At 71.6% G+C, this 56934-nt stretch carries 53 protein-coding genes and 1 pseudogene (1 of these 54 only partly in view); 35 read left to right on the top strand and 19 right to left on the bottom strand.

The features are described 5' to 3' along the window. The 11 genes from uvrA to BU198_RS33200 form a co-directional block, all read left to right on the top strand. Positions 1-1211: the 3' portion of an excinuclease ABC subunit UvrA gene (gene uvrA / locus BU198_RS33250; protein ID WP_317620429.1), read on the top strand. The gene continues 1702 nt to the left of window position 1, outside the view; 1211 of the gene's 2913 nt are visible here — the last part of the coding sequence; the start codon falls outside the window, past its left edge; it ends in the stop codon at positions 1209-1211. Between the two features lie 128 nt (positions 1212-1339). Continuing rightward, complete coding sequence (locus BU198_RS33245) at positions 1340-1777, top strand: Rieske (2Fe-2S) protein (RefSeq protein WP_188300559.1); 438 nt, start codon at positions 1340-1342, stop codon at positions 1775-1777. An 84-nt stretch (positions 1778-1861) separates the two neighbouring features. Beyond that, complete coding sequence (gene uvrC, locus BU198_RS33240) at positions 1862-3928, top strand: excinuclease ABC subunit UvrC (RefSeq protein ID WP_188300558.1); 2067 nt, start codon at positions 1862-1864, stop codon at positions 3926-3928. A 118-nt stretch (positions 3929-4046) separates the two neighbouring features. Further along, positions 4047-4931, top strand: a complete 885-nt coding sequence (rapZ, locus tag BU198_RS33235; protein WP_317620428.1) for an RNase adapter RapZ — start codon at positions 4047-4049, stop codon at positions 4929-4931. 64 nt (positions 4932-4995) lie between these two features. Beyond that, on the top strand, positions 4996-6093 hold the full coding sequence (locus BU198_RS33230) for a uridine diphosphate-N-acetylglucosamine-binding protein YvcK (protein WP_188300557.1): 1098 nt from the start codon (positions 4996-4998) through the stop codon (positions 6091-6093). After that, a complete protein-coding gene (gene whiA / locus BU198_RS33225; protein WP_097235854.1) occupies positions 6084-7064 on the top strand; it encodes a DNA-binding protein WhiA in 981 nt (326 codons plus the stop codon). Before BU198_RS33230 ends, whiA begins: the two co-directional genes overlap by 10 nt. A 337-nt stretch (positions 7065-7401) precedes the next feature. Beyond that, complete coding sequence (gene gap / locus BU198_RS33220; protein ID WP_188300556.1) at positions 7402-8409, top strand: type I glyceraldehyde-3-phosphate dehydrogenase; 1008 nt, start codon at positions 7402-7404, stop codon at positions 8407-8409. Between the two features lie 154 nt (positions 8410-8563). Beyond that, on the top strand, positions 8564-9775 hold the full coding sequence (locus BU198_RS33215; RefSeq protein ID WP_188300555.1) for a phosphoglycerate kinase: 1212 nt from the start codon (positions 8564-8566) through the stop codon (positions 9773-9775). 5 nt (positions 9776-9780) lie between these two features. Then, positions 9781-10566, top strand: a complete 786-nt coding sequence (gene tpiA / locus BU198_RS33210; RefSeq protein ID WP_188300554.1) for a triose-phosphate isomerase — start codon at positions 9781-9783, stop codon at positions 10564-10566. An 87-nt stretch (positions 10567-10653) separates the two neighbouring features. Further along, positions 10654-10890: a preprotein translocase subunit SecG gene (gene secG, locus BU198_RS33205; RefSeq protein WP_188300553.1), complete on the top strand. Its 237-nt coding sequence runs from the start codon at positions 10654-10656 to the stop codon at positions 10888-10890. 205 nt (positions 10891-11095) lie between these two features. Beyond that, entirely contained in the window at positions 11096-11383 is a 288-nt protein-coding gene (locus tag BU198_RS33200) for an RNA polymerase-binding protein RbpA (RefSeq protein WP_223245297.1), read from the top strand. Positions 11384-11473: 90 nt separating this feature from the next. On the opposite strand, the gene pgl is transcribed toward BU198_RS33200, so the two are convergent. The 5 genes from pgl to tkt form a co-directional block, all read right to left on the bottom strand. Continuing rightward, positions 11474-12262, bottom strand: coding sequence for a 6-phosphogluconolactonase (gene pgl / locus BU198_RS33195; RefSeq protein WP_188300551.1), 789 nt, complete (start codon positions 12260-12262; stop codon positions 11474-11476). Then, on the bottom strand, positions 12259-13359 hold the full coding sequence (opcA, locus tag BU198_RS33190; RefSeq protein WP_188300550.1) for a glucose-6-phosphate dehydrogenase assembly protein OpcA: 1101 nt from the start codon (positions 13357-13359) through the stop codon (positions 12259-12261). The genes pgl and opcA overlap by 4 nt, the downstream gene beginning before the upstream one ends. Then, positions 13356-14912 (bottom strand): glucose-6-phosphate dehydrogenase, encoded by a 1557-nt coding sequence (zwf, locus tag BU198_RS33185; RefSeq protein ID WP_188300566.1) that lies wholly within the window; start codon positions 14910-14912, stop codon positions 13356-13358. Before zwf ends, opcA begins: the two co-directional genes overlap by 4 nt. 61 nt (positions 14913-14973) lie before the next feature. After that, positions 14974-16116 carry a transaldolase gene (gene tal, locus BU198_RS33180; protein WP_188300549.1) on the bottom strand — a complete coding sequence of 381 codons (1143 nt, stop codon included), beginning with the start codon at positions 16114-16116 and terminating at the stop codon, positions 14974-14976. A gap of 90 nt (positions 16117-16206) precedes the next feature. After that, positions 16207-18306, bottom strand: a complete 2100-nt coding sequence (tkt, locus tag BU198_RS33175) for a transketolase (RefSeq protein ID WP_188300548.1) — start codon at positions 18304-18306, stop codon at positions 16207-16209. A 464-nt stretch (positions 18307-18770) separates the two neighbouring features. Between tkt and BU198_RS33170 the strand changes: the two genes are divergently transcribed. Further along, a complete protein-coding gene (locus BU198_RS33170; protein WP_188300547.1) occupies positions 18771-19718 on the top strand; it encodes a heme o synthase in 948 nt (315 codons plus the stop codon). Positions 19719-19769: 51 nt separating this feature from the next. Here the strand turns inward: BU198_RS33170 and BU198_RS33165 are convergent, their stop codons facing one another. Further along, the gene (locus BU198_RS33165) at positions 19770-20411 is read right to left on the bottom strand and encodes a DUF2461 domain-containing protein (protein ID WP_317620427.1); all 642 of its coding nucleotides are present in this window, start codon (positions 20409-20411) and stop codon (positions 19770-19772) included. Positions 20412-20483: 72 nt separating this feature from the next. Here BU198_RS33165 and BU198_RS33160 point away from each other — a divergent pair, with 72 nt between their 5' ends. Further along, positions 20484-20816: a hypothetical protein gene (locus BU198_RS33160; RefSeq protein ID WP_188300545.1), complete on the top strand. Its 333-nt coding sequence runs from the start codon at positions 20484-20486 to the stop codon at positions 20814-20816. 148 nt (positions 20817-20964) lie between these two features. On the opposite strand, the gene BU198_RS33155 is transcribed toward BU198_RS33160, so the two are convergent. The 3 genes from BU198_RS33155 to BU198_RS33145 form a co-directional block, all read right to left on the bottom strand. After that, complete coding sequence (locus BU198_RS33155; RefSeq protein WP_188300544.1) at positions 20965-21528, bottom strand: hypothetical protein; 564 nt, start codon at positions 21526-21528, stop codon at positions 20965-20967. A gap of 152 nt (positions 21529-21680) precedes the next feature. After that, a complete protein-coding gene (locus BU198_RS33150) occupies positions 21681-22157 on the bottom strand; it encodes an ATP-binding protein (RefSeq protein WP_188300543.1) in 477 nt (158 codons plus the stop codon). Between the two features lie 104 nt (positions 22158-22261). Further along, positions 22262-23446: a helix-turn-helix domain-containing protein gene (locus tag BU198_RS33145; protein WP_188300542.1), complete on the bottom strand. Its 1185-nt coding sequence runs from the start codon at positions 23444-23446 to the stop codon at positions 22262-22264. A gap of 82 nt (positions 23447-23528) precedes the next feature. On the opposite strand from BU198_RS33145, the gene BU198_RS33140 reads away from it, so the two are divergent. The 3 genes from BU198_RS33140 (at position 23529) to BU198_RS33130 (ending at position 25471) form a co-directional block, all read left to right on the top strand. Beyond that, positions 23529-24083 (top strand): flavoprotein, encoded by a 555-nt coding sequence (locus BU198_RS33140; RefSeq protein ID WP_188300541.1) that lies wholly within the window; start codon positions 23529-23531, stop codon positions 24081-24083. A 38-nt stretch (positions 24084-24121) separates the two neighbouring features. Next, positions 24122-24547: an NUDIX hydrolase gene (locus tag BU198_RS33135; RefSeq protein WP_188300540.1), complete on the top strand. Its 426-nt coding sequence runs from the start codon at positions 24122-24124 to the stop codon at positions 24545-24547. A gap of 411 nt (positions 24548-24958) precedes the next feature. Next, a complete protein-coding gene (locus BU198_RS33130) occupies positions 24959-25471 on the top strand; it encodes an NUDIX domain-containing protein (RefSeq protein WP_188300539.1) in 513 nt (170 codons plus the stop codon). A 216-nt stretch (positions 25472-25687) separates the two neighbouring features. Here the strand turns inward: BU198_RS33130 and BU198_RS33125 are convergent, their stop codons facing one another. Next, a complete protein-coding gene (locus tag BU198_RS33125) occupies positions 25688-26659 on the bottom strand; it encodes a COX15/CtaA family protein (protein WP_411293264.1) in 972 nt (323 codons plus the stop codon). 247 nt (positions 26660-26906) lie between these two features. Here BU198_RS33125 and BU198_RS33120 point away from each other — a divergent pair, with 247 nt between their 5' ends. Both BU198_RS33120 and BU198_RS33115 read left to right on the top strand, forming a co-directional pair. Further along, positions 26907-28235 (top strand): choice-of-anchor A family protein, encoded by a 1329-nt coding sequence (locus BU198_RS33120; RefSeq protein WP_188300538.1) that lies wholly within the window; start codon positions 26907-26909, stop codon positions 28233-28235. A gap of 362 nt (positions 28236-28597) precedes the next feature. Beyond that, positions 28598-29299 carry an LAETG motif-containing sortase-dependent surface protein gene (locus BU198_RS33115; protein ID WP_188300537.1) on the top strand — a complete coding sequence of 234 codons (702 nt, stop codon included), beginning with the start codon at positions 28598-28600 and terminating at the stop codon, positions 29297-29299. A gap of 76 nt (positions 29300-29375) precedes the next feature. On the opposite strand, the gene BU198_RS33110 is transcribed toward BU198_RS33115, so the two are convergent. Then, on the bottom strand, positions 29376-30095 hold the full coding sequence (locus BU198_RS33110; protein WP_188300564.1) for an ABC transporter permease: 720 nt from the start codon (positions 30093-30095) through the stop codon (positions 29376-29378). Between the two features lie 77 nt (positions 30096-30172). Further along, positions 30173-31099 (bottom strand): ABC transporter ATP-binding protein, encoded by a 927-nt coding sequence (locus tag BU198_RS33105; RefSeq protein WP_188300536.1) that lies wholly within the window; start codon positions 31097-31099, stop codon positions 30173-30175. A 154-nt stretch (positions 31100-31253) separates the two neighbouring features. Here BU198_RS33105 and BU198_RS33100 point away from each other — a divergent pair, with 154 nt between their 5' ends. The 8 genes from BU198_RS33100 to BU198_RS33065 are packed head-to-tail and all read left to right on the top strand — an operon-like array spanning position 31254 to position 38069. After that, positions 31254-32105, top strand: a complete 852-nt coding sequence (locus BU198_RS33100; protein ID WP_411293263.1) for a helix-turn-helix transcriptional regulator — start codon at positions 31254-31256, stop codon at positions 32103-32105. A 9-nt stretch (positions 32106-32114) separates the two neighbouring features. Further along, entirely contained in the window at positions 32115-33530 is a 1416-nt protein-coding gene (sufB, locus tag BU198_RS33095) for a Fe-S cluster assembly protein SufB (RefSeq protein WP_188300534.1), read from the top strand. Between the two features lie 55 nt (positions 33531-33585). Next, positions 33586-34818 carry a Fe-S cluster assembly protein SufD gene (gene sufD / locus BU198_RS33090; RefSeq protein WP_188300533.1) on the top strand — a complete coding sequence of 411 codons (1233 nt, stop codon included), beginning with the start codon at positions 33586-33588 and terminating at the stop codon, positions 34816-34818. Positions 34819-34823: 5 nt separating this feature from the next. After that, complete coding sequence (locus BU198_RS33085) at positions 34824-35141, top strand: bifunctional 3-phenylpropionate/cinnamic acid dioxygenase ferredoxin subunit (RefSeq protein ID WP_063349526.1); 318 nt, start codon at positions 34824-34826, stop codon at positions 35139-35141. A 6-nt stretch (positions 35142-35147) separates the two neighbouring features. After that, positions 35148-35912, top strand: a complete 765-nt coding sequence (gene sufC / locus BU198_RS33080; RefSeq protein WP_188300532.1) for a Fe-S cluster assembly ATPase SufC — start codon at positions 35148-35150, stop codon at positions 35910-35912. Next, complete coding sequence (locus tag BU198_RS33075; RefSeq protein ID WP_188300531.1) at positions 35909-37168, top strand: cysteine desulfurase; 1260 nt, start codon at positions 35909-35911, stop codon at positions 37166-37168. The genes sufC and BU198_RS33075 overlap by 4 nt, the downstream gene beginning before the upstream one ends. Positions 37169-37188: 20 nt before the next feature. Further along, positions 37189-37641, top strand: a complete 453-nt coding sequence (gene sufU, locus BU198_RS33070) for a Fe-S cluster assembly sulfur transfer protein SufU (RefSeq protein WP_188300530.1) — start codon at positions 37189-37191, stop codon at positions 37639-37641. 23 nt (positions 37642-37664) lie between these two features. Further along, a complete protein-coding gene (locus tag BU198_RS33065) occupies positions 37665-38069 on the top strand; it encodes a metal-sulfur cluster assembly factor (RefSeq protein WP_188300529.1) in 405 nt (134 codons plus the stop codon). A 213-nt stretch (positions 38070-38282) separates the two neighbouring features. Here BU198_RS33065 and BU198_RS33060 read toward each other — a convergent pair whose 3' ends face one another. After that, positions 38283-38744: an NUDIX hydrolase gene (locus BU198_RS33060; protein ID WP_188300528.1), complete on the bottom strand. Its 462-nt coding sequence runs from the start codon at positions 38742-38744 to the stop codon at positions 38283-38285. A gap of 299 nt (positions 38745-39043) precedes the next feature. On the opposite strand from BU198_RS33060, the gene BU198_RS33055 reads away from it, so the two are divergent. Next, positions 39044-39703: a Uma2 family endonuclease gene (locus BU198_RS33055; RefSeq protein WP_188300527.1), complete on the top strand. Its 660-nt coding sequence runs from the start codon at positions 39044-39046 to the stop codon at positions 39701-39703. A gap of 362 nt (positions 39704-40065) precedes the next feature. On the opposite strand, the gene BU198_RS33050 is transcribed toward BU198_RS33055, so the two are convergent. Continuing rightward, a complete protein-coding gene (locus BU198_RS33050; protein WP_188300526.1) occupies positions 40066-41400 on the bottom strand; it encodes an MFS transporter in 1335 nt (444 codons plus the stop codon). A gap of 359 nt (positions 41401-41759) precedes the next feature. On the opposite strand from BU198_RS33050, the gene BU198_RS33045 reads away from it, so the two are divergent. Beyond that, complete coding sequence (locus tag BU198_RS33045; RefSeq protein ID WP_223245301.1) at positions 41760-43382, top strand: hypothetical protein; 1623 nt, start codon at positions 41760-41762, stop codon at positions 43380-43382. A 118-nt stretch (positions 43383-43500) separates the two neighbouring features. Here BU198_RS33045 and BU198_RS33040 read toward each other — a convergent pair whose 3' ends face one another. Then, the gene (locus tag BU198_RS33040) at positions 43501-43983 is read right to left on the bottom strand and encodes a VOC family protein (protein WP_188300525.1); all 483 of its coding nucleotides are present in this window, start codon (positions 43981-43983) and stop codon (positions 43501-43503) included. A gap of 289 nt (positions 43984-44272) precedes the next feature. Between BU198_RS33040 and BU198_RS33035 the strand changes: the two genes are divergently transcribed. Both BU198_RS33035 and BU198_RS33030 read left to right on the top strand, forming a co-directional pair. Continuing rightward, on the top strand, positions 44273-45415 hold the full coding sequence (locus BU198_RS33035; RefSeq protein ID WP_188300524.1) for a hypothetical protein: 1143 nt from the start codon (positions 44273-44275) through the stop codon (positions 45413-45415). Positions 45416-45702: 287 nt separating this feature from the next. Continuing rightward, entirely contained in the window at positions 45703-47193 is a 1491-nt protein-coding gene (locus tag BU198_RS33030; RefSeq protein WP_188300523.1) for an alkaline phosphatase PhoX, read from the top strand. A gap of 40 nt (positions 47194-47233) precedes the next feature. Here the strand turns inward: BU198_RS33030 and BU198_RS33025 are convergent, their stop codons facing one another. After that, positions 47234-48826, bottom strand: a complete 1593-nt coding sequence (locus BU198_RS33025; RefSeq protein ID WP_317620426.1) for a helix-turn-helix domain-containing protein — start codon at positions 48824-48826, stop codon at positions 47234-47236. 146 nt (positions 48827-48972) lie between these two features. On the opposite strand from BU198_RS33025, the gene BU198_RS33020 reads away from it, so the two are divergent. The 4 genes from BU198_RS33020 (at position 48973) to BU198_RS33005 (ending at position 53688) form a co-directional block, all read left to right on the top strand. Continuing rightward, positions 48973-49569, top strand: a complete 597-nt coding sequence (locus BU198_RS33020; protein WP_188297456.1) for a PadR family transcriptional regulator — start codon at positions 48973-48975, stop codon at positions 49567-49569. Next, positions 49566-50681 carry an FAD-dependent oxidoreductase gene (locus BU198_RS33015; protein ID WP_188297455.1) on the top strand — a complete coding sequence of 372 codons (1116 nt, stop codon included), beginning with the start codon at positions 49566-49568 and terminating at the stop codon, positions 50679-50681. The genes BU198_RS33020 and BU198_RS33015 overlap by 4 nt, the downstream gene beginning before the upstream one ends. A gap of 242 nt (positions 50682-50923) precedes the next feature. Then, positions 50924-52552, top strand: coding sequence for an L-glutamate gamma-semialdehyde dehydrogenase (gene pruA, locus BU198_RS33010; protein ID WP_188297454.1), 1629 nt, complete (start codon positions 50924-50926; stop codon positions 52550-52552). A 206-nt stretch (positions 52553-52758) separates the two neighbouring features. Then, positions 52759-53688 (top strand): proline dehydrogenase family protein, encoded by a 930-nt coding sequence (locus BU198_RS33005; protein WP_188297453.1) that lies wholly within the window; start codon positions 52759-52761, stop codon positions 53686-53688. 72 nt (positions 53689-53760) lie between these two features. Here the strand turns inward: BU198_RS33005 and BU198_RS33000 are convergent. Further along, positions 53761-54173: pseudogene (locus tag BU198_RS33000) on the bottom strand (Uma2 family endonuclease). 147 nt (positions 54174-54320) lie between these two features. On the opposite strand from BU198_RS33000, the gene BU198_RS32995 reads away from it, so the two are divergent. Further along, positions 54321-55013, top strand: a complete 693-nt coding sequence (locus tag BU198_RS32995; RefSeq protein ID WP_188297452.1) for an RraA family protein — start codon at positions 54321-54323, stop codon at positions 55011-55013. A 100-nt stretch (positions 55014-55113) separates the two neighbouring features. Here the strand turns inward: BU198_RS32995 and BU198_RS32990 are convergent, their stop codons facing one another. Together BU198_RS32990 and BU198_RS32985 are read right to left on the bottom strand one after the other, a co-directional pair. Further along, positions 55114-56079 carry an SGNH/GDSL hydrolase family protein gene (locus BU198_RS32990; RefSeq protein WP_188297451.1) on the bottom strand — a complete coding sequence of 322 codons (966 nt, stop codon included), beginning with the start codon at positions 56077-56079 and terminating at the stop codon, positions 55114-55116. A gap of 124 nt (positions 56080-56203) precedes the next feature. Then, positions 56204-56934, bottom strand: a 731-nt coding sequence (locus tag BU198_RS32985; protein ID WP_188300522.1) for a TerD family protein, incomplete at its 5' end; no start/stop codon positions are given.

Raw genomic sequence — 56934 nt, 5'->3', positions numbered from 1 at the left:
GCGCCGGCGAGCACGGCGGCAAGGTGGTGCACTCCGGCTCGCTGAAGCAGCTGCTCACCAACAAGGAGTCGCTGACCGGCCAGTACCTCTCCGGCAAGCGGTCCATCCCGATCCCGGACACCCGCCGCGAGCGGGACAAGAAGCGCCAGCTGACCGTCCACGGCGCCCGTGAGCACAACCTCAAGGACGTCACGGTCGGTTTCCCGCTCGGCACCTTCACCGCGATCACCGGCGTCTCCGGCTCCGGCAAGTCGACGCTGGTCAACGACATCCTGTACACCCACCTCGCCCGGGAGCTGAACGGCGCCCGCAGCGTGCCGGGCCGGCACACCCGGATCACCGGCACCGACTTGGTGGACAAGGTGGTGCACGTCGACCAGTCGCCGATCGGCCGCACGCCGCGCTCCAACCCGGCCACCTACACCGGGGTGTTCGACCACGTCCGCCGGCTCTTCGCGGAGACGCAGGAGGCCAAGGTCCGCGGCTACCTGCCCGGCCGGTTCTCCTTCAACGTCAAGGGCGGCCGCTGCGAGAACTGCTCCGGCGACGGCACCATCAAGATCGAGATGAACTTCCTGCCGGACGTCTACGTGCCGTGCGAGGTCTGCCACGGCGCCCGGTACAACCGGGAGACGCTGGAGGTGCACTACAAGGGCAAGTCCATCGCCGAGGTGCTGGACATGCCGATCGAGGAGGCGCTGGCCTTCTTCGAGGCCGTCCCGGCGATCGCCCGGCACCTGCGGACGCTCAACGACGTCGGCCTCGGCTACGTCCGGCTCGGCCAGTCCGCGCCCACCCTCTCCGGCGGCGAGGCGCAGCGCGTCAAGCTCGCCTCGGAGCTCCAGAAGCGCTCCACCGGGCGGACGGTCTACGTGCTGGACGAGCCCACCACCGGTCTGCACTTCGAGGACATCAGCAAGCTGATCAAGGTGCTCAGCGGGCTGGTGGAGAAGGGCAACACGGTGATCGTCATCGAGCACAACCTCGATGTGATCAAGACCGCCGACTGGGTCGTCGACATGGGCCCCGAGGGCGGCTCCGGCGGCGGCGGCGTGGTCGCCGAAGGCACCCCGGAGCAGATCGCCGCCGTCCCGGAGAGCCACACCGGCAAGTTCCTGCGGGACATCCTTCCGGGTGGCTTCGCGGACGCCCCGGTGGCCGCCCCGGCGAAGAAGGCGCCGCGCAAGCGCGCGGCCGCCGCGAAGAAGTAGCCCCGCGCGCCCACCCCGCCGCTCCCGACGCCCCCCGCTACCGCGCGGGTGGCCAGGGAGCGGCGGGGTGCGTGCGGCATAGACTTCCGTGGTCCCTCGCAGCAGCAGCAAACCGTAGGAGCGCACCGATGTCCGAGGCCCCCGAGAGCAGCCCCACCGCCTCCCGCCGCACCCTGCTCTGCGGAGCCGCGGCCGTGCTGGCGGCCGGCGGCACGGTGGCGGTCACCGGGTGCGGCTCCTCCGCCTCCGGCGGCAGCGGTGCCCCCAAGGGCCCGGTGGACCTCGGTCCGGCCTCGGCCGTGCCCGAGGGCGGCGGCAAGGTCTTCCGCGAGCAGAAGATCGTGGTGACCCAGCCCGCCGCCGGCCAGTACAAGGCGTTCAGCGCCAAGTGCACCCACGCCGGCTGCATCGTGGACCAGGTGAAGAACGCCCAGATCCAGTGCCCCTGCCACGGCAGCCGGTTCGCCATCGCGGACGGCGCCGTGCAGGACGGCCCGGCCCCCTCCCCGCTGCCCGCCTACGCCGTCACGGTCGAGGGCGGCAACCTCAAGGTGACCCCGAGCTGACGCAGTTGACCGCCTCCCGACCTCCACGGTCCCCCCTGACGATCTCCTCCCCGCGGCCCCGGCCCCACTCGGTACGGTGGACTCATGGCTGACCCGAGCACCTACCGCCCCGCGCCCGGTGCGATCCCGACCTCCCCCGGTGTCTACAGGTTCCGCGACGCCCACGGCCGGGTCATCTACGTCGGCAAGGCCAAGAGCCTGCGGCCGCGCCTGTCGTCCTACTTCCAGGACCTGGCGGGCCTGCACCCGCGCACCGCGACCATGGTCACCACCGCCGCCTCGGTGGAGTGGACCGTGGTCGGCACCGAGGTCGAGGCGCTCCAGCTGGAGTACTCCTGGATCAAGGAGTACGACCCGCGGTTCAACGTCAAGTACCGCGACGACAAGAGCTATCCGGAACTCGCCGTCACCCTCGACGAGGAGTACCCGAGGGTCCAGGTGATGCGCGGGGCGCACAAGAAGGGCGTGCGCTACTTCGGCCCGTACGGACACGCCTGGGCGATCCGCGAGACGGTCGACCTGCTGCTGCGCGTCTTCCCCGTCCGCACCTGCTCCAACGGCGTCTTCAAGCGCGCCCGCCAGGTCGGCCGGCCCTGCCTGCTCGGCTACATCGGCAAGTGCGCCGCGCCCTGCGTCGGCAAGGTCTCGGCGGACGAACACCGCGCGCTCGCCGAGGACTTCTGCGACTTCATGGCCGGGCGCACCGGCAACTACCTGCGCCGGCTGGAGACGGAGATGCAGGAGGCCGCGGCCGAGCTGGAGTACGAGAAGGCGGCCCGGCTGCGGGACGACATCGGCGCCCTCAAGCGCGCGATGGAGAAGAACGCCATCGTGCTCGCCGACGCCACCGACGCCGACCTGCTGGCCCTCGCCGAGGACGAACTCGAAGCCGCCGTGCAGATCTTCCACGTCCGCGGCGGCCGGGTGCGCGGCCAGCGCGGCTGGGTCACCGACAAGGTCGAGGACGTGGACACCGCCGGTCTGGTCGAGCACGCCCTCCAGCAGCTCTACGGCGGCGGCGAGTCCGTCCCGCGCGAGGTCCTCGTGCCCGCCCTGCCCGACCCGGCTGAGCCGGTGCGCGAGTGGCTCGGCGGCCTGCGCGGCAGCCAGGTCGACCTGCGCATCCCGCAGCGCGGCGACAAGAAGGACCTGATGGCGACCGTGCAGCGCAACGCCCAGCAGGCGCTGGCGCTGCACAAGACCAAGCGCGCCTCCGACCTCACCACCCGCAGCCGCGCCCTCCAGGAGATCGCCGACGCGCTGGAGCTGGACTCCGTCCCGCTGCGCATCGAGTGCTACGACATCTCCCACCTCCAGGGCGAGGACGTGGTCGCCTCCATGGTCGTCTTCGAGGACGGCCTGGCCCGCAAGAGCGAGTACCGGCGCTTCCAGATCAAGGGCTTCGAGGGCCAGGACGACGTCCGCTCGATGCACGAGGTGATCAGCCGGCGCTTCCGCCGCTACCTCAGGGAGCGCGAGCAGACCGGGGAGTGGGCCGTCCCCGAGGAGGACGAGCCCGGCACCGGCAACGGTACGGACACCGGCACCGACACCGGTCCCGGCGGCCGGGACGACGAGGGCCGCCCCAAGCGCTTCGCCTACCCGCCCCAGCTGCTGGTCGTCGACGGCGGACAGCCCCAGGTCGCCGCCGCCAGGCGGGCCCTGGACGAACTCGGCATCGACGACGTCGCGCTGTGCGGCCTGGCCAAGCGCCTGGAGGAGGTCTGGCTGCCCGGCGAGGACGACCCGGTGGTGCTGCCGCGCTCCAGCGAGGGCCTCTACCTGCTCCAGCGGGTCCGCGACGAGGCGCACCGCTTCGCGATCAGCTATCAGCGCAACAAGCGTTCCAAGCGACTCACCGCCGGGGAACTGGACTCCGTCCCGGGCCTCGGCGAGACTCGCCGCCAGGCGCTGCTCAAGCACTTCGGCTCGCTGAAGAAGCTCAGGGCCGCCACCATCGACGAGCTCTGCGAGGTACCCGGCATCGGACGCCGCACCGCGCAGACCGTTGCGGCGGCGTTGTCGTCCCGTACACCCGCCGCACCCGCGGTCAACACCGCGACCGGCGAGATCATCGAGGACGGGGCCGAGCAGGCCGCCGAGCCGGTGGCAGCAGCGCACCGGACCGCACCATCCCAGGAGACGCCATGACGGCCGACGCCGCCCGTCAGCCGGTGTGCCCCGGCCCCGCCCGCCTGCCCGGGCCGGGGAAGGGCGGCCGTGCCGTGCGCGTTCTCCCCAGCAGAAAGACCGAGAGCGGGGAACCGAAGTGACCGTGTCAGACGTGGCCGAGAACGCGCCGGAGCTGGTGATCATCTCCGGCATGTCCGGAGCCGGCCGCTCCACCGCCGCCAAGTGCCTTGAAGACCTCGGCTGGTTCGTGGTGGACAACCTGCCGCCGGCCCTGATCCCGACCATGGTCGACCTGGGAGCCCGGTCCCAGGGCAACGTCGCCCGGATCGGCGTGGTCGTGGACGTCCGCGGCCGGCAGTTCTTCGACGACCTGCTCACCTCGCTGGACGCGCTGGAGAAGCGCGGCGTCCGGCTGCGGGTCGTCTTCCTGGACTCCTCCGACGAGGCGCTGGTGCGCCGCTTCGAGAGCGTCCGCCGCCCGCACCCGCTGCAGGCCGACGGCCGGATCGTGGACGGCATCGCCCTGGAGCGCGACCTGCTGCGCGACCTGCGCGGCGAGGCCGACCTGGTGATCGACACCTCCAACCTCAACGTGCACCAGCTGCGCGCCAAGCTGGACGCCCAGTTCGCCGACCACGACGAGCCCGAGCTGCGCGCCACCGTGATGTCCTTCGGCTTCAAGTACGGCCTGCCGGTCGACGCCGACCTCGTGGTGGACTGCCGCTTCCTGCCCAACCCGCACTGGGTGCCCGAACTGCGCGCCCGCACCGGCACCGACGCGGACGTCGCCGACTACGTCTTCCAGCAGCCCGGAGCCAACGAGTTCCTGGACGGTTACGCCCAGCTGCTGCGCATCATCACCGAGGGATACCGACGCGAGGGGAAGCGCTACATGACGCTTGCCGTAGGCTGCACCGGTGGCAAGCACCGCAGCGTCGCCATGTCCGAGCGTCTGACCAAGCGTCTCATCGCCGACGGAGTCGAGACGGTGCTCGTCCACCGTGACATGGGACGGGAGTAACCGCCGCCTCCCTGCCGGGCCCGTCGGCGGAGCGGTCGGCGGGCCGAGGAACGCGAGGTGATGTGTGGCGGGATACGTGCCCGGGCGGCAGCCGCAGAGCAGGACCGGTGACCGGGCGTTCAGCCCGGCCCGGCCCACGGCGCCGAGCCGTCCGCGCAGTAGTCCCGCCCGGACCAATCCGGCCCCGAGGATCACCGCGCTCGGCGGCGGGCAGGGCCTGTCCGCCTCGCTGTCCGCGCTGCGCCGGCTCACCAGCGACCTCACCGCCGTGGTCACCGTCGCCGACGACGGCGGCTCCAGCGGACGGCTGCGCACCGAGCTGGGCGTGCTGCCCCCGGGCGACCTGCGCAAGGCGCTGGCCGCGCTGTGCGGGGACGACGACTGGGGCCGCACCTGGTCCGAGGTCATCCAGCAGCGCTTCACCGGCACCGGCGAACTCGGCGGCCACGCGGTCGGCAACCTGCTGATCGTCGCGCTCTGGGAGAAGCTGGGCGACCCGGTGGCGGCGCTGGACTGGGTCGGCAGGCTGCTCAACGTCCAGGGCCGGGTGCTGCCGATGTCGGCGGTGCCGCTGGACATCGAGGCGACCGTGCGCGGCCACGACCCGGCCCGCCCCGCCGAGGTCACGGCGGTGCGCGGCCAGGCCGACGTCGCGGTGACCCCGGGCACCGTGCAGTCGATCCGGCTGCTGCCGGACGGGCCGCCGGCCGTCCCCGAGGCGGTCACCGCCGTCCGGGAGGCGGACTGGGTGGTGCTCGGCCCCGGCTCCTGGTTCACCAGCGTGCTGCCGCACCTGCTGGTGCCCGAGCTGGCCCAGGCGCTCACCGGGACCCGCGCCCGCCGCCTGCTCACCCTGAACCTGGCCCCCCAGCCCGGGGAGACCGAGGGCTTCACCCCGCAGCGTCACCTGGAGGTCATCGCCGACCACGCTCCGGACCTCGCGGTGGATGCGATCCTGGTGGACGAGCGCGCCGTCACCGGCGGGGCCTTCGGCCAGGCCGACCTGGACGGCCTGGAGAAGGCCGCCGAGCGGATGGGCGCCGCTCTGGTGCTCGGCTCGGTGGCCCGCACCGACGGGACGCCGCGACACGACCCCGAGCTGTTGGCGGCAGCGTACGACCGGATTTTCCGGACACATGGAAGGATCGGGCCATGGCGATGACTCCAGCGGTGAAGGACGAGATCAGCCGGCTCCCGGTCACCCGGGCCTGCTGTCGCAAGGCGGAGGTGTCGGCGATCCTGCGGTTCGCGGGCGGACTGCACATCGTGAGCGGTCGCATCGTGATCGAGGCGGAGCTGGACACCGGGGCGGCGGCACGACGGCTGCGCAAGGACCTGCTGGAGATCTTCGGGCACTCCTCGGACCTCGTGGTGATGGCCCCCGGCGGGCTGCGCCGCGGCAGCCGCTTCGTGGTCCGGGTGGTCAAGGACGGCGAGCTGCTCGCCCGCCAGACCGGACTCGTGGACGGCCGAGGTCGTCCGATCCGGGGGCTGCCGCCGGCGGTCGTCTCCGGGGCCACCTGCGACGCGGAGGCCGCCTGGCGCGGGGCCTTCCTGGCGCACGGCTCGCTCACCGAGCCGGGCCGTTCGTCCTCGCTGGAGATCACCTGCCCCGGTTCCGAGGCCGCCCTCGCCCTGGTCGGCGCCGCCCGTCGGCTCGGCATCCCGGCCAAGGCCCGCGAGGTGCGCGGCGTGGACCGGGTGGTCATCCGCGACGGCGACGCGATCGGTGCCCTGCTGACCCGGCTCGGCGCCCACGAGTCGGTGCTCGCCTGGGAGGAGCGCCGGATGCGGCGCGAGGTGCGCGCCACCGCCAACCGGCTCGCCAACTTCGACGACGCCAACCTGCGCCGCTCGGCCCGCGCCGCGGTGGCGGCCGGGGCCCGGGTGCAGCGCGCGCTGGAGATCCTCGGCGACGAGGTGCCCGAGCACCTGGCCGCGGCCGGCCAGCTGCGGATGCAGCACAAGCAGGCCTCGCTGGAGGAGCTGGGCGCGCTCGCCGATCCGCCGCTGACCAAGGACGCGGTGGCCGGCCGGATCCGCCGGCTGCTGGCGATGGCCGACAAGCGCGCCTCCGAGCTCGGCCTGCCGAGCACCGAGGCCAGCCTCACCGACGAGATGGCGATGAACTGACGATCACGCTGAGTGAGCGAAACGCGGCCGGTGTCCCGATGGCGGGACACCGGCCGCGGCCGTCTCCGGGGGCACCCGCGGACGGTCCTCCGGGCGGGCTTCCGGACCCGCCGACACTCCCGAATTGGTAGAGACCACTGGCCCGGGACCAACTGCCCGGCCGAGCAAGGCCGGACGGCCTGAAGTCGGCTTTCGACCGCGCCACGCCCGGTCTCAGCACGCGGCGCGATGTGCCGTCCCGTGCCCTGGAGGGGTAGGGTCATAGGCGGTCGGGGACTTCCCAAATCTCATCCCCGTCGGGGCTCCGCCCCGGCGTACCTAACGAGGAGATCGGTTCGTGACGATCCGGGTAGGCATCAACGGCTTCGGCCGCATCGGCCGCAACTTCTTCCGCGCGGTCAAGGCTCAGGGCGCGGACATCGAGGTCGTCGGTGTCAACGACCTCACCGACACGAAGACCCTGGCTCACCTGCTCAAGTACGACACCACCCTGGGTACCTTCCCGGGCGAGGTCTCGCACACCGAGGACAGCATCACCGTCGACGGCCACACCTTCAAGGTGACCGCCGAGCGTGACCCCGCGAACCTTCCGTGGGCCGCCCTGGGCGCCGACATCGTCGTCGAGTCCACCGGCATCTTCACCAAGGCCGAGGCCGCGAAGAAGCACCTCGCCGCCGGCGCGAAGAAGGTCATCATCTCGGCGCCCGCCAGCGACGAGGACGTCACCATCGTGCTGGGCGTCAACGACGAGAAGTACGACGCGGCCAACCACCACATCATCTCCAACGCCTCCTGCACCACCAACTGTGTGGCGCCGATGGCCAAGGTGCTGAACGAGAGCTTCGGCATCGTCAAGGGTCTGATGACCACCGTCCACGCGTTCACCAACGACCAGGTGACCCTGGACTTCCCGCACAAGGACCTGCGCCGTGCTCGTGCGGCCTCGCAGAACATCATCCCGACCTCGACCGGTGCCGCCAAGGCGACCGCCCTGGTCCTGCCGGAGCTGAAGGGCAAGCTGGACGGCACCTCGCTGCGCGTCCCGGTCCCGACCGGCTCCATCACCGACCTGGTCGTCACCCTGGAGCGCGAGGTCACCAAGGACGAGGTCAACGCGGCCTTCCAGAAGGCCGCCCAGGAGGGCCCGCTCAAGGGCATCCTGGCCTACACCGAGGACCCGATCGTCTCCTCGGACATCGTCAACGACCCGGCGTCCTGCATCTTCGACAGCCAGCTCACCATGGTCCAGGGCAACCAGGTCAAGGTGCTCGGCTGGTACGACAACGAGTGGGGCTACTCGAACCGCGTGGTCGACCTGGTCACCCTCGTCGGTGGGCGGCTCTGACCTTGCGGGAGCTGACGTGATGTAGGGACGAGGGCCCGGCCGGCGTACGGTGCCGACCGGGCCCTCGTTCCGCGCTCAAGGACTTCTCAGGCGGCCCCTGCGCCGTGCCGCCTCACTGCGCATCAACCATCTCCCCAGGAGAAACCGAATCCCCGTGAAGACCATCGAAGAGCTCATCGAAGCCGGTGTCCAGGGCCAGCGCGTCTTCGTGCGCGCGGACCTGAACGTGCCGCTGGACGGCAGCACGATCACCGACGACGGCCGGATCCGCGCCGTCGCGCCGACCATCGCCAAGCTGGCCGCGGCCGGTGCGAAGGTCGTCGTCGCCTCGCACCTCGGCCGTCCCAAGGGCGCGCCGGACCCGCGGTTCTCGCTCGCCCCGGCGGCCGCGCGGCTCGGCGAGATCCTCGGCAAGGACGTCGCCTTCGCCACCGACACCGTCGGCGACAGCGCCGCGGCCGTCGTGGCCGGGCTGGCGGGCGGCGAGGTCGCGCTGCTGGAGAACCTGCGCTTCAACGCCGGCGAGACCAGCAAGGACGACGCCGAGCGCAAGGCCTTCGCCGAGCAGCTGGCCGCGCTGGCCGACCTGTACGTGGGCGACGGCTTCGGCGCCGTGCACCGCAAGCACGCCTCGGTCTACGATCTGCCGGCCCTGCTGCCGCACGCCGCGGGCGACCTGATCGCCACCGAGGTCGGCGTGCTGAAGAAGCTCACCGAGGAGGTCGCCCGTCCGTACGTGGTGGTGCTCGGCGGCGCCAAGGTCTCCGACAAGCTCGGTGTGATCGACAACCTGCTGGAGAAGGCCGACCGGATCCTGATCGGCGGCGGCATGGCGTACACCTTCCTCAAGGCCAAGGGCCACGAGGTCGGCATCTCGCTGCTCCAGGAGGACCAGGTCCCGACCGTCCAGGAGTACCTGGACCGGGCCGAGAAGCGCGGCGTCGAGTTCGTGCTGCCGACGGACGTCCTGGTCTCCACGGAGTTCCCGGACCTCAGGACCAAGGCTCCGGCCGACTTCTCGACCGTCGCCGCCGACGCCATCCCGGCCGACCAGGAGGGCCTGGACATCGGCCCGAAGACCCGCGAGCTGTACGCGGCCAAGCTGGCCGACGCAGGCACCGTGTTCTGGAACGGCCCGATGGGCGTCTTCGAGCACCCGGACTACGCGGGCGGCACCAGCGCCGTCGCGAAGGCCCTGCTCGACAGCGACGCGTTCACCGTCGTCGGCGGCGGCGACTCCGCCGCGGCCGTCCGCATCCTGGGCTTCGACGAGAACGCCTTCGGACACATCTCGACCGGCGGCGGTGCCAGCCTCGAATACCTGGAGGGCAAGACCCTCCCCGGACTCGCCGCTCTGGAGGACTGAAACACATGACCGACCGTCTCCCGCTGATGGCGGGCAACTGGAAGATGAACCTCAACCACCTCGAGGCCATCCAGCACACCCAGAAGCTGGCGTTCGCGCTGGCCGACAAGGACTACGAGGCCGTCGAGGTCGCCGTCCTGGTGCCGTTCACCGACCTGCGCTCGGTGCAGACCCTGGTCTCCGGCGACAAGCTGAAGATCAAGTACGGCTCGCAGGACATCTCGCAGCACGACGGTGGGGCCTACACCGGCGAGGTCTCCGGACCGATGCTGGCCAAGCTCCAGTGCACCTACGCGGTGATCGGGCACTCCGAGCGCCGCCAGTACCACGGCGAGGACGAGGAGATCGTCAACGCCAAGGTGAAGGCCGCCTACCGCGCCGGGGTCACCCCGATCCTGTGCGTCGGCGAGCCGCTGGAGATCCGCAAGGCGGGCACCCACGTCGAGCACACCCTGGCGCAGCTGGACGGCGGCCTGGACGGCGTCCCGGCCCACCAGGCCGAGTCGATCGTGGTCGCCTACGAGCCGGTCTGGGCGATCGGCACCGGCGAGGTGGCCACCCCGGAGGACGCGCAGGAGGTCTGCGCCGCCATCCGCGCCCGGATCGCCGAGCTGTACGACGCCGAGCTGGCCGGCAAGGTCCGGGTGCTGTACGGCGGTTCGGTGAAGTCGTCGAGCGCGGCCGGTCTGATGGCCAAGCCCGACATCGACGGCGGCCTGGTCGGCGGTGCCTCGCTGGACGCCGACGAGTTCGTCAAGATCGTGCGCTACCGTGAGCAGGCAGTAGGCTAACGCCGCCGCCGCAACGTACGCTTTGGGGCCGGACCGCCGTACGCGGCCCGGCCCCTTCGCCGAAGATACGAGAGAGTTGGTCCCGTCGTGGTTCTCGGGTTCTCGATTGCCCTGATCATCTTCAGTCTGCTGATGATCCTGCTGGTGCTGCTGCACAAGGGGAAGGGCGGCGGCCTGTCCGACATGTTCGGTGGTGGCGCGATGTCCACCGGCGGCGGCTCGGCGGTGGCCGAGCGCAACCTGGACCGCATCACCATCGTGGTCGGCCTGGGCTGGTTCGCCAGCATCCTCGTCCTGGGCCTGGTGCTGAAGTACCAGAGCTGACGTATCCCTGACGCCCCGTCGCCCGAGCGCCTATCCTGGGACGGTCGGGTGCGGAGGCGATGGTGGCGGATGCTTAACACCTGCTTACACTAGGACGACTTTCGCCACCGACGCGCACCGCGGCGGGTCGGCGCACCAGTACGCAGGGAGTCAGACCGTGGCAAGTGGCAATGCCATCCGTGGCAGCAGGGTCGGGGCCGGCCCGATGGGCGAGGCGGAGCGCGGCGAGTCCGCTCCGCGCAACCGGATCTCCTTCTGGTGCGCGAACAAGCACGAGACCCGTCCCAGCTTCGCCGCCGAGGCGGCGATCCCGGAGACGTGGGACTGCCCGCGCTGTGGCTTCCCGGCCGGGCAGGACCAGCACAACCCGCCGGCGCCCTCGCGCAACGAGCCGTACAAGACCCACCTCGCCTACGTCCGTGAGCGGCGCACCGACGCCGACGGCGAGGCGATCCTGGCCGAGGCGCTGGCGAAGCTCCGCGGTGAGATCTGAGCGGAAGGGTCCCGGGCCCGCCCCGGCACAACAGCGAGAAGGGCGCCACCGTCGAGTGACGGTGGCGCCCTTCGGCGTTGCCGGGGCCGGTCAGGCGGAGGACGGCGGGTAGAGCTGCGGCGGGATCCGCTCCGCGGCGGCGCGGTCCAGCAGCCACAGGGTGCGGCTGCGGCCGTACGCGCCGGAGGCGGGCGCCTGGATCTCGCCGGGGCCGGACAGGGCCAGCGCGACCGCGCCCGCCTTGTCCTCGCCGGCGGCCAGCAGCCAGACCTCGCGGGCCGAGCGGATCGCCGGGAGGGTGAGCGAGATCCGGGTCGGCGGGGGCTTGGGGGCCCCGCGCACGCCGACCACGGTCAGCTCGCTCTCCCGTACGCCCGGGTGCTCGGGGAAGAGCGAGGCGACGTGGGTGTCCGGGCCGACGCCGAGCAGCAGCACGTCGAAGGCCGGGACGCCGTTGCGCTCGCCCGGGCCGGCCGCCTCCGCCAGCTCCTCGGCGTAGCGGGCCGCGGCGGCCTCCACGCCCGAGCCGTCCACCCCGTCCGAGGCGGGCATCTCGTGCACCCGCGCCGGGTCGAGCGGGACGGCGTCCAGCAGTTCGGCGCGGGCCTGGACGGCGTTGCGGTCCGGGTCGGCGGCGGGCACGAAGCGCTCGTCGCCCCACCAGAGGTCCAGCCGGCCCCAGTCGACCGCGTCGCGCGCCGGGGAGGCGGCGATCGCGGCCAGCAGGGCGTTGCCGTTGCGGCCGCCGGTGAGCACCACCGAGGCGATGCCGCGGGCGGCCTGGGCGTCCACGATCCGGGTGATCAGCCGGGCCGCCGCGGCCTGGGCCATCAGCTCCTTGTCCCGGTGGACGACCAGCTGCGGGGTCGCGTTGGTCATGCGCCTTCCTTGCCGGTGCGCTTGGCCGCGGCCTTCCTGGCGGGCTTCTTCGCGGCCGCCTCGGCGGTCACCCGGTCCGGGTTGGCCACGGCCGCCTCGGCGGCTTCCTCGACGGCCTCCTCGGCGACCTCCCGGGCGATCTTCTCGGCCGCCGCGGTCTCGTCGTTGACCGGCTCGTGCAGCCGGTCGACGGGCGTGCGCACCGCCGTCGCGTAGATGTCGTCCGGGTCCAGCCGGCGCAGTTCCTCGGCGATCAGCTCCGAGGTCTCGCGCCGCTTGAGCGCCACCTGGCGGTCCGGCGAGCCGGGCATGGACAGGGTGCCCATCAGGCCGTCCGGGCGGTCCAGGGTGATGTCCCCGTCCTTGGTGCGCAGGTGCACCGCGGTGATGCCGGGGCCGCCGGTGACGACCCGCTCGACCGGCACCTGGAGCCGGTTGGTCAGCCAGAGGCCGAGCAGCTCGACGCTGGGGTTGTAGGACTCGCCCTCGACCGCTGCGGAGACGACCGTGGACGGCCGCTGGTCCAGCGCGGCGGCCAGCATCGAGCGCCAGCCGGTGATCCGGGTCCAGGCCAGGTCGGTGTCGCCGGGGGAGTAGCTCTGGGCGCGCTGGGCGAGCTGGCCCACCGGGGACTCGGCGGTGACGGCGTCGGTGATCCGGCGCTGGGCGAGCGAGCCCAGCGGGTCCTGCGCCGGGTGCAGCGGCGCCTTGTCCGGCCACCAGACGACGGTCGGGGCGTCCGGCAGCAGCAGCGGCAGGACCACCGACTGGGCGTGCGCGGCGAGTTCGCCGTGCATCCGCAGGACAACCGTTTCGCCGGACCCGGCGTCCGAGCCGACCAGGATCTCGGCGTCCAGCCGGGTCTCGGCGCGGGCCCGGGGCGAGCGTCCGGCGCGCTTGATCACCGCGAGGGTGCGCATCGGGTGCTCGCGGGAGGCGTCGTTGGCGGCCTTGAGGGCGTCGTAGGCGCTGCCCTCGTCGGTCACGATCACCAGGGTGAGCACCATGCCGGCGGCGCCGGAACCCCGGGCCCGGCGGGCCTCCATGAGCGCGCCGTTGATCTTGCTGGACGTCGTGTTGGTGAGGTCGATCTTCATGGGCGGCGCCAGCTCCTGCCGTCTCGTGCGAGCATCTCGTCCGCCTCGACCGGGCCCCAGGTCCCCGCCGCGTACTGGGCGGGCTTGCCGTGGGTGTCCCAGTACTTCTCGATCGGGTCGAGGATCTGCCAGGAGAGTTCGACCTCCTGGTGACGCGGGAACAGGTTGGCGTCGCCGAGCAGCACGTCGAGGATGAGCCGCTCGTACGCCTCCGGGCTGGACTCGGTGAAGGACTCGCCGTAGGCGAAGTCCATCGTGACGTCCCGGACCTCGAAGGAGGTGCCCGGCACCTTGGAGCCGAACCGCACCGTCACGCCCTCGTCCGGCTGGACCCGGATGACCAGGGCGTTCTGCCCCAGCTCCTCGGTCGCGTAGGAGTCGAAGGGCAGGTACGGGGCGCGCTGGAAGACGACCGCGATCTCGGTGACCCGGCGGCCCAGGCGCTTGCCGGTGCGCAGGTAGAACGGGACGCCCGCCCAGCGGCGGTTGTTGATCTCCAGCTTGATGGCCGCGTAGGTGTCGGTCTTGGAGCCGGGGTCGATCCCGTCCTCGTCCAGGTAGCCGACGACCTCCTCGCCGCCCTGCCAGCCGGTGGCGTACTGGCCGCGCACGGTGTGCCGGCCGAGGTCGGCCGGGAGCTTGACGGCGCTGAGCACCTTGAGCTTCTCGGCCACCAGCGCCTTCGGGTGGAAGGAGGCGGGCTCCTCGATGGCGGTGAGCGCCATCAGCTGGAGCAGGTGGTTCTGGATGACGTCACGGGCGGAGCCGATGCCGTCGTAGTAGCCGGCCCGGCCGCCGATGCCGATGTCCTCGGCCATCGTGATCTGCACGTGGTCGACGTACGACCGGTTCCAGATCGGCTCGAACATCTGGTTGGCGAAGCGCAGCGCCAGGATGTTCTGGACCGTCTCCTTGCCCAGGTAGTGGTCGATCCGGAAGACCTCGTCCCGGGGGAAGACCTCGTGGACGACCTTGTTGAGCTCCTGAGCGCTCTCCAGGTCGTGGCCGAAGGGCTTCTCGATGACGGCGCGGCGCCAGGATCCCTGCGGGGGGTCGGCCAGGCCGTGCTTCTTGAGCTGCTGGACGACCGTCGGGAAGAACTTCGGCGGGACGGACAGGTAGAAGGCGAAGTTGCCGCCGGTGCCCTGGGCCTTGTCCAGCTCCTCGATGGTGGCGCGCAGCTTGTCGAAGGCGTCGTCGTCGTCGAAGGTTCCGTGGACGAACCGCATGCCCTTGGCGAGCTGCTGCCAGACCTCCTCCCGGAAGGGAGTGCGGGCGTGGTCCCGGACGGCGTCGTGGACCTCCTTGGCGAAGTCCTCGTCGTCCCACTCGCGGCGGGCGAAGCCGACGAGGGAGAAGCCCGGCGGCAGCAGACCGCGGTTGGCCAGGTCGTAGATGGCCGGCATCAGCTTCTTGCGGGACAGGTCGCCGGTGACCCCGAAGATGACCAGACCGGACGGCCCCGCGATGCGCGGGAGCCGTCGGTCGGAGGGGTCACGAAGCGGGTTGACGGGGGCGGGCGGGAGGTCGTCCGCGTCCGACTCCGGCGTCAGCTCGGGGAAATCAGTGCTCACTTGATGGGCTCCGCTTTCGTGCGCTGGCTGTGAGCAGGGGTCACTTCTCGTCGGCGAAGGAGGCGAGCGAGGCGGTGACGGTGTCGAGCAGCTCGTTCCAGGACTGCTCGAACTTCTCGACGCCCTCGTCCTCCAGGAGCTGGACGACGTCGTCGTAGTCCACGCCGGCGGCGGCGATCGCGTCCAGCACGGCCTTGGCGTCGGCGTAGTTGGGGACGATGGTGTTGCCGGTGACCACGCCGTGGTCGGCGGTGGCGTCCAGGGTGGCCTCGGGCATCGTGTTGACGGTGCCGGGGGCGACCAGCTCGGTGACGTACAGGGTGTCCGGCAGGGCCGGGTCCTTGACGCCGGTGGAGGCCCACAGCGGGCGCTGCGGCTTGGCGCCGGCGGCCTCCAGGGCGAGCCAGCGGGAGCTGCCCGCGGTCCGGCCGTCGACGCTGCCGAAGACCTCCTCGTACGCCTGGTAGGCGAGGCGGGCGTTGGCCAGCGCGGCCTTGGAACGCAGGTCCCTGGCCTCGCCGCCGATCTTGTCCAGGCGCTTGTCGATCTCGGTGTCCACGCGGGAGACGAAGAAGGAGGCGACCGACTCGATCTGGGAGAGGTCCAGACCCTTGGCCTTGGCGGTCTCCAGGCCGGTCAGGTAGGCGTCGATGACGGCCTTGTAGCGCTCCAGCGAGAAGATCAGCGTGACGTTGACGCTGATGCCCCGGCCGATGACCTCGCCGATCGCGGGCAGGCCGGCCTTGGTGGCGGGGATCTTGATGAAGACGTTCGGGCGGTCGACCAGCCACCACAGCTGCTTGGCCTCGGCCACGGTCGCGGCGGTCTCGTGCGCCAGGCGCGGGTCGACCTCGATGGAGACCCGGCCGTCGCGGCCGTTGGAGGCGTCGTAGACCGGGCGCAGCACGTCGGCCGCGTCGCGCACGTCCGAGGTGGTGATCATGCGGATCGCCTCGTCGGTGGTGACCTTGCGGACGGCGAGGTCGCGCAGCTGGCCGTCGTAGGAGTCGTCGCCGGCGCCGGCGATGGCCTTCTGGAAGATGGTCGGGTTGGTGGTGACGCCCACCACGTGCTTGTTCTGCACCAGTTCGGCCAGGTTGCCGGAGTTCAGCCGGGTGCGGCTGAGGTCGTCCAGCCAGATCGCAACGCCTTCGTCGCTGAGGCGCTTCAATGCGTCAGTCATGGTGCTTCAGTCCCTTGTTCTTCTGCTTCGTGGGGTAGTCGAAGGGGGCCGGGGCGCCGATGTGCGGTCGGCGGCCCCGGCCGGGTGCCGCTAGCGGTTGACGGCTTCGAGGGAGCGCAGGGCGTTGTGGGCCTCGGCCACCACGCGCTCGGCGGTGATGCCGAACTCCTCGAAGAGCACCTTGTAGTCGGCGGAGGCACCGAAGTGCTCCAGCGAGACGATCCGGCCGTGGTCGCCGACCAGTTCGCGCCAGCCCTGGGCGATGCCGGCCTCGACCGACACCCGGGCCTTGACCGACGGCGGCAGCACGCTGTCGCGGTAGGCCTGGTCCTGCTCCTGGAACCACTCGAAGGACGGCAGCGAGACCACGCGGGTGGCGATGCCCTCGGCCTCCAGCACCTCGCGGGCGCGGACGGCCAGCTGGACCTCGGAGCCGGTGCCGAGCAGGATCAGCTGCGGGTCGCCGGTGGAGGCCTCGGCCAGGATGTAGCCGCCCTTCGCGGTGCCCTCGGCGGAGCCGAAGACCTCGCGGTCGAAGGTCGGGACGCCCTGACGGGTCAGGGCCAGGCCGACCGGGCCGGGGTGGCTGGTCTGGCGCTCGATGACGGTGCGCCAGGCGACGGCGGTCTCGTTGGCGTCGGCCGGGCGGACCATGGACAGGCCGGGGATGGCGCGCAGCGACGCCATGTGCTCGACCGGCTGGTGGGTCGGGCCGTCCTCGCCGAGGCCGATCGAGTCGTGCGTCCACACGTAGGTGACCGGCAGCTTCATCAGCGCGGCCAGGCGGACGGCCGGGCGCATGTAGTCGGCGAACACCAGGAAGGTGCCGCCGTACACCCGGGTCCCGCCGTGCAGGGCGATGCCGTTCATGGTCGAGCCCATGGCGTGCTCGCGGATGCCGAAGTGGATCGTGCGGCCGTACGGGCTCGCCGACTTCAGCGGGTTGCCGTCGGGGAGGAAGGAGCTGTCCTCGTCGATGGTGGTGAGGTTCGACTCGGCGAGGTCGGCGGAGCCGCCCCACAGCTCGGGGATCACCGCGCCGAGCGCCTTGAGGGTGTCGCCGGAGGCCTTGCGGGTGGCGACGTCCTTGCCGGCCGGGAAGGCGGGGACGGCCTTCTTCCAGCCCTCGGGCAGCTCGCCGGCCCGGATCCGGTCGAACTCGGCGGCGCGCTGCGGGGCGGCGGCGCGCCAGGCGTCGAAGCCCTGCTGCCACTGGTCGCGGGCGGCCTTGCCGCGCTTGATGACCAGCCGGGCGTGCTCGATGACCTGGTCGCTGACCTCGAAGGTCTTCTCCGGGTCGAAGCCCAGGACCTTCTTGGTGGCGGCGATCTCGGCGGCGCCGAGCGCGGAGCCGTGCGCCTTGGCGGTGTTCTGGGCGTCCGGGGCCGGCCAGGCGATGATCGTGCGCATCGAGATGATCGACGGGCGGGCGGTCTCGGCCTTGGCCGCGGCCAGCGCCTCGGCCAGGGCGGCCACGTCGATGTCGCCGTTGGACTTCGGAGTCACCCGCTGGACGTGCCAGCCGTACGCCTCGTAGCGCTTGAGGACGTCCTCGGAGAAGGCGGTCTCGGTGTCGCCCTCGATCGAGATGTGGTTGTCGTCGTAGAGGGCGACCAGGTTGCCCAGCTTCTGGTGGCCGGCCAGCGACGAGGCCTCGGCGGAGATGCCCTCCTCCAGGTCGCCGTCGGAGACGATGGCCCAGATGGTGTGGTCGAAGGGAGACTCGCCGGCCGGGGCCTCCGGGTCGAACAGGCCGCGCTCGTAGCGGGCGGCCATCGCCATGCCGACCGCGTTGGCGATGCCCTGGCCGAGCGGCCCGGTGGTGGTCTCCACGCCGGCGGTGTGGCCGTGCTCGGGGTGGCCGGGGGTGCGGCTGCCGCCGACCCGGAAGGCCTTGAGGTCGTCCAGCTCCAGGCCGTAGCCGGAGAAGTAGAGCTGGGTGTAGAGCGTCAGGCTGGTGTGCCCGGGGGAGAGGACGAAGCGGTCGCGTCCGGCCCAGGACGGGTCCGTCGGGTCGTGGCGCAGGAACCGCTGGAAGATCAGGTACGCCGCCGGGGCCAGCGACATGGCCGTCCCGGGGTGTCCGTTGCCGACCTTCTGGACGGCGTCCATGGCCAGGACCCGCGCAGTGTCAACCGTGCGCTCATCCAGATCGGTCCACTCGAATGCGTTCGTCGGCGCAGTGCTCACCCTGTCTCAGGGCTCCTTCCGTTGTGAAGAGTGACCCCGTGAATGGGGACCGGGTCGGCCACGGCGCTGTGGTCCCGACGCTGGGTGGTGCCGGTCACGGAGGGTAGATCCCGCTTCTGCGTGCGAGCCTACCGTCCGGGCCGCGGCTCACCCTCCGTGCTGAGACAACCGGCATTTCCGCAGGGTGATTCCCACTAGGGCTGTCTGACCGCTTTTGTCCAGACTCTCCCGATTTGCGGCATCGCGCCGCTCCGGTGGCCAGGACGGGCTAGCCAGGCCCGGCCGGAGCCGTTCGGGGGCCTCGTCCGACCCGGTTCACCCGGGGGTGTGCGTTCCGCCTCGCCGGGGGACCCCGGAGCCGGATGGGATATATGGAACGTCTATGGTGTCGTGGTACGCGCAGAGCGGACGATTCGGGACCCTTCGTTCCTGTGGACGCCTGCGAGGATTCATCTTCAGTTGGGGTGTTAGTGACCGCCGTCGAAACCCGTCCCGCCGGGGTCACCGGGGCGACTCCTGCGCACCGGCCGCTCGGGGCCCGTGTCGGCGCGTTCGTCGCACTGACCAAGCCGCGGATCATCGAGCTGCTGCTGATGAGCACCGTGCCGGTGATGTTCCTGGCCCAGCAGGGCGTGCCGAACATGCTGCTGGTGCTGAAGGTCGTCGTCGGCGGCTACCTCTCGGCGGGCGGCGCCAACGCCCTCAACATGTACATCGACCGTGACATCGACGCGGTCATGTCGCGCACCGAGCGCCGGCCGATCGTCACCGGGATGGTGTCGCCGCGCGAGGCGCTGGTGTTCGGCATCGTGCTCGCGGTCGTCTCGACCGTGCTGCTGGGCTTCGGGGTCAACTGGCTGTCCGCCTGGCTGGCGCTGGGCGCGCTGCTGTTCTACGTGTTCGTCTACACGCTGGGGCTCAAGCGGCGCACCTCGCAGAACATCGTCTGGGGCGGCATCGCCGGCTGCATGCCGGTGCTGGTCGGCTGGTCCTCGGTGACCAACACGGTGTCCTGGGCCGCGGTGCTGCTGTTCCTGGTGGTGTTCTTCTGGACGCCGCCGCACACCTGGGTGCTGTCGATGAAGGTCCGCGACGACTACGAGCGGGCCGGCGTGCCGATGCTGCCGGTGGTCAAGGGCAACGTGGCGGTCGGCAAGCAGGTCGTCGCCTACTCCTGGGTGATGGTGGCGGTCTCGCTGGCGCTCTGGCCGGTGGGGCACATGAGCTGGCTGTACCCCGTCGCCGCGGTGCTGCTCGGCGGGTTCTGGCTGCGCGAGGCGCACGCGCTGTACGGGCGGGCCAAGGCCGGGATCGTGGGCGCGAAGCTCAAGGAGATGCGACTGTTCCACTGGTCGATCACCTACCTGTCGCTGCTGATGGTGGTCTGCGCGGTCGACCCGTTCGTGAAGTAGGACTTCCTGTCGGAAGAGCCCCGGTCCAGCGGACCGGGGCTCTTCGCGTTCTCAGCGGGAGGGGAGCTCGGAGGGGCCGACGTGGCCGTCCAGCCAGTCCCTGAGCGGCTGGGAGGCGTGCAGGAAGCCGGTGATCCGGGTGTAGGCGGCGCGGGTGTCCAGCCACGCCGCCGGCTCCCACTCCTGCCAGGCCACCAGGCCCTTGTGGCGCAGCAGGGCGATCCTGGGGTGGTCCCTGGGGTAGCCGCGCGGGGCCGATTTGAGGGAGTCCCGGCCGTGCACCCGCGGGCCGGCCCGCTCTACCCGGGCGATCACCCGCTCCAGCTCGGCGCCGCCGACGTCCTCGGCGACGGCGGCGCGGTAGCGGTCCAGCTGGTCGGGGGCCAGCTGGTACATGCCGTTGCCGCAGGCCAGGCCGTCGGCGGAGAGCTGGACGTAGCCGCCGCTCTCCAGGTGCGCGCCGATGTGGGTCTTGTACGGGGACTTGTCGGCGCTGAACCGGATGTCGCGGTTCGGGCGGAACACCTTCCCCGGCCCGAACTCCGGCTCCAGGTCGGAGAGCAGCCGCTCCATCGGCGCCCGTACGGCGTCGTCGTACTGCTCCTTGTGGGCCTGCCAGAAGGTCTTCGAGTTGTCGGCTTCCAGGTGCTCGTAGAAGTCGAGCGCCTCGGCCGGCCAGCCGTTGAAGGTCACCTTCCCAGTATGTGGCCCGGTGCACAGGGCGCTCCCGTCGCCAGGGCGCCTACCGGTGGGTAGCATGCGGGCATGAGCAGCGCAGAGACCGTCACCGCCGCCGCGCCGGACGCCCGTGCCGAGCGCCGTGCCAAGCGCATCGCCAAGCACCTGACCAGCTTCGCCCGCGAGCACGGGGGCAGCGCCGACGCGGTCGTCGAGTACGTCGGCACCGTGGCCACCCGGATCGTCGTGGTCGGGGCGGACGGTGCCTGGGGCGACCAGGTGGCCCCCAGCTACGCCGTCGGCCGCAGGGCCGCTGAACTGGCCGGGCTGACCCTGCACGACGACTTCGAGGGCGAGCTGGGCCTCAGGGTGAAGACCGGCGAGTACGAGTGGAAGCGGATGGCCGGGATTCAGATCTGACCGCACCCCGGTACGACGAACGGGCCGGTTCCCCCACGTGGGGGAACCGGCCCGTCGGCGTGTGCGGGCAGGGCGCTCGCGTGACCTGGCCGCCGGGTCCGCCGACCCGGCGGGCCCGGCGGCGATCCGCCCTGTGCTGGTCCGTGGATCAGGCGGGCCGGGTGGCTCCGGCCGCGCGGTCGCGGCAGCGGACGAGGGCGTACTTGATGCGAGTGTCGGGGGCGGGGGTGGCGGCCAGGAGTTCACCGGCCGAGACGAGGGAGGCCCAGTAGCGGGTGGGATCGCCGGTGCGGGGGAGGGGCCGGGTGGCGGCGAGGGAGAGGTAGGCGGTGGTGAGGTTGCCGGTGGTGAACCAGCGCTGGAGGCCGTGCCGGTGGCCGGGGCGGAGGCTGCCGTGGGCGTCGACGGCGGTCAGGAGGTGTTCGACGACGGCGAGTTCGGTGTCGGTGAGGGATTTGGGGATGTCGAAGACGCCGAGGGCTTCGAGGACTTCGCCGGTGTCGGTCTCGGAGTCGGGGCGGGGGTCGGCGAGGAGGGCGTCGTGGCAGTCGTTGAGGCGGCGGGTGGTCTCGGCCAGGGGGATGGTGAGGGCGAGGCAGACGGCGCGGGCCGAGGGAAGGGGGCGGCCGGTGCGCCGGGCGATCAGGGCGTACGTCTCGGCGGGGGTGTGGCTGCGGGAGAGGGCGTGCTGAGCCAGGGTGGCGAGGTTCATGGGTGGTCGGGCTTTCAGGCGAGGGTGGGGATGGCGAGGGCCGGACGATCGGGGGGCGAGCCGGAGGTGACGGCCAGGGTGGCGACGGGCACGGCTGAGTGTTGGTGCTTCCGTCCGCGCCGCCCGGCCCGGGGGCGCGGACGGGAGGAGCTTCAGGGGGAGCGGTTGATCGGCGCGGGGGTCGTGAGGTCGGCGTGGACGACCTTCCCGAAGGGGAGGAGCGTGACGCCCCAGCGGCCACGGGTGAGCCGGTGGACCATCGCCAGGCCCCGGCCGGACGTGGCGTCGGGTCCGGCCTGGATCATCACGGGCATCGACCGGCAACCGTCACCGACGAGAATGCGGACGATGCGGTCGGTCGGACGGCGGACGCCGACGAGCATGCGGGTCCGGCAGCCGGTCTTGGAGGAGTTGGTGGCCAACTCGCTGACGATCACAGCGGCGTCGTCCACCAGGTCGTCGAGACCCCACTCCCGCAGTTTTGCGGTGACGAACTGGCGGGCGGCGGCCACCGATTCCGGCAGGTAGGGAAGCCGGACGATCTCCGGTGCGGCCCGAAGGTGGGCGCTCGCATCGGGGGCTTGCCGGAGTACGGCGTCGCCTCTCACGGCGTTCGAGAGGAGGGTCATCAGTGCTTCTCCTGGGCGTGACGGACTCGTTATGGAGAGCATCGCCATGGGAGAAGGGGTGGAGTATCACTCACTGGTGATAGTGCGGCTCCATGGAGTGATGATTAGATTCCCGCCCAGTGCGCCATGTTCGTGAGGGTGTCCGGCATCGAGCGGCGAGCCGAGACGAGCCCGGCGACTGTCTCGCGCACCATCGGGTGGTAGCGCATCTGTTGTGGCGCCAACTCCCTCGCGCGCTGCAGCGACTTCAGTGATGCCTCCGAGCGCCCGATCCACAACTGCGCCCGCGCTACCTCTGCGATGTGTGCCGAGGCGCGCGAGGCGGGCCACTCTGCGGGGATCCGGACCTGGTCGGCGGCTCGGACGGCTTCCGCATACCGGTACTGCTCTGCCAGGGTCGCTACCTGGTGCACGGCGACGTTTGTCGGGCCGAACGACAGCCAGTGCACCTGCATGGCCTCGCCGGTGACATCTGCGATCCGTGCCGCGGCCGCGATGTGCTCGGCTGCCGCGTCGCCCTCCCCGGATCGTGCGGCCAACATGGCTGCACCGAGATGCAGTTGCCCCACCGCCACGTCCCGGATCCGGCTGTTGTCGGCTTGTTCGAGGGCGCCCATGCCGACCCCGACGAGTCGCTTCCCGATGTCGTACTGGCCTGCTCGAAGGTAGACCAGCGATCGCAGATACTGGCGAACTCCGGCGACCACCGGGTCGGATGCGCGCTCGGCCGCCCATGCCATGCGGTCCAGAGCCACGACGCAGAGATCGCTGTAGCCCAACTTCGCGGTGATGTCATAGGCCGTGCGGCATGTGCTCGCCAGCACCTGCCACGCCTTCTCGGAGGGCGCCATGTGTGCGGCCGTTGTGGCTTCGATCATCAGAGCCGGAAGGACCCGGGCGGCGTCCTTGATGCGGGTCTCGCGAATCCGGGCGCACAACTGCTCCGATTCGGAGTGCAGTTCGTCCGTCGAGCGGGGGACGATCTCGGGATCGACGCCGAGGTCGTACAGATCGAGTGCTTCGCGGATCGGCTGGATCAGCACGTCGAGTTCGTCCTGCTGTAACTCGGTCATGTACGGCTGGCCCGTGAGGTCGACGGTCTGGACGAACAGAGCCCGGGCGACAGCGGCGATCACGCTGGGTGTGGCGGGCTTGGCCCCCTGTTCGACCTTGGTCAGCATGCTGTAGGAGATGTGGGCGCGACCGGCGAGTTCCCGCTGGGTCAGATGGCGGAGCTTGCGGTACTGGGCGATGCGCTCGCCCGTGTGTTCGGAGAAGTGCCTGGGCATACTGGTACTCCGTTCGTAGCAGCCAACGGGACGATACTCGCCGAAGGTGGCGGGATGCGTTCCTTGGAACAGGAGTTCAGGTTTGACCGGGCATCATGATCCGTTCCTCTACGTCATCGTCTGTGCCTCGGGAATCGCTGACGGCGTGAGCGAACTGATCACTGCCGCCCACGCGGAGGGATGGAAGGTCGGGGTGATCGCCACTCCCAACGCACTCGGTTTCCTGGATCAAGAAGCCATCGAGGCTCATACCGGCTATCCAATCCGCTCGGCCTGGCGTGCGCCCGGTAGTTCCCGGCCGCTGCCGGAGGCCGATGCCGTCGCGGTCGTCTCCGCCACCTTCAACACCATCAACAAGTGGGCCCTCGGAATCGCTGACACGCTGGCGTTGGGCATCCTCTGCGAGGCGTACGGGCTGGGCATTCCCGTCGTCGTCCAGCCCTATGTCAACTCCGCCCTGGCGGCCCACCCGGCCTATTCGGAGAGCCTGGCCCGACTGCGCTCGATGGGCGTCCTGTTCGGTGACTCCGTTCCCCACCGGCCCAAGTCCGGCGGAGCACGCGACGAGTACAACTGGACCCATGTCCTGGACGTGCTTCGTCCCACCCTCGGCAGCCGTTCAAGGCCGGCCACATGACCGGCGATACCGGGAGGCGAGATCCACGGGAGGTGGGGATGCCGCTGCCGCTCCACTCGGTGTCCGTCGCGGGGGTGGTGGTACGCGAGGACGGCCGGGTGCTGGCGATTCGCCGGGCTGACAACGGGACCTGGGAGCCTCCGGGTGGAGTGCTGGAGCTGGACGAAACCGTCGAGGACGGCGTGCGCCGCGAGGTCTACGAGGAGACCGGCATCAACGTCGGCGTGGAGCGGCTGACCGGTGTCTACAAGAACGTGAGCCGAGGGGTCGTCGCCCTCGTCCTCCGCTGCCGACCGGAGGGTGGGGCGGAGCGGCTCTCGGACGAGTCGGTCGAAGTCGCCTGGCTCACCCCGGACGAGGTCTCCGGGCGCATGGGCGAGGTCTATGCCGTACGGGTCCTGGACGCGCTACAGGATGGCACGGCACCGGGCATCCGGACGCACGACGGGCGACAGTTGTTGTGACAAAACGGCGAAGGCCCCCATCGTGATCTTGGGTTCAAGGGGGCGTCGGCGTGTGCGGGCAGGGGGTTTGCGCGACTTGGCCGCTGGGCCCGCCGACCCGGCGGGCCCAGCGGCGATCCGTGCTGTGCCGATCCGTGGATCAGGCGGGCCTGCTTGGCGGACGGGAAGGGTTCTGGGGGAGGGCTTGATCGGTGCGGGCGTCGTCAGGTCGGCATGGACGATCTTCCTGAACGGGAGGAGCGTGACGCCCCAGTGGCCGTGGGTGAGCCGAGCTGGATGCCCTCCGTGAATTCCTCGGAAGGCACCGCGACTACGGCCTGTCGGTGAGTACCTGGCACGATTCGATGAGACGTGCAGAGCGCGGCAGCTCTTGCCAGCCGGCATCGTCCCGTTGCCTCGGGGAGGTTCAACGTGAGGCCCGTTTCCACCGATACCGAAGCCTGGAACGCCCACCTTGCCGAGGGCAATGCCAGGCAGGCCCGTAAGCGTGTCTCAGCGGACGTGATCCTGCGCGACCGGGCCGGTCGCATCCTGACCGTCAACCCTACCTACAAGGAGGGCTGGGACCTCCCCGGCGGGATGGCTGAGGCCAACGAGCCACCGGACGAGGCCGCAGTGCAGGAACTGCGCGAGGAACTGGGCCTGGAGATCAGGATCCATCGCCTGCTGGTGGTGGACTGGGTTGCGCCGCACGGTCCCTGGGACGACCAGATCGCGTTCATCTTCGACGCGGGCACCCTCTCACCCGCTCGGGCCGCGAGGGTTCGCCCACACGACGACGAACTGTCCGAGGCAGTCTTCCTCCCCGTATCGGAGGCCGCCAACCGACTGCGGCTTCGCCAGCGGAACCGGCTGGACGCAGCTGTCAGGGCAATCGCAGACGGCCGAGCACGGTATCTGCGTGACGGATCGGAGGCCTGGTGACGCCAGGGGCAGTGAAGGGGGCAGAGCGGCTATCGGACGAGTCGCTGGAGGTCGGCCGGCTCACGTCGGCCAAGGTGTCCGAGATTCAAGCGATCCGTGTCCTGGATGCGCTTCGGGACGACGCGGCGCCGGGCATCCGGAAACACGACGGCGGCCGACGCCTGCTGTGACATGCCGGAGGCCCCCATCCCGGGGGATGGGGGCCTCCGGCGACGCTCAGACGGTGGCAGCCTGCGGGGTCTGCGCCGGCAACTGCTCGGGGGTCTCTTCGGCCTCGCGGGTGCGCAGGGCGAGCGGGATGCGCAGGACGGCGATCCAGGTGAGTGCGGCGAGCAGCATGTGCAGGCCGACCATGAGCTCGGGGGCGTCGGTGAAGTACTGGATGAAGCCGAGCACGCCCTGCAGCAGCAGGACGGCGAGCAGTTCCCTGGCCCTGGCCCGGGCGGCCGGCGGGGCCTTCACCGCGGCGAAGACGAAGATCACCGCGATGGCCAGGCCGACCGCGACGAAGGCGAGGTCGGCGTGGAACTGGGCCAGGCGGTCGTAGTCGATCGGGATCCGCGGGACGATCTTGTTGTCCTTGGGCGTGCCGGGGTGGTGGCCGGCGCCGGTCACCAGGGTGCCGGCCGCGACGAGCAGGCCGATCACGGTGACCAGGACGTACGAGAGCCGCTGGATCGGCGGGGCGACCGCGAGCGTGGCCGGGCCGTCGCCCTCCTTGGACCGCTCCCACGTCAGCAGCGCTACCCAGACCAGGGCCATCGCGGCGATCATGTGCAGCGCCACGGTGTACGGGTTGAGGCCGGTCAGCACGGTGATGCCGCCGAGTACGGCGTTGCTCATCACCAGCCAGAACTGCGCCCAGCCGAGCTTCGTCAGGCTGTGCCGCCAGGGCCGGTGGCAGCGGGCGGCCAGGATCGCCCAGCCGACGGCGGCGCTCAGCACGTAGGTGAGCATCCGGTTGGTGAACTCGACGACGCCGTGGAAGCCCATCTCGGCGGTGGGCGTCAGGCTGTCGTCGGTGCAGCGGGGCCACGTCGTACAGCCGAGGCCGGAGGCGGTGAGCCGGACGGCGCCGCCGGTGACGACGATCACCACGCTCATCACCAGCGCGGCGAGCGCGGCGCGTCGGACCATCGCGGCGGAGGGCTGCCAGCGCTCGGCGAGCCAGGAGAAGGGGTTAGGCACGGGGTCAATCGTAGGCGGCCTTACAGGCGATCTTGGGGCGGGGCGCGGGGGCACGGCGGGGCGGTGCGGAACCGGTGGCGGGCGACACGCGGGGGAGTGACACGCGGACAAAACGGGGTGCTTCGGTCAAGGAGTGAATTGGTCTTGACCAATCACCCATTTGGCCGAAAGAGTGCGACTTGGTCCATACCTTTTTCGGACCGCTCTCCCCACCCCCCCTCCCGCACGTCAAGCGGAGATCCTGCACATGCGCATACCCATTTCCGCCGCCGCGCTCGCCGTCGGTGGCTCACTCGCACTGGCCGGTCTGATCGCCCCGGCCGCCCACGCCGCCGACCCCGCCCAGGAATGCCGTGGCCTCGGGGTCGCCAACCTCTACGGTGAGTTCATCGAGGGCGACGACACCCACACCCCCGACGCCGAGGGCGCGGTCGCGGTCGGCGGCAACGCCGACTTCACCGGCGGCTTCTCGGTCGGCCAGGAGCTCACCGCAGCCCAGGTCGACGCTCTGCCCGGCAAGAACGCCCTGGTCGTGGCCGGAAAGATCACCGGTCACAACACCCAGGTGATGAAGGGCAACGGCGTCTTCGGCGCCAAGGCCGACGGCGCGGTGGCCCAGGCCCACCAGGGCACCGTCGCCCAGGGCCCCTCGCCGATCGACTTCAAGGCCGAGTTCGCCAAGCTGCGCGCCGCGTCCACCTCGCTGGCCGCCGTGGCGCAGACCTCCGGCGCCACCGTCCAGGCGGAGGGCGCCAAGCTGACGCTCACTGGCGGGGACGCGAAGTACAACAGCTTCACCGTCGACGCGGCGAAGCTCCAGGGCGCCAAGGACGTCTTCCTCAAGGTGCCGGCCGGCTCGGTGACCGTGGTCAACGTGACCGGCGGCTCGTACGACATGGCGGCGGCCGGGACCACCGGCTTCCACCTGTGGGACGAGGGCAAGAAGGCCTTCGTGCTGGACGACAAGCTCCAGAGTGCCCAGGGCGGGGCGATCCGGTCCAAGCTGCTCTGGAACTTCCCGACCGCCACCAAGGTGGTCAAGAACAGCCAGGCCGCCTGGGCCGGTACCGTGCTCGCGCCGAACGCCGCCTTCGACCTCGGCAGCGGCGGCCCGGTCAACGGCTCGGTGATCGCGGCCTCGCTGACCGGCAAGGGTGGTGCGGAGACGCACCACTACCCGTTCACCGGCTGCCTGCCCGGCACCGTCCCGACGCCGTCCGTGCCGCCGACGGTGCCGGCGACCGTGCCGCCGACCGTGCCGAGCGGTTCGCCGTCGGCCACGCCGAGCGGCTCGACCGCCCCGAGCGGTTCGGCGAGCCCCTCGGGCAGCCCGTCCGCTGCCCCGACGGGCAGTGCCAAGCCCAGCGCGAGCGGTTCGGCGAGTCCGTCGGCCGGCGCCTCGACGAGCGCTCCGGCGGCCGCGGGCAGCCCGTCCGCCTCGCCGGACGCGGGTGGCAACCTGGCGCACACCGGCTCCGGCCCGGTGCTGCCGCTGGCGATCGGCGGCGCGGTCGTGCTCGCGGCCGGCGGCGGGATCGTGGTGGCCGCGCGACGCAAGGCGGCCAAGCGGGCCTGAAGGCCCTGAACCGGCGGTGACGGCACGGAAGGGCCGGGCCGCCGGAAAGGTCGGAATGGCCCGGATGTTCGTCGGTTGACCGAAGCGGCGCTCTTGGTGATTGAACCTGATCACCGGGGGCGCCGTTCGTCTTGAAGGTGACGAAGTTCAGTCAGGTTTGCCGAATTCGCGTTCTGCGAGGTGGCGGCTGTGATGGGCTGGTCATGCACATAGGAAGACGGACGGAAAGTCGATATCCGGTCGTACGGCGGGGTGTGGCGGGGTGCGGGAGTGCCGGTAGAGTCCCCCGGACAGTCGTAGCGGGCCACCGCGAACCACTCAACACGCCTGCTGCACAAGACCGTTCGGAGGGGAACAAGGTAATGGCACGACAGCAGCGGCACTTCGCGATCGGCGCGACGGCACTTGCCGGAACGGCTGCGGCCGGTTTTCTACTGCCTCTGGCACTGGTCACCAACGCTTCGGCACACGTGCCGAGTTGGTCGGTGACCTGTGACAAGATCGTGATCGATCTGATCAACTACAGCCCCAAGGCCGACGTGAAGAACACCGTCAGCCTCGTCATCGACGGCGAGAAGGTCCTGGACGCCAAGGCCTTCCCCGCGGAGTTCCACGGCTCCTTCCCGGTGAAGGACCACAACGCCCCGATCAAGGCGAACCTGGTGGTCACCACCACGGAGAACCCGAACGAGAAGGGCTGGAACATCAACGAGACCAAGACCATCGAGCCGTGCCACACACCGACTCCGACCCCCACCCCCACGCCGACCCCGACCCCGACGCCCACCCCCACCCCCACGCCGACGCCGACCTTGACGCCGACGAAGACCCCGACGCCCACGCCGACGCCCACCGTGACGCCGACCGTCACCCCGTCGGCCACCCCGACCCCGAGCAAGACCCCCACCCCCACCCCGACGCCTTCCGGCAGCGCGCCTGCGCTCGCCCAGACCGGTAGCAGCGACGCCACCCCGATGATCGCGGCGGCCGGCGGCGGCGTGCTGCTGGTCGGCGGCGCGCTCGTCCTGCTGGCCCGCAAGCGCCGCGGCGGCAGCGAGAGCTGACGCCACGTCAGCCGTACGCACGGCGACGCCCCCCGGCCGCATCCGGCCGGGGGGCGTCGCGCGTCGCGGCGGCGGGCTACTCCCAGCGGAAGAAGCGGGCGGCCGCGGCCAGGCCGAGCACCGACCAGCCGGCCAGGATGCCGAGGTCCGACCAGGGCACCCCGGCGCCGGCCTGGAGCACCGAGCGCAGACCGTCCGAGAGCGCCGAGATCGGCAGCAGCTCCAGCACCGACCGCACCGCGGAGGGGAACTTGCCCAGCGGCACGACCACCCCGCCGGCCAGCAGGAGCAGGACGAACACCAGGTTGGCGGCGGCCAGGGTGGCCTCGGCCTTCAGGGTGCCGGCCATCAGCAGGCCGAGCCCGGAGAAGGCGGCGGTGCCGAGCACCAGCAGCGCGACCACCGTCACGAGGCTGCCCTGGGGGGACCAGCCGAGCGCCAGCGCGATCACCGTCAGCAGCGCGACCTGCAGCGCCTCCGTCACCAGGACGCAGCCGGTCTTCGCGGTCAGCAGCGCCCAGCGCGGCAACGGACTGGCGCCGAGCCGCTTCAGCACGCCGTAGCGGCGCTCGAAGCCGGTGGCGATGGCCTGGCCGGTGAAGGCGGTGGACATCACGGCCAGCGCGAGCAGGCCGGGGGCCAGGAAATCCACCCGCTTGCCGGGTCCCTCGACCGCGACGACGTCCACGGCGGAGAACAGCACCAGCAGCACGGTCGGGATGACCACGGTGAGCAGCAGTTGCTCGCCGTTGCGCAGCAGCATCCGGGTCTCGAACGCGGTCTGGGCGAGCAGCATCCGGCCGATCGGCGCCGCGCCGGGCCTGGGGGAGTGGTCGGTGGCCACGGTGCCCACCGTCACCTCGCTTCGTTCGCTCACGGGCGCAGCTCCCGTCCGGTCAGGTCGAGGAAGACGTCTTCGAGGCTGCGGCGCTGGACGGACAGCCGTTCGGGCAGGATGCCGGAGGCCGCGCACCAGGCGGTGACGGTGGCCACCAGCCGGGGGTCGACGGGCGCCTCGATCCGGTAGCCGCCGGGGGCGGTCTCGGTGGCGGTGGCGCCCTCGGGCAGCTCCTTGAGCAGCGGGCCGAGGTCGAGCCCGGGCGGGCCGTCGAAGCGCAGCGCGCTCTCGGCGCCGCCGCGGCACAGCTCCTCGGTGGTGCCGTCGGCGATCACCTTGCCGCGGTCGACGATGGCGACCCGGTCGGCGAGCTGCTCGGCCTCGTCCATGTGGTGGGTGGTGACGACCACGGTGACGCCGTCCCGGCGCAGGTCGCGCACCAGCTCCCAGGTGGCCCGGCGGGCCTGCGGGTCGAGGCCGGCGGTGGGCTCGTCCAGGAAGACCAGCTCGGGGCGGCCGACCACGGCCATCGCCAGGGCGAGCCGCTGCTGCTGTCCTCCGGACAGCCGCCGGTAGGTGGTGCGGCCGCAGGAGCCCAGGCCGAGGCGTTCGACCAGGGCGTCCACGTCCAGCGGGTGGGCGTGCAGCTTGGCGGTGTGCCGGAGCATTTCGACGGCGCGCGCGCCCGCGTACACGCCCCCGGACTGCAGCATGACGCCGATCCGGGGGCGCAGCGCCGCGTTCTGGGCGACCGGGTCGAGGCCGAGGACGCGGACGGTGCCGGCGTCCGGACGGCGGTAGCCCTCGCAGGTCTCGATGGTGGTGGTCTTGCCGGCGCCGTTGGGGCCGAGGACGGCGGTGATCGCACCGGCCGGGATGGTGAGGTCGAGGCCGTCCACGGCCGACTTGTCGCCGTAGCGTTTGACCAGCCCGGCGATCTGGACCGCGGGTTCGGAGTGCATACCGGCGAGTCTAAGAGGGCCCGACAGGTGGGCCGTACGGCGGCTCGGTGATCGTTTCCGCAGGCCAGGTAAGGCTTACCTGCGTGACAGATCCCACCGGTGAGGCCTGCGTCACGGCTTGTCCCGGCGGAAGTAATTACGCAACACTGGTGTTGTGAAAAACATGAGCGAGCACGCCCAGCAGCAGGAGGCCGAGTCGGCCTCCTCCTGCGACGTGCCCGTGACGGCGGCCGAGGTGCTGCTGGACGGCCACCGGGCCACCAGGGACCGGGTCGCCCGGTCGATCCTGGACCACGGTCCCTCCTCCGCCGCCGACCTGGCGAGCCGGCTCGGCCTCACCGCCGCCGCCGTCCGCCGCCACCTGGACGGGCTCGCCGCAGCGGGCCTGGTCGAGTCCCGCGAACGGCGGGTCTACGGCAGCCGCGGCCGGGGCCGTCCGGCCAAGGCCTTCGCCCTCACCGACGGCGGCCGGGACGCCTTCTACCAGGCGTACGACCAGCTCGCCGCCGACGCGCTGCGCTGGATCGCGGACTCGGTGGGCGGCGGCAAGGCGGGCGAGGAGGCGGTCGCCGCCTTCGCGCGCGCCCGGTTCGGCAAGCAGGCCGAGAAGTACCTGGAGGCCCTGCGCCTGGCCGCCGCCGGGGAACGCACCGAGGCCCTCGCCCAGGCGCTGAGCGCCGACGGGTACGCTGCCACGGTGCGGCGTGTCCCGTCGGCCGCGGCCAAGGCCCCGGCGGGCGCCCAGCTCTGCCAGCACCACTGCCCGGTCGCGCACATCGCCGAGCAGTTCCCGCAGCTCTGCGAGGCGGAGACCGAGGTCTTCTCGCAACTCCTGGGCACCCATGTGCAACGGCTGGCCACGATCGCCCACGGCGACGGGGTCTGCACCACCTATGTGCCGGCACCCGGTGCCGCATCGTCGTCCGCCCGGCGCCCTTCGGGCCGCGGCTCCGATGCGGTGCCGACTGCCGGTACGTCCACCGAAGATTCTGCGTCCGCGCGTTAGGAAGCTCGCATGACTGACACCGTTTCGCACCCGGAGCTCGAGGGCCTGGGCACTTACGAGTACGGCTGGGCCGACCCGGACACCGCCGGTGCCGTGGCCAAGCGCGGGCTCAGCGAGGAGGTCGTCCGCGACATCTCCGCGAAGAAGAACGAGTCCGAGTGGATGCTCAACCTGCGTCTCAAGGGCCTCAAGCTGTTCGGCAAGAAGCCCATGCCGACCTGGGGCTCCGACCTGACCGGCATCGACTTCGACAACATCAAGTACTTCGTCCGCTCCACCGAGAAGCAGGCCGAGTCCTGGGAGGACCTGCCGGCGGACATCAAGGCCACCTACGACAGGCTGGGCATCCCGGAGGCGGAGAAGCAGCGCCTGGTCGCCGGTGTCGCCGCCCAGTACGAGTCCGAGGTCGTCTACCACCAGATCCGCGAGGACCTGGAGGAGCAGGGCGTCATCTTCCTGGACACCGACACCGCGCTTCGTGAGCACCCGGAGATCTTCAAGGAGTACTTCGGTACCGTGATCCCGGCCGGCGACAACAAGTTCGCCGCGCTGAACACCGCGGTGTGGTCGGGCGGCTCGTTCATCTACGTGCCGAAGGGCGTGCACGTGGACATCCCGCTCCAGGCCTACTTCCGGATCAACACCGAGAACATGGGCCAGTTCGAGCGGACGCTGATCATCGTCGACGAGGACGCCTACGTCCACTACGTCGAGGGCTGCACCGCCCCGATCTACTCCTCCGACTCGCTGCACTCCGCGGTCGTGGAGATCATCGTCAAGAAGGGCGGCCGCTGCCGCTACACGACCATCCAGAACTGGTCGAACAACGTCTACAACCTGGTCACCAAGCGCGCCGTGGCGTACGAGGGCGCGACCATGGAGTGGGTCGACGGCAACATCGGCTCCAAGGTCACCATGAAGTACCCGGCCGTCTACCTGATGGGCGAGCACGCCAAGGGCGAGACCCTGTCGATCGCCTTCGCGGGCGAGGGCCAGCACCAGGACGCCGGCGCCAAGATGGTGCACATGGCGCCGAACACCTCGTCCAACATCGTCTCCAAGTCGGTGGCGCGAGGCGGCGGCCGGACCTCCTACCGCGGTCTGATCGAGATCGGCGAGGGCTCCAAGGGCGCCAAGTCCAACGTGCTGTGCGACGCGCTGCTGGTCGACACCATCTCCCGCTCGGACACCTACCCGTACGTGGACGTCCGCGAGGACGACGTGTCCATGGGCCACGAGGCGACCGTCTCCAAGGTCAGCGAGGACCAGCTGTTCTACCTGATGAGCCGCGGCCTGACCGAGTTCGAGGCCATGGCGATGATCGTCCGCGGCTTCGTCGAGCCGATCGCGCGCGAGCTGCCGATGGAGTACGCGCTGGAGCTCAACCGGCTGATCGAGCTCCAGATGGAGGGCGCGGTCGGCTGACGTCCGGCCTTCGACCGCCCACCGACTTTTCGAGGAAGAGAGCACCACGACAGCCATGGCTGACGTCAACACCCCCACCGGCTCCACCACCGCCGGTTCGATCGAGGTCGGCACCGCCGGCGCGGGCGCGCAGCTCGCCGGCCCCGGCACCGGCCGCACCACGGTCCAGCAGCCGATCGACGCGCGCGTCGCGGTCAAGCCGTCCTTCGACGTGAACGACTTCCCGGTGCCCACCGGCCGCGAGGAGGACTGGCGGTTCACCCCGCTGCACCGCCTCGGCGGGCTGCACGACGGCACCGCCGCCGCTGCTCCGCGCGGTGAGGACAAGGTCGAGTTCACGCTGCCGGACGGCGTCACCGCCGAGACCGTCGGCCGTGACGACGCCCGTCTGGGCAAGGCCGGTACGCCGGTCGACCGGGTCGCCGCGCAGGCGTTCAGCGCCTTCGAGCAGGCCCTGGTGGTCACCGTTCCCAAGGAATCGGTGCTGGCCGAGCCGGTCAGGATCGACGTGCGGGGCGAGGGCGGGGTCCGCTTCGCCCACGTGGTGATCGACGTCAAGCCGTTCGCCGAGGCCGTCGTGGTGCTGAACCACGCGGGCACCGGCACCCGGGCCGCCAACGTCGAGCTGCTGGTCGGCGAGGGCGCCAAGCTCACCTTCGTCTCCGTGCAGGACTGGGAGCGCGAGGCCGTCCACGTCGCCCAGCACAACGCGCTGGTCGGCCGGGACGCCTCGTTCAAGTCCGTGGTCGTCACCTTCGGCGGCGACCTGGTCCGCCTGCACCCGCGGGTCAACTACGCGGGCCCCGGTGGCGAGGCCGAGCTGTTCGGCCTCTACTTCGCGGACGCCGGTCAGCACCTGGAGCACCGCCTGGTGGTCGACCACGACACGCCGCACTGCCGGTCGAACGTGGCGTACAAGGGCGCGCTCCAGGGGCAGGACGCCCACGCGGTCTGGGTCGGCGACGTGCTGATCCGCGCCGCCGCGCTCGGCACCGACACCTACGAGCTCAACCGGAACCTGGTGCTCACCGACGGCGCCCGGGTCGACTCGATCCCGAACCTGGAGATCGAGACCGGCGAGATCGTCGGCGCCGGCCACGCCTCGGCGACCGGCCGCTTCGACGACGAGCAGCTGTTCTACCTCCAGGCCCGTGGCATCCCGGCCGACGAGGCCCGCCGCCTGGTGGTGCGCGGCTTCTTCGCCGAACTGCTCCAGCAGATCGGCGTGGCCGAGGTCCAGGAGCAGCTCATGGTCAAGATCGACGCCGAGCTGGAATCGGCGGTCTGATCCCCATGACCTTCCTCCGCGCCTGCGCGCTGAGCGACCTCCAGGAGGACGTCCCGAAGCGCGTGGACCTGAACGGCGTGCCGGTCTCCGTCGTCCGCACCGACGAGGGGGTGTTCGCGATCAACGACACCTGCTCGCACGCGAACGTCTCGCTCTCCGAGGGCGAGGTCGAGGACTGCATGATCGAGTGCTGGCTGCACGGCTCCAGCTTCGACCTGCGCACCGGCAAGCCCTCCGGCCTGCCCGCCACCAAGCCGGTCGCTGTCTACCCCGTAAAGATCGAAGGGGACGATGTGCTCGTCTCCGTCAACCAGGAGTCCTGAGTACACATGGCAACCCTTGAAATCCGCGACCTGCACGTCTCCGTGGAAGCCGAGAACGGCCCGCGCGAGATCCTGAAGGGCGTCGACCTGACCGTGAAGCAGGGCGAGACCCACGCCATCATGGGTCCGAACGGCTCCGGCAAGTCCACCCTGGCCTACTCGCTGGCCGGCCACCCCAAGTACACCGTCACCGGCGGCTCGGTGCTGCTGGACGGCGAGGACGTCCTGGAGATGTCCGTCGACGAGCGCGCCAAGGCCGGCGTCTTCCTGGCCATGCAGTACCCGGTCGAGGTCCCCGGTGTCTCGGTCAGCAACTTCCTGCGCACCGCCGCCACCGCCGTCCGCGGCGAGGCCCCGAAGCTGCGGCTGTGGGTGAAGGAGGTCAAGGAGGCGATGGCCGGCCTCCAGATGGACCCGGCCTTCGCCGAGCGCAACGTCAACGAGGGCTTCTCCGGCGGCGAGAAGAAGCGCCACGAGATCCTCCAGCTGGAGCTGCTCAAGCCGAAGATCGCGATCCTCGACGAGACCGACTCCGGCCTGGACGTCGACGCGCTGCGGATCGTCTCCGAGGGCATCAACCGGGTCCGCTCGACCGGTGAGGTCGGCACCCTGCTGGTCACCCACTACACGCGCATCCTGCGGTACATCAAGCCCGACTACGTCCACGTCTTCGCGGGCGGCCGCATCGTCGAGTCCGGCGGCGCCGAGCTGGCCGACAAGCTGGAGAACGAGGGCTACGAGGCGTATGTGAAGGGGGGCGCGTCCGAGTGACCCATCCGTTTGCGGGACTGCTCGACACCGACGCGATCCGCAAGGACTTCCCGGTCCTCCAGCGGGTGCTGCACGACGACAAGCCGCTGGTCTACCTGGACAACGCGGCGACCTCGCAGAAGCCGCGCCAGGTGCTGGAAGCCCTGAACGCCTACTACGAGCGGCACAACGCCAACGTCCACCGCGGCGTGCACGTGCTCGCCGAGGAGGCCACGGCGCTGTACGAGGGCGCCCGTGACAAGGTCGCGGCGTTCGTCAACGCGCCGAGCCGCAACGAGGTGATCTTCACCAAGAACGCCTCGGAGTCGCTCAACCTCGTCGCCAACATGCTCGGCTGGGCCGACGAGCCGTACCGGGTGGACGCCGACTCCGAGATCGTCATCACGGAGATGGAGCACCACTCCAACATCGTTCCGTGGCAGCTGCTGTCGCAGCGCACCGGTGCGAAGCTCAAGTGGTTCGGGCTGACCGACGAGGGCCGGCTCGACCTGTCGAACATCGACGAGCTGATCACCGAGAAGACCAAGGTGGTCTCCTTCACCCTGGTCTCCAACCTGCTGGGCACGGTCAACCCGGTCGAGGCGATCGTCCGCAAGGCCCAGTCGGTCGGCGCGCTGGTCGTCATCGACGCCTCGCAGGCCGCGCCGCACATGGTGCTGGACGTGCAGGCGCTGGAGGCCGACTTCGTCGCCTTCACCGGCCACAAGATGCTGGCCCCGACCGGCATCGGCGTGCTCTGGGGCCGCCACGAGCTGCTGGAGGACCTCCCGCCGTTCCTCGGCGGCGGTGAGATGATCGAGACCGTCACCATGGGCTCGTCCACCTACGCCCCGGCGCCGCACAAGTTCGAGGCCGGCACCCCGCCGATCGCCCAGGCGGTCGGGCTCGGCGCGGCCATCGACTACCTCCAGGACATCGGCATGGAGCGGATCGCGGCGCACGAGCACGCGATCACCGAGTACGCCGTCGAGCGGCTGCTGGAGGTCCCCGACCTGCGGATCATCGGCCCGCGCACGGCCGTGGACCGCGGCGCGGCGATCTCCTTCACGCTCGGCGACATCCACCCGCACGACGTGGGCCAGGTGCTGGACGAGCAGGGCATCGCCGTCCGCGTCGGCCACCACTGCGCACGGCCGGTCTGCCTGCGGTACGGAATTCCGGCGACCACGCGGGCGTCGTTCTATCTGTACTCGACGCCGGGCGAGGTCGACGCGCTGATCGACGGCCTGCACCACGTCCGGAACTTCTTCGGCTGACGGGACGGGGCAGGACGACCATGAAGCTCGACTCGATGTACCAGGACATCATCCTGGACCACTACCGCAACCCGCACGGCAAGGGGCTGCGGGACGGCGACGCCGAGGTGCACCACGTCAACCCGACGTGCGGTGACGAGATCACCCTGCGGGTGAAGCTCGACGGCGTGACCGTCGCCGACGTCTCGTACGAGTCCCAGGGCTGTTCGATCAGCCAGGCGAGCGCCTCGGTGCTCAACGACCTGGTGGTCGGCAAGAGCGTGGGCGAGGCGCAGGCGGTCCAGGAGGCCTTCCTGGAGCTGATGCAGAGCAAGGGCCAGGGCGAGGGCGACGAGGAGGTGCTGGAGGACGCGGTCGCGTTCGCCGGCGTCTCCAAGTACCCCGCCCGGGTCAAGTGCGCGCTGCTCAGCTGGATGGCCTGGAAGGACGCCACCGCCCAGGCGCTCGCCCAGAACCCCGCCGTGAACGACTGATCCCGTAGGGGAGGAGCAAGACCATGAGTGACGAGAACACCACCACCACCACCGGCGCCGAGGCCCCCGCTGCGGAGGAGCAGCAGTCCGGCACCGTCATCGTCGGCACCACGGCCGGCACGGTCTCGGTCGAGGACCTGACCGAGGCCCTGATGGACGTCGTCGACCCCGAGCTGGGCATCGACGTCGTCAACCTGGGCCTGATCTACGGCGTCCACATCGACGAGTCCGACGTGGCCACCATCGACATGACGCTCACCTCGGCGGCCTGCCCGCTGACCGACGTCATCGAGGACCAGGCCAGGACGGCCACCGACGGCCTGGTGCAGGACCTGCGCATCAACTGGGTCTGGATGCCGCCGTGGGGCCCGGACAAGATCACCGACGACGGCCGCGACCAGCTCCGCGCCCTGGGCTTCAACGTCTGAGGCCGGGCTTTCGCCCCTTCGTCACCCTGCTGCCGCGCGAAACCCACGGGTTCGCGCGGCAGTGGTGTGTCCGGGCCTCTTCGCCCGTCGTCGGGTGGACACCCGCGCGTGGTCTGCTTCGTTGAGCAGGTCCACCGCCGTTCCCCACCATCCACCGCCCACCCGCCTGCCGGCGGGTGCCCGCCCCTGCCTTCGCCGCGCGGCGACAGCCGCTCAGGGCTCCGGGCAGCAAGTCGGTGCGCTGAGGAGGCCACCGGTCCGATCCCCTCGTCCGACCGCCTCGCGGAGGACCGCACCGATCTCTTGGGGGAGGAGGTTGATCGCGTCGAGGGCTTCGGCGGTGAGGGGGATCTCTTCGAGGACGTACTCGCCTCGGCCTTCCTGGCTGAACTCGGGGCCGGTGCGGTCCTCGAAGCTCCACTTTTCGATGGTGGCGAGGTAGAAGTCCTGACGTTCGTCGTCCGTCCCGATGGTGTGGAGGAGGCTGACGATCTCCGCCGAGCCCGCGATTTCCTCGCGGACCTCCCGCAGCAGGGCCTCCTCGGGGCCGGCATCCGTCGGCTCGATCCTGCCGCCGACGATCACCCAGTACGGGTCGATGCCGGGGCGGATGCGCTTGATCAGCAGCGTGGTGTTGTTCGGGGTGAGGAGGACGGCGCGGACGCGGTGCTGCATGGTGGGCTCTTCCTGTTCTCAAGGGTCTCGGTGCTGTGGCGCGGGTCAGTGGAGGAGCCAGCCGCCGTCGACGTGCAACGACTGGCCGGTGATGAAGGACGCGCTGGGCCAGCGAGGAAGGCGACGGATCGGCGCGTGAAGATTCTCCTGCTGGGTGGTTCGCGCGGCTTCGTCCGCAGGCGATGCCGTCAACCTGCTGCTGTGGAAACCTCTCCTTCGAGGGAAAACGTTTGCGCGGCGGTGGTATATCTGCGACCAGGCGGCCAGGCTGGTGCCGCGACCTCGGAGGGAGCGACGTGATGGCTGTGGAAGCGATCGGGCACTGGACGTTGCCCGACTCGGCGTACGCCATGTGGGTCCGCGGAGAGCTGGCCGACCATCTGCGACTGCCCGACGACGGTACGCGGGTCGAGGTCGTCGGAGGGGAGTTCGTCGTGTCACCGGCGCCGGTCTACGCCCATGGAGGGATTCTCTCGGACATCCAGGAGGCGTTCCTGGCTGCCCGGCTCGCTGATGCGGGATTCCCGTGGAGGGCCGTTCAGAGCGTGAACCTGGACTTGGCCGGGATCGGCGATGGCTACATCCCCGACATGGTGATCGTGGACCGGGACACCGATGCGGCGAAGCGTGCCGAAGAGGTGTTGCACCTTCACGCGCAAGAGATCGGTCTCGTGGTCGAGGTGACCTCCTCGTCGAACGCCCGTGACGACCGTCGTCCGGTGTTCGGAAGGCAGGTCAGGTCCACCAAGTGGAACGGATATGCCCGGGGCGGGGTGCCGTACTACCTGTTGGTGGACCGGGACCCGAGGCAGTCAGGTGTCACGTTGTTCGGGGAGCCGGACCGGGGCGAGGGGACGTACGAGGTGCTCGGCGAGTGGAAGTTCGGCGAGTCCGTCCGGCTGCCGGAGCCGTTCGGCGTCGAGATCGTGACCGGGGCCTGGAAGCCCTGGAACGTCTGAGATACGCCGCACGACGAACGACGCTGCCGATGAAGACCAGCACGGGGGTGCGGTGTGCCCGGCGGCGATGACCAGGCCGAGGCCGGTGGCCAGGCCGGTCATGCCGAGGGCGGTGGCCACGCGGTCCGAGGTGGGCGGGACGATCAGCTGAGTGGCGGCCGAGGGGCCGCGTGCCGTCAGGCCGGGCGGCACGCGGTGAGGGCAGGGGCGGGCACCCGCCGGGAGGCGGGTGGGGGAAGGTGGGGAACGGCGGCGGACCTGCTCACCACAGCGGATGGCGCGCGGGTGTCCACCCGCGGTGGGCGAAGCACCGCTGCCCGGGACTACCGAAGTAGTCCCGGGCAGCGGCGTTCGGGCGAGGGTCAGGCCGTCGGCTTGGGCTTGCGGGCCACGGCGACGGCGAGGGCGGCGCAGAGGACGGCGGCGAGGGCGGCGAAGCCGCTGACGGCGGGCAGCAGGCCGTAGCGCTGGACCAGGGCGCCGACCGCGACGATGGGCAGGGAGCTGCCGAGGTAGACGATGATCCAGAGGGCGGAGAGTTCCGAGCCGCGGCGCTCCGGGTCCATGGCGGTGACGGCGGTGGTGAACAGGGAGCGGAAGGCCACGCCCTGGCAGACGCCGCCGAGGACGCTGCCGATGAAGAGCAGTGCCGGTGTCCCGGTGTACTGGGCGGCGACCACCAGGCCCAGGCCGGTGGCCAGGCCGGCCATGCCGAGGGCGGTCACCACGCGGTCGGTGGTGGGCGGGACGACCAGCTGGGTGACGGCCGACGAGGCCAGCAGCAGGGCCGCGACCACGGCGCCGACCAGCTTGGAGTCGGTGTGCAGCAGCTTGGCGGCGAAGGCCGGGGCCAGGCTGAGGTAGACGCCGAAGACCGCGTACGAGATGAACCCGGCCGTGGCGGCGAGCAGGAACTCGCGGCGGCCGGTGCGCGGCAGCCGGATGCGTTGCGGGCGTAGGTGGGCCGGGGTGGTGATCCGGGGCAGGGAGGCCGGCGGGCGGTTGCGGCCGGGCATCCGGGGGTGCACCAGGGCCAGCGGCACGCAGAGCGCCAGCAGGGCGATGGCGTGCAGCAGGAAGGGTGTCAGCAGGGGGTCGGAACCGCCGGCCAGCAGGGCGCCGACGATCGGGCCGAGCGCGACGCCGCCCGCCGAACAGGCCAGGGTGATCTTGGCGGCGAGCGTCGGGCGGTCGGGCAGCAGGTCGCCGAGGGCGGCCCCGGCGGCGCCGGTCGACAGGCCGACGGCGATGCCCTGGACGGCGCGGCCGAGCGCGAGCTGCCAGAAGCTGCCGGAAGTGGCGAACACGACGTCGCCGATGGCCGCCAGGGCGACGGCGGGCAGGATCAGGGCGCGGCGGCCGAGGTGGTCGGACCAGTGGCCGACCACGGCCAGCACCGGGACCAGCGCGAACACGTAGATCGCGAAGAGGACGGTGGTGTCGAGCGCGGTGAGGTGCAGCTGCTGCTGGAGGAGCGAGTAGATCGGCGTCGCGAGGTTGGCGCCGATCAGCATGAGCAGCAGGGCGGCGGCCACCAGGCCGACGCGGATGCCGCGAAGTGCGTTCCAGCGGCTGATCGTGGCGAGCTGGAGCTGGGCGCGCGGCGCGAGCTCCAGGGGGAGCAGGGCCTCCGACAGTCGGCGTCCGTCGAGCTGCGCGGTGCGCAGGCCGGAGCCGGCGGGGGAGAGGTCCGCCATGGCAGGGGTCTCCTGTGGCCGGGCACCACCGGGGTCGGCGGGGTGTGCCGGCGCGCCCGTCCGGAGGCGCTGTGGTGGTGGCCGCGGTGCGGGGCTCCCTGGTGGGGCGAGGTGAGCTGAAGAGGGCCCCTCCGGCCCGGGGTCGGGTGGAGGGCGAGGGCTTCGTTGCCCCGGTGGCCCGCGCGGGGTGTGCGCGGTGCCAGATCGAAGGATAAGGGGTGGGCGCACGCCCACGGCGCGCGCCCCTGGGTGCGCCCCGCACGGCCGGGCGTCGGGGGTGCCCGGCCTATACGCTGAGGTGTTGGATCGGGTACGCGGCGCTGTTGGGCTGACCGCTGGCTGAGGGAGAGCGCACAACGATGGCCGGACGACGTCGCAAGAACGCCGGAGCTTCGGCAGAGGAGGGGCCGGTCGAGGCGGTCCTGCCGGCCGACCTGGAGCTCCAGGACCTCTACGGGGCCTTCGCCGCGCACGGGCTGGACGACGAGGACCTGGACGACGCGGCCGTCCTGGTCCCGCCGGTGAGGCTGCCCGCCGAGGACGAGCTGGCCGGGCAGGCGAAGGCCGTACCGATGTTCGGGTACGCGCTGGCGCTGGCCCGCTGGGCGGCCCCGCACCGGGTGGTGGACGAGTTCGGCGACCTGGTCGAGGCGGACCGGGCCCCCGTGGCCAGGCTGCTGGGTCTGGCCCCGGCCGAGGGCGAGGTGCCCGAGGAGGCCGAGGTCGAGGCACTGCGGGCCTGGTCGCTGGCCTGCGACCTGGACCTGGTGGAACTCGGTACGACCGCGGAGGGCGAGCACGTCGCCGTCCCCGGACCGGACCTGGAGCCCGCCGAGCAGGGTGATCCGGACACCGTCCTGGAGCTGTGGCTGACCGCCGCCGGGATCGTCCGGGAGCTGGCCGTCGAGGCGGACTCCGTCCCGGAGGAGGCCGACGGCGAACCGGCCGGCGGCGACGAGGGGGACGAGGAGGACGAGGACGCGCTCTCCGGGGTCGAGGAGGCCCGCGACGAGGCCGCCGAGCTGCTCGACGAGGCCCTGCAGGTGCTCTACGAGACCACCGCCTTCGCCGAGCCCGGCAACGAGACCGTGCCGCTGGGCGTGCTGGCCGCGCTGCTGGTGGTCCCGGAGGGCGAGGAGCCCAGCGAGGAACTGCTCGGCGACATCACCGACGTGATGGTCGCGCTGGACCCGATGCTGGGCGACCTCGCCGAACTCGGCCTGCTGGACTACCGCCCGATCGACCCCGAGCTGTTCGACGAGGAGGACGGCGAGGAGCCCGCCGTGGTCGGCGAGGAGCCGCTGGACGAGGAGGAGTCGGCCCGCTTCGGGCTGGTCAGGCTCACCCCGCTCGGGCAGTACGGCATCCGGCAGTGGCTGCTGGAGGACGGCTACGACGCGCCGCTGGTCGGCGACCTGGCCAAGGGTGACGCGGCCGAGCTGCTCCGCGGGGTGTGCGAGTCGGCCAACGTGCTGCCGGAGGAGGAGCTGCGGGAGTGGACCGCCGGCCGGGAGCCGGTGGCGGCGGCGCGCGATCTGCTCGCCGCGGCGCGCGGCATCGACGGGTACGGCCCGCTGCGCCGGATGCTCTGCGTCTCGGCGCTCAACCTGCTCGGTCCCGGCGCGGAGCCGGCTGTCCGGGAGGTCATGGCCGACCCGGAGCTGGGCGGCGCGGCGCGGGCCTGGCTGACCTCCCAGGGGGCGACGGACGTGCCGGTGCCGGACCGGGCGATGGCGCTGTGGACGGTGGTCGACACCTTCGCCGCCCAGCTGCTGGACAACGGCGGCGAGGCCGAGCTGCTGCGCGAACTGATCACCGACCTGCCGGTGAACGGGGACCCGGCGGGGTGGTTCGGCGAGCTGTGGCGGGTCGACCACCCGTACACGGCGGACGTCCTGGAGGCGATCGGGGAGCTGCATCCGGACCGGGCGCTCGCCAAGGAGGCGCGCAAGGCGGCCTTCAAGGCGCGCTCCAGGAGCTGATCCGGGAGCTGGCCCAGGAGCTGGGCGGGGCAGCGGAGGTCAGGGCGGACCCGGGGCGGGCCGCGTCCTAGGGGAGGGCCCGGGCGGGTCTCGGTCCGGGGCCGGTCCGGGGCCGGGTTCAGGGCAGGTCCAGCGAGCCGTCCTCGGTGAAGGGGAAGAACGGGTTGTGGGCCAGCTCCCAGAGGTGGCCGTCCGGGTCCTCGAAGTAGCCGGAGTAGCCGCCCCAGTGGGTCGGGAGCGGCGGCTTGACCACCACGGCGCCGGCCTCGACCGCCGTCCGCAGCGCGGCGTCCACCAGGGCGGGGGACTCCAGGTTCACCGCGAGGGTGACGCCGCGGAAGGAGGGCTCGCCGGTCGCGGGCACGCCCGCGTCCGCGGCCAGCTCGTCGGTGGGGAAGAGGCCGAGCACGGAGTCGGCGGTGCGGAACCAGACGATCTCCGGGCTGGAGGCGGCGGAGCGCTTCCAGCCGAGGTCTTCGTAGAAGCGGGCGCTGCGGTCGAGGTCGGTCACCCCGAGGGTGACGATGCTGATCCGGGCGGGGAACGCGTCCTGCCCGGTCCGGTCCTGTGCCGCGTCTGCCGCGTCGTTCTGTGCTGTCATGCCGCCAGGTTAGGGAGGGAGGCTGACAACCGGACGTCCTGACACGGCCACCGCGCCCGTCCGGGGACCGAGCTGATGACCCGGCAGCTGTCGGCACGTAAGGTGGCGTCAGCGGTGCGGGCGCGAGGACTCGGGGGTGCGGCACAGGATGATGCGGGAGAGCGGCGGCAGGCACCAGGAGCGGAACAGCGGGCCCTCCGGCCACGTCCCGGCCCCGGACCGGCGGGTCGGCGAGGACCGGTTCGCCGGTCAATCCGAGCGGCTCGTGGACCGGTCCGTGGATCAATCCGTGGAGCAGTCCGTGGAGCAGTCCGTGGACCGACTGGCCGACCAGCTCGCCGACCAGCTCGCCGGGCAGGAGGAGTTCTCCCGCCGGACACTGGCGGCGGCCGACTTCCCGGTGTACGGCGTGGCCGCCGGGTCGGGTCGTACCGGAGAGATGCTGGCCGCCTTCGAGACCTCCGGCGGCGAGCTGCGCTGGGTCGAGGTCCAGTGCGGTGACTGGCGTTCGACGGCCGGTCCGTACGTGACCGTGCGCACCTATCGTCCTGGGGCCGAGCAGGGCGAGCAGCTGCCCGACCTGGAGGACCTGGTCGAGGACGAACGGGACCGCGTCTACGAGCAGTTGGGCGTCGACGAGGGCGACGGTCCTGGCCGGGTGCGGGCGTTGCGCGAGTGGATCACGGTGGACGGCGAGCCCTGCGCGCTGGAGGTGCACGAGGACCGGCCGGTGCCCGCGCCCGGCGCTCCGCCGGCGGACCGGCCGGTGCCGGTGTGGGCCGGACGGCTGCGGGTCGGCGGGCTGACCGTGACGGTGTGCGGGCGCGGGCTGGCCCCCGGCGCGGTGGAGCTCGGCGGGATCGGCGACTTCGAGCGCCATCTGCGCGGGCGCACCGAGCTGTTGCGTGACCTCGCCTCCCGGCGGGCCGGGGACGTCCCGGTCGAGGAACGCGAACTCCCGCCCGCTGTAGGGATGGAGGCGCACCGGGCGCTGATCGGGCAGACCGTCGCCGAGTCCGCCGCGATCGAGGCGCAGGTGCGGGCCGGGCGCACGCCGAGGTTGCCGCGCGGGCTGCGCGGGGAGGTCGGGGCGGTGCGCTGGGAGGCGGCGGTTCGCCAGCAGATGCGGCTGGCCACCGAGACCAGGGAGGAGGCCGCTGCGGCGGTGACCTCGATGGTGAACCACCTCAACCGCCTTTCCCAGCAGACTCATTGGCTGGTCGGCACGGCGGAGGGCGAGGCGGCCGTCGAGGAGGTCGTCCGGTACACGGTGTTCGCCAGTGAGGTGGCGAGTCTGCCGGCGCAGCGGGCCTGGGCGCAGCTGTGGCGGGAGCGGCCGGGCGGCGGCGGGGCGGGGGTCTGGGAGGAGCAGCGGATGGTCGAGCGGCTGTGGCTGTCGGCCTGGGAGCAGTGGCGGGTGGCGCGGCGCTGACGGTGTGTCGGCCGGGGCGGCGGCGGTGGGTAGGCCGGCGCGTCCCCGGTGTTCCGGCCCGCCGGATGATGGCCGGCCGGGTGGGTGGGCCGGCGGTGATCCGGGTGGTGATCCGGGCGGTGATCCGACGGGGCGCGAGTAAAGCAGGAGTCATGTGACGGTCATCGGTCGGCAAATGGCCGCCTGGACGTGAGGTGGGCGTCATGCCGGGTTCACCCGCCCGGCGGAGCCTGCTGGGCGTCGGCATCCCACACCGACGCCCCCGCTCATCCTCAGGAGTTGCTGCCATGTCGCTGTCCCGCCGGGACTTCGTCAACCGTTCCACCCTCGTCGGGGCCGGCGTGCTGATCGCCGGCAGCGCCGAGGCGCTGGCCAGCGCCCCGGGCGCGATCGCCGCCCCGGTCGGCGGCGAGGCCCCGGTCGCCGCCGCCGGCGGGACCAACTCGGCCGCCGGCACCGCCGTCGGCTACGGCCAGCTGGTCCAGGACCCGGCCGGGCTGCTGGCCCTGCCGAAGGGCTTCTCGTACAAGGTCCTCAACCGGGCCGGCGTCACCAAGCTGCGCACCGGCGAGTTCACCCCGAGCAACCACGACGGCACCTCCGCCTTCGAGGACGAGCGCGGCGGCAACCTGATGGTGGTCAACCACGAGCTGTCCGGCGCCCGCGCCGGCTGGCCGAACCCGGTGCCGCTGACCGAGGGCCACGTCTACGACCCGGCCGCGGCCGGCGGCTGCACCATCGTGCACGCCAAGCGGGACGGCTCGGTCGAGCAGTGGGTCGGCATCGCCGGCACCTCCACCAACTGCGCCGGCGGCGTGACCCCGTGGGGCACCTGGCTGTCCGGCGAGGAGACCGAGGACAAGGCCGGCAAGAACGGCTTCACCAAGGACCACGGCTACATCTTCGAGGTCGACCCGTTCGACGACGACTACAACCGTGACCCGCAGCCGGTCAAGGCCTTCGGCCGCTACGCGCACGAGGCCGTCGTGGTGGACCCGAAGAAGGGCCACGTCTACCTGACCGAGGACGCCTCGAACCCGAACGGCCTGCTCTTCCGCTGGACCCCGCCGGCCGGCTTCAAGCACGGCCGCTACAAGCTGCGCAAGCTGGCCGCCGATGCCGGCGTGCTGGAGGCCTTCAAGGTCTTCGACGCGCAGGGCAAGTTCATCGACGACCTCTCGCGCGCCACCAAGGTCGGCACCACCTACGGCGTGGACTGGGTCAAGGTCGAGGACCGCGACGCCAGGACCGTCTCGGTGCGCAAGCAGTTCAAGGACGGCGAGGTCACCCGCGCCCGCAAGCTGGAGGGCATGTGGTGGGGTGACGGCGGCTTCTACTTCGTCTCCAGCTTCGCCCGCTCGGAGAGCCCGCTCCAGCACGACGGCCAGGTCTGGTTCTACAACCCGACCCGCCGCACCATCACCCTGAAGGTCCTGCTGGGCGTCAACAGCGACGTCTGGGGCGACCACGACAACTTCGACGGCCCGGACAACATCACCGTCTCGCCGTACGGCGGCATCGTGATCGCCGAGGACGGCGACGGCATCTCGCACCTGTTCGGGGCCACCGAGGACGGCCTGGTCTTCCCGATCGCCCGCAACGAGCTGAACATCGGCACCGCCGAGAAGCCCGAGTTCAGCGAGTTCACCGGGGTTACCTTCTCGGACGACGGAAAGACCCTGTTCGCCAACATCCAGACCCCGGGCATCCAGCTGGCCATCAGCGGCCCGTGGCGCCGGCTGAACGAGCACAAGCGCGGCCAGGGCTACGGCGAGTGACCCACCCCTGCTGAACCGACCGCCTGCGGCTGCCCGCGGACTACTCGTCCGCGGGCAGCCGCAGTTGCAGCATCGCCAGCAGGCGCTGCTGCGGCTGGGCGAGGTCGATGCCGGTCAGCTGTTCGGCGCGGCGCACCCGGTAGCGCAGGGTGTTGGGGTGGATGTGCAGGGCGTCCGCGGCCACCCGGACCTCGCCGAGCGCGTCCAGCCAGGCCAGCACCGACTCGGCGAGCCTGGTGCCGTGGCGGCGGTCGTAGTCGGTGAGCGCGGTCAGCCGCGGGTCGCGCAGGCCGGTGCTCTCCTGGAGCAGCGCGACCACCTCGCTGACCAGCACCTCCGCCTGGACGTCGATCAGTGCCGCGACGTCGAGGTCCACTCCGCCGCGGCCCATCGCGTCCAGGATGCGGTCCGCCTGCGCGCGGGAGTCGGGCACCTGGGCCAGGCCGTCGACGGTCGAGCCGATCGCGGCGCGCAGCGGGACGCCCAGGTGCTCGCGGGCGGCCGTCACCACCTCGGAGGCCCAGTCGCGCACGGTGGTCATCGGCAGGCCGGGCGGCAGCTCGGGCAGCAGCACGTAGACCCGGGACTCGATCGGGGCGAGCAGCGCGGTGCGGTGCCGGGCGGCGGCGTGCACCGAGATCAGGCCGGTGACGTCGGAGCGGTGCAGCGCGTCGGTGGTGTGCGCGGCGTAGGCGAGCACGGTGGCCGGGCGGCGCAGGTCCAGGCCGAGGTGGGTGGCGAGCGACTGGGGGCCGGTGGAGCCCTCCAGCAGGCCGGTGAGCAGGGTCCGGGTGAGCCGGACGTCGGCGGACAGCTCCCGGCGGCGGCGCACCAGCTGGGCGGCCGCGACCCGGGCGGCGCCGACCAGGGCCTGCTCGGCCAGCGGGGCCAGCGGCTGCGCGCCCTCCTGCACCCAGATGGTGCCGAGCGGCTGCGCCCCGGCCCGGATGCCGACCGCCAGGCGGCGGCGCAGGCCCAGCTCGGGGTGCGGCTCGACCGCGATCGGGGCGTCCGAGCTGCGCAGGTGCTGGAAGATGCCCCACTCGCGGAGCTTGGACAGGTACGGCTCGGGGCCCTGCCAGCCGAGGATGGACAGCCGGCGCAGGTCGTCGACCTCGTCGGAGTCGGAGGAGCGGGAGTAGGCCAGCACCCGGCTGGAGGTGTCCTCGATCGAGACGATGCCGTTGGTGAGCACGGCGACGGTCTGGGCGAGGGAGAAGAGGTCGCCCGCGTTGGGCTCCGCGGCGTCCGGGGCGTCAGGGCCCGCGATGATCGCCCGGGCCAGCGAGTCGAGGTGCTCCCAGCGGGTCTCGCGGCGCACCGAGAGCAGTGCGACGCCCGCGTCGGTGGCGGCCTCGCGCAGCGCGTCGGCCTGGCCGGGGCCGTCCAGTTTGATCGCGACGGCGGCGGCCCCGGCCCGGCCGGCCGCGCGCAGGGCGGGCAGGGCGGCGCGGCCGCGGGCGCCGATCGCGAGCACGAGTTCGCCGGGGGCGGCGGTCGGTGGGTCCTCCGGGTCGAGGATGGCGACGTCGCGCACCGGGACGTCCAGTCCCTGCGGGGCGGCCTGTAGTTCGACCAGCGGTTCGCCGAGGGACATCAGGAGTTGACGGAGCGGCAGGCCGGGGGTGGTCACTCCGGTCCTCCTTCATCCGCCCGGACAACGGTATGTGGTTGATTTTAGCCGGGCGGACAGAGTTCGGGATCGTCGATACCGAATAGTTGACCCTGACTATCCGAGAATGAATAGTCGGTACTGACCAATCGATGAGGAACATCTCCATGGCGAAGCGACGCAAGGTGTCGAACCCGCTGGCCCTCGCGGTCCTGGCCGAGCTCACGATCGAGCCGATGCACCCGTACGAGATGGGGCGCCGGCTCAAGGAGCAGGGCAAGGACCGGAACATCAAGTACAACCGCAGCTCGCTCTACATGGTCGTGGAGCAGCTGCGGAAGGCCGGGTTCGTCGCCGAGCAGGAGACCGTCCGCGACACCCAGCGCCCGGAGCGCACCGTCTATGCCCTCACCGAGGAGGGCACGGCGGAGCTCGGCGACTGGATGCGCGAGCTGGTCGCCGAACCACAGCACGAGTACCCGGCGTTCGGGGTGGCCCTGTGCCTGCTGGCGGCACTGCCGATCGAGGAGTCGGCGCAACTGCTGGCCCGACGGCTGGAGGCGCTGGACGCGAGGATCCACGCCTCGCGGGCCATGCTGCACGAGGTCGGCGGGATGGACGTCCACCCGATGTTCGTCGTCGAGGAGGACTACGCCCTCGCGCTGCTGGAAGCCGAGCGACGCTACACCGAGCACCTCATCGGACAGCTCAGGGAGCCGGAGTTCACCCGGACCCTGCAGGAATTCCTGAGGAGGATGGAATGAGCACCGCCCGCACCATCCGGACCGCACCCACCACGCGCACCACCGGGAAGGCCCTGGTCATCGGCGGCGGCATCGCCGGGCCGGTGGCCGCGCTGGCACTGCACGGGGCCGGCATCGAGGCGGAGGTCTTCGAGGCCTACCCGACCGCGGCCGGCGGCATCGGCGGAACTTTTATGACTGCGCCCAACGGTCTCGCGGCTCTCGCGGCCGTCGGCCTCGAAGCGGAGGTCGCCGCGATCGGCCAGCGCATCGACCGGATGGTCATCGAGGACGCCGGGAACGGTGTCCTCGGCGAGTTCCCCGAGGTGTCCGGCCGGGTGATGCGGCGCGCCGAGCTGTACGCCGTCCTCCAGCGGCGGCTGCGGCGGGAGGGCATCCCGGTCCGGTACGCCAAGCGGCTGACCGGCGTCGAGGAACGCACGACCGGCATCACCGCCCGGTTCGCCGACGGAACCACCGCGGACGGGGACCTGGTGATCGGCGCGGACGGGACCCGCTCCGCGGTCCGTGGGCTGATCGACCCGGCCGCGCCCGGCCCCCGGTACACCGGCCTGATCGGGATCGGTGGACACAGCGCGCACCGGCTGGACGGCCCCCGCGCGGCCGGGGAGTCCATCCACTTCGCCCAGGGGCCCCGGGCGTTCTTCGGATATTGGGCGCTGCGGGACGGCACCGGGACCGCCTGGTTCAGCAACATCCCGCGTCCCGGGCAGCCGACCCCGGAGCAGGTCAGGGCGGTGTCGCGCGAGGACTGGCTGGCGCTGGTCCGCGAGCGGCACGCCGAGGACCTGCCCGCCCGGGAGGTCCTGGCGGCGGCGGACGAGGCGAGCGTCGAGGTCTTCCCCCGGCTGGAGATCATGCCCTCCGTTCCGCACTGGTACCGCGACCGGATGGTGCTGGTCGGCGACTCGGTGCACGCCCCGTCCAACAGCTCGGGCCAGGGGGTCTCGCTGGCCGCCGAGAGCGCCGTCGAACTTGCCCGCTGCCTGGCCGGGCAGCCCGACCTGGCGAGCGCCCTGGCGGCCTACGAGGGAGCCCGGCGGCCGGTGGTGGAGGAGGTCGCGGCCAGAGCAGCGGTGGTGAACGGCCGGAAGGCGAGCGCCGGAGTGTGAGCCGGTGTCCCGCGCCGGGGGCGTGGGCCGGTGGTGCGAGGTGGTGTGAACGGTGGGGCGATCGGGGACGGTTCGTGACCGCGGCGTGACCCCCTTCGTCGGGCCGGACAATGCCGTACGGGGGAATTTAGCCGCCCGGCCAATCATGTGGCCCGGTAGCCAGGAATAGCGTTCGTGCTGTGGCCGGCGCGCAACCCGCGCCGGCAATCCCCCCGCACTGAACGAAGGAGAGCGTGCGCTCTATGGACGCTGTGACCCAGGTCCCCGCGCCGGTGAACGAGCCGGTCCACAGCTACGCCCCCGGGAGCCCGGAACGGGCTCGTCTGGAGGCCAAGCTGAAGGAGCTGGGCGGCCAGGAGCCGGTCCAGCTGACCATGACGATCAACGGTGAGCGCCGGATGGGCGGCGGCACCGAGATCCACGTCGTCCAGCCGCACAACCACGCGGCTCGGCTCGGCACCCTGCGCAACGCCACCCAGGCCGACGCGCAGGACGCCATCGACACTGCCCTGGCCGCGGCCCCGGCCTGGCAGGCGCTCTCCTTCGACTCCCGCGCCGCGATCTTCCTCCGGGCCGCCGACCTGCTGGCCGGCCCCTGGCGCGAGACCCTGGCCGCCGCCACCATGCTCGGCCAGTCCAAGACCGCCCAGCAGGCCGAGATCGACACTCCCTGCGAGCTGGTCGACTTCCTGCGCTTCAACGTGCACTTCGCCCGCCAGATCATGGCCGAGCAGCCGATCTCCTCGGAAGGCGTGTGGAACCGCAGCGACCACCGCCCGCTGGAGGGCTTCGTCTACGCGATCACCCCGTTCAACTTCACCGCGATCGCCGGCAACCTGCCGACCGCGCCCGCGCTGATGGGCAACGTGGTGCTGTGGAAGCCGTCCCCGACCCAGCAGTTCTCCGCGCACCTGCTGATGCAGCTGCTGGAGGCGGCCGGCCTGCCCAAGGGCGTCATCAACATGGTGACCGGCGACGGCCTGGCCGTCTCCGAGGTCGCGCTCAAGCACCCCGCGCTGGCCGGCATCCACTTCACCGGCTCCACCGCCACCTTCCAGCACCTGTGGCGCGAGGTCGGCACCAACATCTCCGGCTACCGCACCTACCCGCGGATCGTCGGCGAGACCGGCGGCAAGGACTTCCTGGTCGCCCACCCGTCCGCCGACCCGAAGGTCCTGAAGACCGCGATGACCCGCGGCGCCTTCGAGTTCCAGGGCCAGAAGTGCTCGGCGCTGTCGCGGGCCTACGTCCCGGCGTCGATCTGGGCCGGCCTCAAGGACGAGTTCGCCGCCGAGGTCGACGGCCTCACCATGGGCGACGTCAGCGACCTGTCCAACTTCATGTCGGCCGTCATCGACGAGCGCTCCTTCGCCAAGAACAAGGCCGCCATCGACCGCGCCCAGGCCGACCCGCAGGTCGAGGTCCTCGCCGGTGGCACCTACGACGACTCGGTGGGCTACTTCGTCCGCCCGACCGTCCTGGTCTGCCAGGACCCGTCCAGCGAGTACTTCAAGGACGAGTACTTCGGCCCGGTCCTGGCCGTGTACGTCTACGAGGACGAGAAGTACGAGGAGATGCTGACCCAGATGGAGTCGGCGTCCGCCTACGGCCTGACCGGTGCGATCATTTCCCAGGACCGCGCCGCGGCCCAGGACGCGATGCACAAGCTGCGCTTCGCCGCCGGCAACTTCTACATCAACGACAAGCCGACCGGCGCCGTCGTCGGCCAGCAGCCCTTCGGTGGCGGCCGGGCCTCGGGCACCAACGACAAGGCGGGCGCCAAGCAGAACCTGGCGCGCTGGACCTCCACCCGCTCGGTCAAGGAGACCTTCGTCCCGCCGACGGACTACCGCTACCCGCACATGGGCTGACCAGCCCCTCCGACCAGCCGGCTCGTCCAGTAGCCACCGGTCACCCGCGACGCCCGGTCCCGCAGCCGGGCGTCGCCCCGCCGGGGCGGCGGTCCGCCCACCCGTCGCGCGCCGCCACCCTTCCCGGGACGCGCCGCGCGCGGCACCCGGATACCGCCGCCCCGGCCCTTCTGCCACCCTTGGAAACACCAGCACCAGGAGTCACGATGCTCCGTTCCGCCCTTCTCGCGGCCTCCCGGTCCCCGCAGGTCCGCACCGTGGTCGAGAAGTTCCCGCCGACCCACGCGATAGTCGAGCGCTTCGTCGCCGGCGACGTCCTCGACGACGCGGTGACCGCCACCGACGACCTGATCGCCACCGGTCGCAAGGTCACCCTGGACCACCTCGGCGAGGACACCCAGGACGCCGCCCAGGCCGCCGGCACCGCCGAGGCCTACGAGCACCTGCTCAAGGCCCTCAAGGAGACCGGCCTCGCGGCCGGCGCCGAGGTGTCGGTCAAGCTGTCGGCCGTCGGCCAGTTCCTCCCGGTGGACGGCGAGAAGATCGCGCTGGAGAACGCCCGCCGCATCTGCGAGGCCGCCGCCGACGCGGGCACCACGGTGACCCTCGACATGGAGGACCACACCACCACCGACTCCACCCTCGCCATCGCGCGCGAGCTGCGGGCGGACTTCCCCTGGCTGGGCGTCGTCCTCCAGGCCTACCTGCGCCGCACCGAGGCCGACTGCCGCGAGTTCTCCGGCCCCGGCTCCCGGGTGCGCCTGTGCAAGGGCGCCTACAAGGAGCCCGAGTCGGTCGCCTTCCAGGGCAAGCACGAGGTGGACCTCGCGTACGTCCGCGCCCTGAAGGTCCTGATGGCGGGCGAGGGCTACCCGATGATCGCCTCGCACGACCCCAACATGATCAAGATCGCCGGCCAGCTGGCCCAGTGGAACGGCCGCAAGCGGGACTCCTTCGAGTACCAGATGCTGTTCGGCATCCGCCCCGAGGAGCAGCTGCGCCTCGCCGGCGAGGGCAACACGATGCGCGTGTACCTCCCGTACGGCCAGGAGTGGTACGGCTACTTCATGCGCCGCCTCGCCGAGCGCCCGGCCAACCTGACCTTCTTCCTGCGCGCCATGGCCACCCGCGGCTGACCCGGCGCCCACGAACTGCGGCCCGCACCCCTGACGGGGGGTGCGGGCCGTCGGCGTCAGCGGGAACGGCCGTCAGAGGAACGGTTTGGTGTCGAGCTCGAAGCCGAAGGGCGCCGGGAGCGCGAGCGGTTCGCCGAAGGCGGCCAGGTGGACCTCGGTGTACTCCTCCCGGTGGGGCTTGCCGAAGAGACCGACCTGGTACTTCTCGCGGTCGACGAGGAGGTGGAGCGGGATGCCGGCGCGGGCGTAGCAGTGGCGCTTGGCGATCCGGTCCTGGTCGGGCTTGGCGGATGTCACACCTGCTTGAGCAGGTGGTTGATGTGGTCCTCGTGATCGCCGTCCGGGGGTGGTGCCACGATGATCTCTCCCTCGATGAGCTCGGCTCGGAAGCCTTCGGGGGAGTGCAGGCTCAGGAAGCTCTCCAGCAGGATGCCGGTCTGCGTCGGGGAGCCCGTGATCGGTTGCTCATGCGCCACAGCACTCATGATGCCCCTCCTTCAGATGGCCGTCACGCTGACCGCCGCTCGGCCGGGCTATGCCGTATGCGGCGGAGTTCCACTCGATGGTGTGAGTTTGAGGCCTGCCATAGGATTCCGTGCTGGTGAACTGGCTTTTCGACGGGAGGAGTCGGGATGCTGAAGGCTTTCGCGGAGCTGTCCACGCCGCTGGTGGCGGACGCCTGTGTGCGGCTCGGGGTGGGGCTGCGGGTGGCGCCGGTGGGTGTCGCGTCGGTGGTGGCCGGGGCCAGGGTGGCGGGGCGGGTGCTGCCGGTGCGTCACTACGGGAGCGTGGACGTGTTCCTGGAGGCGTACGGGACGGCCGCGGCCGGGGACGTGCTGGTGGTCGACAACGGCGGGCGGACCGACGAGGCCTGCATCGGGGACCTCGCGGTGCTGGAGGCGCGGGCCGCCGGGGTGGCCGGGATCGTGGTGTGGGGGCTGCACCGGGACACCCCCGAGCTGCTGGAGATCGGGCTGCCGGTGTTCAGCTACGGCGCGCTGCCGCTCGGCCCGGTGCGGCTGGACGACCGGGAGCCGGCGGCGCTGCTGACGGCGAAGTTCGGGCCGCACCCGGTGAGCGCCGGGGACGTGGTGTTCGCCGACCCGGACGGGGTGCTGTTCGTCCCCGCCGACCGGGTCGCGGAGGTGCTGGAGACGGCCGGCGCGATCGCCGGGACCGAACGCGCGCAGGCCGGGCGGATCGCCGCCGGGGACACGCTGCGCCGGCAGACCGCCTTCGACGAGTACCTGGAGCGCCGCGCCGCCGACCCGGCGTACAGCTTCCGGCAGCACCTGCGGCGGGTCGGCGGGGCGATCGAGGAGTAGGCCGGCCGGTCGGAGCCGGCGGTACATGACGTGCAGGCCGACGTAGCCGTCCACCGGGTGGAGGAAGGTCTCGCCGGCGGGTACGGGGGCTGCCCTGGTCTCAGCCGCCGAGGACGGCGTCCTCGACCAGGGCGGCGGTGTGCGCCTGGCCGGTGGCGTTGGGGTGCACCACCGCGTACCTGAGGGGGAGGACGCTGGTCAGCACGCCGTCCAGCCAGTGGTCGGCGTCGCAGACGCTGTGGCCCGCGCTGGCGGGGTAGAGGTCCACGAAGGAGTCGCCGTGGGCGGCGGTGACCTGGGCGATGAGCGCGTCGAGCGGCTCCAGGAGCGCGGTGCGGGTCCAGGCCAGGTCGCCGGTGGTGAAGGTGCCGAACTGGAGGGGGTTGCCGTACCGGCAGAGGGCGGCGTTCTCGGGGACGAGGTGCGGATAGCCGACGGTGAGGACCCTGGCGGACGGGGCCTTGGCGTGCAGTGAGTCGAGCATCCGGCCGTAGTCGGCGCGCAACCGGTCGAACCGGCCGGGCAGTTCGGCGTCGAACTTGTCCTTGCAGGGCGTGCCCTGGCCGAGGTGGACGGCGCCGAGTTCGATGCAGCTCTTGAGGATCTCGGCGAAGCCGAGGTCGTTGCCGCCGATCCCGACGGTGATCAGGTCGGTGGCCGGGTCGACGGCGTCGATCTGCCGCGGGACGGCCGGGTAGGGGGCGTTCGGGTCGGTGCCGAGCGGCGGGAGCGGGCGGCCGAGCGGGGACTGGGTGCTCACGTCGACGTTGCCGGTGGTGGCGCCGCTGCAACTGACGTTGCGCAGGCCGACCAGGGAGCCCAGGTCGCGGCGGATGATCTCGGGGTAGGACTCGACGGTCCTGGCGCAGCCGTCGCGCGGTGCGGTCTCGTCGCCGGTGGCCTCGATGACCCCGGCGGTGTAGGAGTCGCCGAGGGCCGTCCAGTGGAGCGAGCCGGCGCGGACGCCGGGGCCGGCGGCGGCCTGGGCGGTGGTCGGGGTGATCAGCCCGGCGGCGAGCACCGCCGCGGTGCCGGTGACGGCGAGGCGGGACAGGAAGCGTGGCACGGATCTCCTCCTCGGGTGCGGGGAGGAGCGCGATTCACCCCCCTGAGAGTCAATCGAGCTGCCACGAGGACGACTTGATGCCTCAAAGGGGTGAATCGACGGGCGCGGCCATGACGCCGCGGGGTTACAGCATCGACGCGGCCGGCTCGATCATCGCCCGGGCGGTCTTGCCGTCGACGTACTCGCCGAGCGCCGTCATCTCCCACTCGCCGCCGGGGCGGCGGACCAGCTTGCACATCACCACGCCGGTGTGCGGCTCGGAGTTGGTGAGGTCGAAGCGGACCAGTTCCTCCTCCGTCCGGGCGTCCAGCAGACGGCAGTAGGCGTCGCGCACGTCGGTGAACTTCTGGCCGGAGAAGGAGTTCACGACGAAGACCAGCCCGTGGACATCGGCCGGCAGGCCCTCCAGGTGGACGGTGATCACCTCGTCGTCGCCGCCCTCGCCGCCGACCAGGTTGTCGCCGGAGTGGGAGATCGCGCCGTTGAAGATGTTCAGCTTCATGAACCAGGCCGTCTCCAGCCGCTTGTGCCGGGCGTCGAAGGCGAGGCACGAGGCGTCCAGGTCGACGGAGCGGCCGCGGGCGGCGGACTTCCAGCCGAGGGCCATCCGGATCGAGGAGAGGAACGGGCGGCCGTTCTTGACCAGGGAGACCGAGCTGCCCTTGACCAGGCTGACCCGGCCCTTGTCCAGGGTGATCTTGGCGGGCGCGGCCGGGGCCGGGGGCACGGTGGGCGCCGGGGGAACCGCGGGCGGGGCCGGGACGGCGGTCTGACCGGTGGCGAGGGCGATCCGCGGGTCGACGGGGGAGGAGGCGGGCGCGGGCGGGGCGGCCGGCGGGGTGGGGAGGTGGAGGG

This window comes from Streptomyces sp. CBMA156 (assembly GCF_014596515.1).
Lineage (GTDB): Bacteria > Actinomycetota > Actinomycetes > Streptomycetales > Streptomycetaceae > Kitasatospora.
The sequence above is the reverse complement of the archived record's forward strand: the minus strand, read 5'-3'. Positions and strand labels throughout refer to the sequence as shown.

Excerpts from the sequence above, each read along its gene's own strand:
- BU198_RS33145 (WP_188300542.1), bottom strand. The coding sequence starts at position 23,446 with ATGCCCAGGCACTTCTCCGAACACACGGGCGAGCGCATCGCCCAGTAC.
- BU198_RS33160 (WP_188300545.1), top strand. The coding sequence starts at position 20,484 with ATGAGCAGCGCAGAGACCGTCACCGCCGCCGCGCCGGACGCCCGTGCC.
- BU198_RS33045 (WP_223245301.1), top strand. The coding sequence starts at position 41,760 with ATGGCCGGACGACGTCGCAAGAACGCCGGAGCTTCGGCAGAGGAGGGG.
- BU198_RS32995 (WP_188297452.1), top strand. The coding sequence starts at position 54,321 with ATGCTGAAGGCTTTCGCGGAGCTGTCCACGCCGCTGGTGGCGGACGCC.
- BU198_RS33200 (WP_223245297.1), top strand. The coding sequence starts at position 11,096 with ATGGGCGAGGCGGAGCGCGGCGAGTCCGCTCCGCGCAACCGGATCTCC.
- whiA (WP_097235854.1), top strand. The coding sequence starts at position 6,084 with ATGGCGATGACTCCAGCGGTGAAGGACGAGATCAGCCGGCTCCCGGTC.
- BU198_RS33040 (WP_188300525.1), bottom strand. The coding sequence starts at position 43,983 with ATGACAGCACAGAACGACGCGGCAGACGCGGCACAGGACCGGACCGGG.
- BU198_RS33060 (WP_188300528.1), bottom strand. The coding sequence starts at position 38,744 with ATGCAGCACCGCGTCCGCGCCGTCCTCCTCACCCCGAACAACACCACG.
- BU198_RS33150 (WP_188300543.1), bottom strand. The coding sequence starts at position 22,157 with ATGACCCTCCTCTCGAACGCCGTGAGAGGCGACGCCGTACTCCGGCAA.
- sufD (WP_188300533.1), top strand. The coding sequence starts at position 33,586 with ATGGCTGACGTCAACACCCCCACCGGCTCCACCACCGCCGGTTCGATC.
- sufB (WP_188300534.1), top strand. The coding sequence starts at position 32,115 with ATGACTGACACCGTTTCGCACCCGGAGCTCGAGGGCCTGGGCACTTAC.
- BU198_RS33135 (WP_188300540.1), top strand. The coding sequence starts at position 24,122 with ATGCCGCTGCCGCTCCACTCGGTGTCCGTCGCGGGGGTGGTGGTACGC.
- BU198_RS33055 (WP_188300527.1), top strand. The coding sequence starts at position 39,044 with ATGGCTGTGGAAGCGATCGGGCACTGGACGTTGCCCGACTCGGCGTAC.
- BU198_RS33115 (WP_188300537.1), top strand. The coding sequence starts at position 28,598 with ATGGCACGACAGCAGCGGCACTTCGCGATCGGCGCGACGGCACTTGCC.
- BU198_RS33245 (WP_188300559.1), top strand. The coding sequence starts at position 1,340 with ATGTCCGAGGCCCCCGAGAGCAGCCCCACCGCCTCCCGCCGCACCCTG.
- pruA (WP_188297454.1), top strand. The coding sequence starts at position 50,924 with ATGGACGCTGTGACCCAGGTCCCCGCGCCGGTGAACGAGCCGGTCCAC.
- BU198_RS33030 (WP_188300523.1), top strand. The coding sequence starts at position 45,703 with ATGTCGCTGTCCCGCCGGGACTTCGTCAACCGTTCCACCCTCGTCGGG.
- tpiA (WP_188300554.1), top strand. The coding sequence starts at position 9,781 with ATGACCGACCGTCTCCCGCTGATGGCGGGCAACTGGAAGATGAACCTC.
- BU198_RS33020 (WP_188297456.1), top strand. The coding sequence starts at position 48,973 with ATGGCGAAGCGACGCAAGGTGTCGAACCCGCTGGCCCTCGCGGTCCTG.
- BU198_RS33085 (WP_063349526.1), top strand. The coding sequence starts at position 34,824 with ATGACCTTCCTCCGCGCCTGCGCGCTGAGCGACCTCCAGGAGGACGTC.
- BU198_RS33110 (WP_188300564.1), bottom strand. The coding sequence starts at position 30,095 with ATGCTGCTCGCCCAGACCGCGTTCGAGACCCGGATGCTGCTGCGCAAC.
- BU198_RS33065 (WP_188300529.1), top strand. The coding sequence starts at position 37,665 with ATGAGTGACGAGAACACCACCACCACCACCGGCGCCGAGGCCCCCGCT.
- sufU (WP_188300530.1), top strand. The coding sequence starts at position 37,189 with ATGAAGCTCGACTCGATGTACCAGGACATCATCCTGGACCACTACCGC.
- BU198_RS33015 (WP_188297455.1), top strand. The coding sequence starts at position 49,566 with ATGAGCACCGCCCGCACCATCCGGACCGCACCCACCACGCGCACCACC.
- uvrC (WP_188300558.1), top strand. The coding sequence starts at position 1,862 with ATGGCTGACCCGAGCACCTACCGCCCCGCGCCCGGTGCGATCCCGACC.
- BU198_RS33050 (WP_188300526.1), bottom strand. The coding sequence starts at position 41,400 with ATGGCGGACCTCTCCCCCGCCGGCTCCGGCCTGCGCACCGCGCAGCTC.
- tal (WP_188300549.1), bottom strand. The coding sequence starts at position 16,116 with ATGACTGACGCATTGAAGCGCCTCAGCGACGAAGGCGTTGCGATCTGG.
- BU198_RS33105 (WP_188300536.1), bottom strand. The coding sequence starts at position 31,099 with ATGCACTCCGAACCCGCGGTCCAGATCGCCGGGCTGGTCAAACGCTAC.
- BU198_RS33155 (WP_188300544.1), bottom strand. The coding sequence starts at position 21,528 with ATGAACCTCGCCACCCTGGCTCAGCACGCCCTCTCCCGCAGCCACACC.
- pgl (WP_188300551.1), bottom strand. The coding sequence starts at position 12,262 with ATGACCAACGCGACCCCGCAGCTGGTCGTCCACCGGGACAAGGAGCTG.
- sufC (WP_188300532.1), top strand. The coding sequence starts at position 35,148 with ATGGCAACCCTTGAAATCCGCGACCTGCACGTCTCCGTGGAAGCCGAG.
- BU198_RS33120 (WP_188300538.1), top strand. The coding sequence starts at position 26,907 with ATGCGCATACCCATTTCCGCCGCCGCGCTCGCCGTCGGTGGCTCACTC.
- opcA (WP_188300550.1), bottom strand. The coding sequence starts at position 13,359 with ATGAAGATCGACCTCACCAACACGACGTCCAGCAAGATCAACGGCGCG.
- BU198_RS33005 (WP_188297453.1), top strand. The coding sequence starts at position 52,759 with ATGCTCCGTTCCGCCCTTCTCGCGGCCTCCCGGTCCCCGCAGGTCCGC.